Annotated in this window: 51 protein-coding genes and 2 pseudogenes; 30 read left to right on the plus strand and 23 right to left on the minus strand. The window is 51.4% G+C overall.

The annotated features are described in order from the left end of the window. Positions 1-234 (minus strand): annotated as a pseudogene (locus QVF11_RS18425) (hypothetical protein); the annotation flags it as partial. Here QVF11_RS18425 and QVF11_RS18430 point away from each other — a divergent pair. Continuing rightward, complete coding sequence (locus QVF11_RS18430) at positions 221-928, plus strand: FadR/GntR family transcriptional regulator (protein WP_112215580.1); 708 nt, start codon at positions 221-223, stop codon at positions 926-928. The pseudogene QVF11_RS18425 and the gene QVF11_RS18430 sit on opposite strands and share 14 nt — an antisense overlap. After that, on the plus strand, positions 925-2322 hold the full coding sequence (mdtD, locus tag QVF11_RS18435) for a multidrug transporter subunit MdtD (RefSeq protein WP_287858596.1): 1398 nt from the start codon (positions 925-927) through the stop codon (positions 2320-2322). The genes QVF11_RS18430 and mdtD overlap by 4 nt, the downstream gene beginning before the upstream one ends. On the opposite strand, the gene rbsR is transcribed toward mdtD, so the two are convergent. The 7 genes from rbsR to kup form a co-directional block, all read right to left on the minus strand. Next, positions 2319-3311: a ribose operon transcriptional repressor RbsR gene (gene rbsR / locus QVF11_RS18440; protein ID WP_110276052.1), complete on the minus strand. Its 993-nt coding sequence runs from the start codon at positions 3309-3311 to the stop codon at positions 2319-2321. The two genes, mdtD and rbsR, sit on opposite strands and share 4 nt — an antisense overlap. Positions 3312-3314: 3 nt before the next feature. Continuing rightward, positions 3315-4247, minus strand: coding sequence for a ribokinase (gene rbsK / locus QVF11_RS18445; protein ID WP_182240582.1), 933 nt, complete (start codon positions 4245-4247; stop codon positions 3315-3317). Between the two features lie 98 nt (positions 4248-4345). Continuing rightward, positions 4346-5236 carry a ribose ABC transporter substrate-binding protein RbsB gene (gene rbsB, locus QVF11_RS18450; protein ID WP_112215582.1) on the minus strand — a complete coding sequence of 297 codons (891 nt, stop codon included), beginning with the start codon at positions 5234-5236 and terminating at the stop codon, positions 4346-4348. A 27-nt stretch (positions 5237-5263) separates the two neighbouring features. After that, positions 5264-6229, minus strand: a complete 966-nt coding sequence (gene rbsC / locus QVF11_RS18455; RefSeq protein WP_112215583.1) for a ribose ABC transporter permease — start codon at positions 6227-6229, stop codon at positions 5264-5266. A 5-nt stretch (positions 6230-6234) separates the two neighbouring features. Continuing rightward, a complete protein-coding gene (gene rbsA / locus QVF11_RS18460; RefSeq protein ID WP_287858598.1) occupies positions 6235-7740 on the minus strand; it encodes a ribose ABC transporter ATP-binding protein RbsA in 1506 nt (501 codons plus the stop codon). Between the two features lie 7 nt (positions 7741-7747). Then, positions 7748-8167: a D-ribose pyranase gene (gene rbsD, locus QVF11_RS18465; RefSeq protein WP_287858653.1), complete on the minus strand. Its 420-nt coding sequence runs from the start codon at positions 8165-8167 to the stop codon at positions 7748-7750. Positions 8168-8351: 184 nt separating this feature from the next. Then, positions 8352-10220: a low affinity potassium transporter Kup gene (gene kup / locus QVF11_RS18470; RefSeq protein ID WP_112215586.1), complete on the minus strand. Its 1869-nt coding sequence runs from the start codon at positions 10218-10220 to the stop codon at positions 8352-8354. Positions 10221-10437: 217 nt separating this feature from the next. Here kup and ravA point away from each other — a divergent pair, with 217 nt between their 5' ends. Together ravA and viaA are read left to right on the plus strand one after the other, a co-directional pair. Further along, positions 10438-11937 (plus strand): ATPase RavA, encoded by a 1500-nt coding sequence (gene ravA, locus QVF11_RS18475; protein ID WP_287858599.1) that lies wholly within the window; start codon positions 10438-10440, stop codon positions 11935-11937. Next, positions 11934-13382: an ATPase RavA stimulator ViaA gene (viaA, locus tag QVF11_RS18480; protein WP_112215588.1), complete on the plus strand. Its 1449-nt coding sequence runs from the start codon at positions 11934-11936 to the stop codon at positions 13380-13382. The genes ravA and viaA overlap by 4 nt, the downstream gene beginning before the upstream one ends. Positions 13383-13390: 8 nt before the next feature. Here viaA and asnA read toward each other — a convergent pair whose 3' ends face one another. Further along, on the minus strand, positions 13391-14383 hold the full coding sequence (gene asnA, locus QVF11_RS18485; RefSeq protein WP_112215589.1) for an aspartate--ammonia ligase: 993 nt from the start codon (positions 14381-14383) through the stop codon (positions 13391-13393). Between the two features lie 152 nt (positions 14384-14535). On the opposite strand from asnA, the gene asnC reads away from it, so the two are divergent. The 13 genes from asnC (at position 14536) to QVF11_RS18550 (ending at position 26035) form a co-directional block, all read left to right on the plus strand. Then, positions 14536-14994 carry a transcriptional regulator AsnC gene (gene asnC, locus QVF11_RS18490; protein ID WP_004107306.1) on the plus strand — a complete coding sequence of 153 codons (459 nt, stop codon included), beginning with the start codon at positions 14536-14538 and terminating at the stop codon, positions 14992-14994. 91 nt (positions 14995-15085) lie between these two features. Continuing rightward, positions 15086-15526 (plus strand): FMN-binding protein MioC, encoded by a 441-nt coding sequence (gene mioC, locus QVF11_RS18495; RefSeq protein WP_287858600.1) that lies wholly within the window; start codon positions 15086-15088, stop codon positions 15524-15526. Between the two features lie 381 nt (positions 15527-15907). Further along, positions 15908-17797: a tRNA uridine-5-carboxymethylaminomethyl(34) synthesis enzyme MnmG gene (gene mnmG, locus QVF11_RS18500; protein ID WP_142513504.1), complete on the plus strand. Its 1890-nt coding sequence runs from the start codon at positions 15908-15910 to the stop codon at positions 17795-17797. Positions 17798-17911: 114 nt separating this feature from the next. Beyond that, positions 17912-18535: a 16S rRNA (guanine(527)-N(7))-methyltransferase RsmG gene (gene rsmG / locus QVF11_RS18505; protein ID WP_287858601.1), complete on the plus strand. Its 624-nt coding sequence runs from the start codon at positions 17912-17914 to the stop codon at positions 18533-18535. Between the two features lie 616 nt (positions 18536-19151). Beyond that, positions 19152-19532, plus strand: coding sequence for a F0F1 ATP synthase subunit I (gene atpI / locus QVF11_RS18510; RefSeq protein ID WP_287858602.1), 381 nt, complete (start codon positions 19152-19154; stop codon positions 19530-19532). 8 nt (positions 19533-19540) lie between these two features. Further along, the gene (atpB, locus tag QVF11_RS18515) at positions 19541-20356 is read left to right on the plus strand and encodes a F0F1 ATP synthase subunit A (RefSeq protein ID WP_112215594.1); all 816 of its coding nucleotides are present in this window, start codon (positions 19541-19543) and stop codon (positions 20354-20356) included. A 47-nt stretch (positions 20357-20403) separates the two neighbouring features. Then, the gene (gene atpE, locus QVF11_RS18520; RefSeq protein ID WP_000429386.1) at positions 20404-20643 is read left to right on the plus strand and encodes a F0F1 ATP synthase subunit C; all 240 of its coding nucleotides are present in this window, start codon (positions 20404-20406) and stop codon (positions 20641-20643) included. A gap of 56 nt (positions 20644-20699) precedes the next feature. Beyond that, positions 20700-21170, plus strand: coding sequence for a F0F1 ATP synthase subunit B (gene atpF, locus QVF11_RS18525; protein WP_004107293.1), 471 nt, complete (start codon positions 20700-20702; stop codon positions 21168-21170). A 14-nt stretch (positions 21171-21184) separates the two neighbouring features. Then, positions 21185-21718, plus strand: a complete 534-nt coding sequence (gene atpH / locus QVF11_RS18530; protein ID WP_112215595.1) for a F0F1 ATP synthase subunit delta — start codon at positions 21185-21187, stop codon at positions 21716-21718. Between the two features lie 12 nt (positions 21719-21730). Next, a complete protein-coding gene (gene atpA / locus QVF11_RS18535; protein ID WP_112215596.1) occupies positions 21731-23272 on the plus strand; it encodes a F0F1 ATP synthase subunit alpha in 1542 nt (513 codons plus the stop codon). 50 nt (positions 23273-23322) lie between these two features. Further along, on the plus strand, positions 23323-24186 hold the full coding sequence (atpG, locus tag QVF11_RS18540; RefSeq protein WP_112215597.1) for a F0F1 ATP synthase subunit gamma: 864 nt from the start codon (positions 23323-23325) through the stop codon (positions 24184-24186). A 26-nt stretch (positions 24187-24212) separates the two neighbouring features. Continuing rightward, a complete protein-coding gene (gene atpD, locus QVF11_RS18545; RefSeq protein ID WP_004107276.1) occupies positions 24213-25595 on the plus strand; it encodes a F0F1 ATP synthase subunit beta in 1383 nt (460 codons plus the stop codon). A 20-nt stretch (positions 25596-25615) separates the two neighbouring features. After that, positions 25616-26035 carry a F0F1 ATP synthase subunit epsilon gene (locus QVF11_RS18550; RefSeq protein WP_004107274.1) on the plus strand — a complete coding sequence of 140 codons (420 nt, stop codon included), beginning with the start codon at positions 25616-25618 and terminating at the stop codon, positions 26033-26035. Positions 26036-26437: 402 nt separating this feature from the next. Here the strand turns inward: QVF11_RS18550 and QVF11_RS18555 are convergent, their stop codons facing one another. Then, complete coding sequence (locus QVF11_RS18555) at positions 26438-28609, minus strand: right-handed parallel beta-helix repeat-containing protein (RefSeq protein WP_287858614.1); 2172 nt, start codon at positions 28607-28609, stop codon at positions 26438-26440. 345 nt (positions 28610-28954) lie between these two features. Between QVF11_RS18555 and glmU the strand changes: the two genes are divergently transcribed. The 6 genes from glmU (at position 28955) to pstB (ending at position 36515) form a co-directional block, all read left to right on the plus strand. Continuing rightward, positions 28955-30325, plus strand: a complete 1371-nt coding sequence (glmU, locus tag QVF11_RS18560) for a bifunctional UDP-N-acetylglucosamine diphosphorylase/glucosamine-1-phosphate N-acetyltransferase GlmU (protein WP_287858616.1) — start codon at positions 28955-28957, stop codon at positions 30323-30325. A gap of 182 nt (positions 30326-30507) precedes the next feature. Next, a complete protein-coding gene (gene glmS, locus QVF11_RS18565) occupies positions 30508-32337 on the plus strand; it encodes a glutamine--fructose-6-phosphate transaminase (isomerizing) (RefSeq protein WP_112215600.1) in 1830 nt (609 codons plus the stop codon). 339 nt (positions 32338-32676) lie between these two features. Beyond that, positions 32677-33717, plus strand: coding sequence for a phosphate ABC transporter substrate-binding protein PstS (gene pstS / locus QVF11_RS18570; protein ID WP_287858617.1), 1041 nt, complete (start codon positions 32677-32679; stop codon positions 33715-33717). A gap of 127 nt (positions 33718-33844) precedes the next feature. Then, the gene (pstC, locus tag QVF11_RS18575) at positions 33845-34804 is read left to right on the plus strand and encodes a phosphate ABC transporter permease PstC (protein WP_112215603.1); all 960 of its coding nucleotides are present in this window, start codon (positions 33845-33847) and stop codon (positions 34802-34804) included. Further along, on the plus strand, positions 34804-35694 hold the full coding sequence (gene pstA / locus QVF11_RS18580; RefSeq protein ID WP_112215604.1) for a phosphate ABC transporter permease PstA: 891 nt from the start codon (positions 34804-34806) through the stop codon (positions 35692-35694). The genes pstC and pstA overlap by 1 nt, the downstream gene beginning before the upstream one ends. 47 nt (positions 35695-35741) lie before the next feature. After that, the gene (gene pstB, locus QVF11_RS18585; RefSeq protein ID WP_110276026.1) at positions 35742-36515 is read left to right on the plus strand and encodes a phosphate ABC transporter ATP-binding protein PstB; all 774 of its coding nucleotides are present in this window, start codon (positions 35742-35744) and stop codon (positions 36513-36515) included. On the opposite strand, the gene QVF11_RS18590 is transcribed toward pstB, so the two are convergent. Further along, a complete protein-coding gene (locus QVF11_RS18590; protein WP_167492842.1) occupies positions 36496-36654 on the minus strand; it encodes a hypothetical protein in 159 nt (52 codons plus the stop codon). The genes pstB and QVF11_RS18590 overlap by 20 nt on opposite strands. Between QVF11_RS18590 and phoU the strand changes: the two genes are divergently transcribed. The 5 genes from phoU (at position 36653) to QVF11_RS18615 (ending at position 43468) form a co-directional block, all read left to right on the plus strand. Continuing rightward, positions 36653-37378 carry a phosphate signaling complex protein PhoU gene (gene phoU / locus QVF11_RS18595; protein ID WP_110276025.1) on the plus strand — a complete coding sequence of 242 codons (726 nt, stop codon included), beginning with the start codon at positions 36653-36655 and terminating at the stop codon, positions 37376-37378. The two genes, QVF11_RS18590 and phoU, sit on opposite strands and share 2 nt — an antisense overlap. A 472-nt stretch (positions 37379-37850) precedes the next feature. Next, positions 37851-39665, plus strand: a complete 1815-nt coding sequence (gene bglF, locus QVF11_RS18600; protein WP_462661018.1) for a PTS beta-glucoside transporter subunit IIABC — start codon at positions 37851-37853, stop codon at positions 39663-39665. A 170-nt stretch (positions 39666-39835) separates the two neighbouring features. Then, positions 39836-41482 carry a carbohydrate porin gene (locus QVF11_RS18605; protein WP_287858619.1) on the plus strand — a complete coding sequence of 549 codons (1647 nt, stop codon included), beginning with the start codon at positions 39836-39838 and terminating at the stop codon, positions 41480-41482. A gap of 41 nt (positions 41483-41523) precedes the next feature. After that, positions 41524-42690: an esterase gene (locus QVF11_RS18610; RefSeq protein ID WP_112215607.1), complete on the plus strand. Its 1167-nt coding sequence runs from the start codon at positions 41524-41526 to the stop codon at positions 42688-42690. 55 nt (positions 42691-42745) lie between these two features. After that, entirely contained in the window at positions 42746-43468 is a 723-nt protein-coding gene (locus tag QVF11_RS18615) for a glucosamine-6-phosphate deaminase (protein ID WP_142513498.1), read from the plus strand. A 78-nt stretch (positions 43469-43546) separates the two neighbouring features. Here QVF11_RS18615 and yieH read toward each other — a convergent pair whose 3' ends face one another. Next, positions 43547-44212, minus strand: coding sequence for a 6-phosphogluconate phosphatase (gene yieH / locus QVF11_RS18620; protein WP_112215609.1), 666 nt, complete (start codon positions 44210-44212; stop codon positions 43547-43549). A gap of 167 nt (positions 44213-44379) precedes the next feature. On the opposite strand from yieH, the gene adeP reads away from it, so the two are divergent. After that, a complete protein-coding gene (adeP, locus tag QVF11_RS18625; protein WP_112215610.1) occupies positions 44380-45717 on the plus strand; it encodes an adenine permease AdeP in 1338 nt (445 codons plus the stop codon). A gap of 49 nt (positions 45718-45766) precedes the next feature. Here the strand turns inward: adeP and QVF11_RS18630 are convergent, their stop codons facing one another. The 5 genes from QVF11_RS18630 to QVF11_RS18650 form a co-directional block, all read right to left on the minus strand. Then, positions 45767-46333 (minus strand): NADPH-dependent FMN reductase, encoded by a 567-nt coding sequence (locus QVF11_RS18630; RefSeq protein ID WP_112215611.1) that lies wholly within the window; start codon positions 46331-46333, stop codon positions 45767-45769. Between the two features lie 37 nt (positions 46334-46370). Then, positions 46371-47108 carry a 4'-phosphopantetheinyl transferase family protein gene (locus tag QVF11_RS18635; protein ID WP_112215612.1) on the minus strand — a complete coding sequence of 246 codons (738 nt, stop codon included), beginning with the start codon at positions 47106-47108 and terminating at the stop codon, positions 46371-46373. A gap of 146 nt (positions 47109-47254) precedes the next feature. Next, positions 47255-48214, minus strand: coding sequence for an HTH-type transcriptional regulator YidZ (gene yidZ, locus QVF11_RS18640; RefSeq protein WP_112215613.1), 960 nt, complete (start codon positions 48212-48214; stop codon positions 47255-47257). Beyond that, positions 48183-49367: an MFS transporter gene (locus QVF11_RS18645; RefSeq protein ID WP_287858621.1), complete on the minus strand. Its 1185-nt coding sequence runs from the start codon at positions 49365-49367 to the stop codon at positions 48183-48185. The genes yidZ and QVF11_RS18645 overlap by 32 nt, the downstream gene beginning before the upstream one ends. A 121-nt stretch (positions 49368-49488) precedes the next feature. After that, entirely contained in the window at positions 49489-50376 is an 888-nt protein-coding gene (locus QVF11_RS18650) for a LysR family transcriptional regulator (RefSeq protein WP_287858622.1), read from the minus strand. A gap of 93 nt (positions 50377-50469) precedes the next feature. Here QVF11_RS18650 and QVF11_RS18655 point away from each other — a divergent pair, with 93 nt between their 5' ends. Next, positions 50470-51171, plus strand: a complete 702-nt coding sequence (locus tag QVF11_RS18655; RefSeq protein WP_287858624.1) for an HAD family hydrolase — start codon at positions 50470-50472, stop codon at positions 51169-51171. Between the two features lie 76 nt (positions 51172-51247). On the opposite strand, the gene mnmE is transcribed toward QVF11_RS18655, so the two are convergent. The 6 genes and pseudogenes from mnmE to QVF11_RS28715 form a co-directional block, all read right to left on the minus strand. Continuing rightward, complete coding sequence (mnmE, locus tag QVF11_RS18660; RefSeq protein ID WP_287858626.1) at positions 51248-52612, minus strand: tRNA uridine-5-carboxymethylaminomethyl(34) synthesis GTPase MnmE; 1365 nt, start codon at positions 52610-52612, stop codon at positions 51248-51250. A 194-nt stretch (positions 52613-52806) separates the two neighbouring features. Then, on the minus strand, positions 52807-54453 hold the full coding sequence (yidC, locus tag QVF11_RS18665; protein ID WP_287858628.1) for a membrane protein insertase YidC: 1647 nt from the start codon (positions 54451-54453) through the stop codon (positions 52807-52809). Positions 54454-54455: 2 nt separating this feature from the next. After that, complete coding sequence (gene yidD, locus QVF11_RS18670; protein WP_004871831.1) at positions 54456-54713, minus strand: membrane protein insertion efficiency factor YidD; 258 nt, start codon at positions 54711-54713, stop codon at positions 54456-54458. Further along, positions 54677-55036: a ribonuclease P protein component gene (gene rnpA / locus QVF11_RS18675; protein WP_004871829.1), complete on the minus strand. Its 360-nt coding sequence runs from the start codon at positions 55034-55036 to the stop codon at positions 54677-54679. The genes yidD and rnpA overlap by 37 nt, the downstream gene beginning before the upstream one ends. A 15-nt stretch (positions 55037-55051) precedes the next feature. Next, positions 55052-55192, minus strand: coding sequence for a 50S ribosomal protein L34 (rpmH, locus tag QVF11_RS18680; RefSeq protein WP_002220736.1), 141 nt, complete (start codon positions 55190-55192; stop codon positions 55052-55054). Between the two features lie 218 nt (positions 55193-55410). Continuing rightward, positions 55411-55470 (minus strand): annotated as a pseudogene (locus tag QVF11_RS28715) (hypothetical protein); the annotation flags it as partial. Positions 55471-55670 lie beyond the last annotated feature (200 nt).

Here is a 55670-nt window from a genome sequence, read left to right on the forward strand (position 1 = left end):
CCCGGCGGCCTGTAAGCCGTTGTTCCGTGTCAGTGGTGGCGCATTATAGGGAGTTATTCCGACGTGACAAGAGGAAACTTCAAAAAACTTTTCAACCGTCTCTTTTTTCACCACAGCAACGTGTAATGTGGCAAAAAACCGGCGTTTTGCCGTTTTAACAAACGAAGTAAGTCGCCTGATGGCATACTGATAGAGTAAAAAAGAGAAAGGAACGGCATTTATGTCTTTAAGCACACAGCAGCTGGCGGCACAAAAGAATATCTCCTGGGTATTAGCGGAGAAACTGGCGCAAAAAATTCTGACCGGCGAATATCAGCCAGAAAGCATTCTTCCTGGAGAGATAGAGCTGGGTGAGCAATTCGGCGTAAGCCGCACGGCGGTTCGTGAGGCAGTCAAAACGTTGACAGCAAAAGGGATGCTTTTGCCTCGCCCACGCATCGGCACCCGCGTTATGCCACGCAGTAGCTGGAACTTTCTCGACAAAGAGCTGCTAGCCTGGTGGTTAACGGAAGATAACTTTGAAGAGGTTGTTAGCCATTTCCTCGTGATGCGCAGCAGTCTTGAACCGCAAGCCTGTTTTCTGGCGGCGAATTCAGGTAGCCCAGAACAAAGAGCACAACTCAATGCTCTAATGGCGGAGATGATTGAGTTGAAGAGAAACTTTCAGCGCGAGCGCTGGATTGAAGTCGATATGGCCTGGCATGAACATATATATGAGATGAGTGGAAATCCCTTTCTAATCTCTTTCGCTTCTTTATTCCATTCTGTCTACCACACCTATTTCACTTCTATAACCCAGAATGAGGTGATGAAGCTGGATCTCCATCAGGCAATAGTTGATGCCATCCTCGATAATGACGGTTCACGGGCGCTGAACGCCTGTCAGGCTTTGTTGAGTGCTCCAAATCATTCAAAAGGTACAGAATGAGCGAGAAAAAAGGGCGTAGTATGGCCGGGCTGCCGTGGATTGCTGCGATGGCCTTTTTTATGCAGGCGCTGGATGCCACCATTCTGAATACCGCCCTTCCTGCTATCGCACAGAGTCTCAACCGTTCACCGCTGGCCATGCAATCCGCTATCATCAGCTATACGCTTACCGTGGCCATGTTAATTCCAGTCAGCGGTTGGCTGGCTGACCGTTTCGGCACACGGAAAGTGTTTATCATCGCCGTTAGTCTGTTCACCCTGGGTTCTCTCGCCTGCGCCCTCTCAGGTTCTCTAACAGAGTTGGTTACCTTCCGCGTTATTCAAGGTATAGGTGGGGCGATGATGATGCCGGTGGCGAGGCTGGCATTACTGCGCGCCTATCCGCGCAGTGAATTACTACCAGTGTTAAATTTCGTCACGATGCCTGGGCTGGTCGGCCCCATTCTCGGACCCGTACTCGGCGGTGTACTGGTCACTTGGGCCAGCTGGCACTGGATTTTTCTGATTAATATTCCCATCGGCATTATCGGGATTGTGTACGCCCGTAAATATATGCCGGACTTCACTACGCCCCGGCGCCGTTTTGACACGATCGGCTTTCTGCTGTTCGGATTAAGTCTGGTACTGTTTTCCAGCGGAATCGAACTGTTTGGTGAGAAGATCGTTGCCACATGGATTGCCCTGGCCATCATTGCCCTGAGCGTTATTTTACTGTTGGCGTATATTCGCCATGCACGCCATCATCCCGCACCGCTCATTTCGCTTTCTTTATTTAAAACGCACACCTTTTCCGTCGGGATTGCAGGAAATCTGGCAACGCGGCTGGGCACCGGCTGCGTTCCGTTCCTGATGCCTCTGATGCTACAGGTCGGTTTTGGTTATCCGGCGATTATCGCAGGCTGCATAATTGCGCCTACGGCTATCGGTTCGATTATCGCGAAATCAACCGTTACTCAGATTCTTCGCTGGTTTGGCTACCGAAAAACGCTGGTTGGGGTAACGGTATTTATTGGCCTGATGATCGCTCAGTTTTCGCTGCAATCACCGGATATGTCGATCTGGATGTTGTTACTACCGCTATTCGTTCTGGGAATGGCGATGTCCACCCAGTTCACCTCAATGAACACTATCACGCTCGCTGATTTAACCGATGAAAACGCCAGCAGCGGCAACAGTATGCTGGCGGTTACTCAGCAGCTATCCATCAGTCTCGGGGTCGCCATTAGCGCGGCTGTGCTGAGGTTTTATGAAGGATTCGATAGCGCAAATACCATCGAGCAGTTCCACTACACCTTTATAACCATGGGAGCAATTACCGTTGTATCAGCGCTAGTATTTGCTTTATTGAAAGCGAAGGATGGCCGCAATCTGATTAAGGAGCGGCACAAGCATTAAGCAGAGCCACGCACGACCAGTTCTGGAGTCAGCTGAACGCGTTGTTGTTTTTGTCCTGGATCAGCCATTCGGTGGATGAGTACATCAATGGCCAGCTCGCCCAGCTCATCTTTCGGCTGATGGATAGTGGTCAGCGGCGGCGTCATATAGCGAGCCAGCTCAATGTCGTCATAACCCACCAGCGCCATATCCTGAGGAATGCGCAATCCACTCTGATAAAGCGCCTGATAAGCACCAACCGCCATCGCGTCGTTACCGACAAACACCGCCTGCGGCAGCTTGGGGAGTACTAACAGCTTTTCCATTGCGCTAAATCCGCCGCCAAACTCAAAATCGCTGCTAATAACGTATCCTTCAGGTACTGCCAGCCCGGCACGAGCCATTGCAGCATGATATCCCTCAAGACGCAGTCGCGAAGGGGTTTTATCCAGCGGGCCCGCGATGCAGGCAATCCGCGTATGGCCTTGATCGATGAGGTACTGCGTCGCTATATCGCCACCCAACAAAGAGTTATCCTGGATCAGGTCACTATCGCCATCGAACGGTGCCCAGTCCATCATCACAGTCGGTACGGAAGGGTAGCGCTGCATGATCTCCGGCGAAGGCTGGTGAGTTTCAGTACACAGCAGCAGCAAACCATCGACGCGCTTTTGCATCAGCGTCTCCAGATTACGGTTCATTCGCTGTTCATCGCCTTCGGTGTTACACAGCACCAGGCTATAACCGCGTTCAAAACAGCTACGCTCCACGCCACGTACCAGCTCCGAGTAAAACGGATTGGTACTGGCGGTAATGAGCATGCCAATAGTACGGGTTTGGTTTAATTTAAGGCTACGCGCCAGTGCAGATGGCGCGTAATTCAGGCTCTTAATCGCGGCGTCGACTTTAGCGGTAATGGCTTCGCTAACGAAGCGATCCTTGTTGATGACATGAGAAACCGTCGAAGTGGAAACGCCCGCTATGCGGGCTACATCCTTCATGGTGGCCAAGCGTTACCCCTGTTGACGTAAAAATTCGTCTATTTCTTTTCGCCATGGCACGGAGGGCTGGGCACCTTTACGCGTAACGGCAATAGCCGCGGCGGCATGGGCAAAACGAATAGCCTCAGCCAGTACCATACCTTCAAGGAGCGCAGTCACCAGCGCGCCATTAAAGGTATCGCCAGCGGCAATGGTGTCAACAGCCTGGACTTTAAAGCCGGGAACACGATGACCGTTGCCTTTGAGACTAGCCCAAACACCACGGCTGCCGAGGGTAATAATCACCGCATCAATACCTTTATCATGGAGCACGTTAGCTGCTTTTGCCGCATCATCGTCATTTTCCACTCGAACGCCGGTCAGTTTTTCCGCTTCGGTTTCGTTCGGGGTAATGATATCCACCAGCGCTAACAGTTCATCCGGCAACTCTCGTGCAGGAGCAGGATTGAGTATCACTGCAGTTTGACTCTGGTGAGCAATTTTCGCCGCCGCCAGTACGCTTTCCAACGGTGATTCCAGCTGCATTAGTAGCGCCTGCGCGCTTGCGATACGCTCTTTTTCAGCTTCAACCTGCGTAACGGAAAGGGCGGCGTTAGCTCCGGCATGAATACCAATAGTATTCTCACCTTCAGCGTTCACAAAAATCAGCGCCACGCCGGTTGATTCCCCTGCAACAGCCCTTACCGGCGCAACGTCGATATTATCGCTTTCCAACTGGCGACGAACGCGTTCACCAATATCGTCATCACCGGTACAGGCGATAAAAGAGATATTTGCCCCGCTGCGCCCGGCAGCAACGGCCTGATTTGCACCCTTACCGCCGAAAGCGACCTGATAGTGATGACCGGTGACGGTTTCACCAGGCGTAGGGAAGGAGTCGAGGTTAAGGATGTGATCGGCATTGATACTACCAAGGACGACAAGTTTGCCTGCGGTTTTCATAATCAATATTCCCGGAAAGCGCGCCACCGGCACCCGGTGGCGCATGCCCTGCTTTTCTTTATTATGTTGTCCCTCGGACCGTTACCAGTCCGAATCACACATTATTGCTTAATGACCAGTTTCAACTCAACCGGATAGCTGGTATCCACTTTTTCGCCCTTCAGCACTTTATCAGCGGTCTCAACGCCTTTCACACCGATCTGCTCCGGAAGCTGGGCGACGGTCGCAGCCAGTTTGCCACTGTTTACTGCTTTTTCGCCATCCGGAGTGCCGTCAAATCCAACCACCATCACATCAGATTTACCAGCAGTTTGCAGAGCGCGCAGCGCACCTAGCGCCATTTCATCGTTCTGGGCAAATACAGCCTGCACATCAGGATGCGCCGTCAGCAGGTTCTGCATGACGTTCAGGCCCTTAGTGCGGTCGAAATCTGCTGGCTGGCTAGCCAGTACGTTAAATTTATGCGCCGTAACGGCTTGTTGAAAACCTTCGCCACGCTCACGTGCTGCAGACGTCCCTGCAATTCCCTGTAGTTCAATGATCTTCGCGCTTTCGCCGACTTTCTTGGCAATATAGTCACCGGCCATCTTGCCGCCCAGAACGTTATCAGAAGCAATATGGCTTACCACTTCGCCTTTTGAGGCCTGACGGTCGAGGGTAATAACCGGAATTTTCGCCTGATTCGCCAGCTTCACAGCATTACCTACTGCATCAGAGTCGGTTGGGTTGATCAGCAGCAGTTTGGCTCCGCGAACGGTTAAGTCCTGAACGTTAGCCAGTTCTTTCGCCGGATTGTTCTGGGAATCCAGCACCACCAGGTTATAGCCGAGTTTGTCCGCTTCTTTTTGCGCGCCATCCTTTAAAGAGACAAAGAACGGGTTGTTAAGCGTAGAGATAACCAAGGCGATAGTGTCTTTTGCCATCGCGTTTGCGCTTACGGTCGCACTTAAAGCTACAGCAGAGACCAGGGTCGCCAGTTTTTTCATATTCATAGTTAAGATGTCCTGTAGAGTTCTCAGTTACTGCTTCTTGTTATCTACCAGTACCGCCAGCAGAATGACCACCGCTTTTACGATCATCTGGTAATAGGATGAAACACCTAATAAATTCAAACCGTTGTTCAGGAAGCCAAGGATTAAAGCACCAATCAACGTACCGACAATACGACCTTTACCACCTGCCAGGCTGGTGCCACCAAGCACTACCGCAGCAATCGCATCCAGTTCATAACCGGTGCCCGCCGTCGGTTGCGCGGAAGAGAGACGCGCGACCTCAATAATCCCGGCCAGCGAAGCCAGCATGCCGCACAAAGAATAGACGATGATTTTAACTTTATTGACGCTGATGCCGGATAGACGCGTTGCCGCTTCATTTCCCCCCAGCGCATAGATATAACGACCCAGACGGGTATGGTGCAGCATGTACCAGGCCGCCAGAAAAACGATCGCCATAATCCATACCGGCGTTGGTATTCCGAGAGGGCGACCAATCCCGAACCAGCCAAACAGATCGGCATTGTCGGTAAAGCCAGTATTTACCGGGCTACCGTTGGTATAAACCATGGTCACACCGCGTAGCAACAGCATCATGACCAGGGTAGCGATAAATGCCTGCACGCGCCCTTTCGCCACAATTACGCCTGTAACAGCGCCGATTGCCGCACCTAATGCCAGCGCAGCGGCAACGGCCACCAGCGCGTTAACCTCAATTCCGACAATTGAAGCGGCGACCGCGCCAGTCAGCGCCAGAAGGGAACCTACGGACAGGTCGATACCCGACGTCAGGATAACCAGCGTCATCCCTACCGCCATGATGGCGTTAACTGAAGTCTGTTGCAGAATATTGAACAGGTTATTCACGGTAAAAAAGTTGGGGCTCATAGTAGAGACAACCGCAATCAGCACCAGTAGGGCAATCAGCGACTTTTGCTCCATCAACCACGCTTTGGTGAAGTAGCGGCGACCAGAAACAGTCGGGTTATTCATCTTTTTTACTCCTGATTCACGCGGTTAAGCTTGCCCACAGCGGCAGCCATCAATACTTCCTGGGTGGCCTGCTCGCGTGTGAATTCACCGCCGAGATGCCCTTCATGCATCACCATGATGCGATCGCTCATGCCCAACACTTCTGGCATCTCAGAAGAGACCAGAATGATGCTCAGGCCATCGGCTTTAAACTGATTGATTAGCTGATAGATCTCTTTCTTCGCCCCAACGTCCACGCCGCGGGTTGGTTCATCAAGGATCAGCACTTTTGGCCGAGTCATCAGCCCGCGGGCAATCGCCACCTTCTGTTGGTTACCGCCGGAAAGTAGCCCAATGGCCTGCTCCATAGACGGCGTCTTCACATTAAACAGGCGGATAAAATCGCTGACCGCCTGCTGTTCATCTTTATGCTTGAGGCTGCCGCCGCTGCGGCTGAAATAGCGCAGTGCAGTCAGCGACATATTTTCTTTGACCGACATACCGAGCACTAAACCATCGCGTTTACGGTCTTCAGAGATATAAACGATGCCGTTTGCCAGGCCATCCTGCGGAGAACGCGTCACCACTTCATGACCATCAAGGGTGACGTAGCCACTGGTGCGCGGCAGCGCACCGTATAGCACTTTCATCAGTTCCGTACGCCCTGCGCCCATCAGCCCAGCGACGCCAAGAATTTCGCCTTTACGCAGGGTAAAAGATACGTTTTCCACGCCCGGCCCACACAGCGCATCCACCTTCAGACGAATATCGCCCGGCGCTTTATCAATGCGCGGGTACTGATCTTCGAGCTTACGTCCCACCATCATTTCAATCAGCAGATCTTCATCAAGGCTGGCGACTTCACGCTCGGCAATGAACTGGCCGTCACGGAAGACCGTCACGTCATCGCAAATTTCGAAGATCTCTTTCATACGGTGGGAGATATAAACAATGCCGCACCCTTGCGATTTCAGCTCGCGGATGACGCGGAACAGGGATTCTGTTTCGGTATCGGTCAGCGCATCGGTCGGTTCATCCATAATGATAACTTTCGACTCGAAGCTCAGCACTTTGGCGATTTCCACCATTTGCTGATCGCCAATCGACAGATCGCCTACCAGACGATCGCTCTTAAAGCGCAGATTCAGCTTCGCCAGCAAAACATCGGCTTCTGCATACATCTTCTTCCAGTCGATTTTGCCAAAGCGATTCACAAACTCACGACCGAGAAAGATGTTCTCTGCAATCGTCAGCTGCGGGATCAAGTTCAGCTCCTGGTGAATGATGCCGATACCCGCTTCCTGGGAGGATTTCGGGCCGGTGAAGGTGGTTTCTTTACCCAGCCATAATAGCGAACCAGCGTCACGGGAATAAATCCCGGTCAACACCTTCATCATGGTGGATTTGCCTGCGCCGTTTTCGCCCACCAGCGCCATGACGCGCCCAGAGTAGACATTTAACGCAGCACCGGAGAGCGCTTTCACGCCCGGGAACGATTTATCGATCCCTTTGAGTTGTAAGAGTGCGTCCATGACGGCCTCAGAACGTGACGCCAGCACAGAGAATAATGTTCGCATACGGGGAACACTCCCCGCTGCGAATCACCGCCTGACTATCTGCAGTTTCTTTTTTGAACTGCTCATGATTGGTATAACGAATTTCAATGGTGTTTCCCTGGTGTTGCTGCAGCCGCTCAAGATGTTTGAGCAACGTCGCGTGGAGCTGCGGATTAAGGGTTTTAATCTCTTGCGCGAGGATAGCCGCTTCAACCTGCATTTCACTCGTCACCACCTCCAGAACCTGCATAAAGGAGGGGACTCCGTGGGTTAACGCCATGTCAATACGCGTGCTGCTGCGAGGTACTGGTAATCCAGCATCGCAAACTACCAGCGTATCGGTATGACCCAGACGGGAGATGACCGACGAAATATCAGCGTTAAGTACGGTACCTTTTTTCATTTTCTCTTTTGCTCCACTAGCGAAACGTTTCGCTGACATAAGTATTATCAATACTAGAGCAAAAAACCATCATCAGAAGTGAGAATTGTGATCGCTATCGAAACGTTTCGCAAAACTGAGGTAAAGGAAGGAAGTCAGAATAACAAACAGCAAAAAGCCCTTCACGAGGAAGGGCTTTAGAGAATCAAATTTCGACCTGGGTGCCGAGTTCAATAACCCGGTTTGGCGGGATTTCGAACTGGTCCGGCGCTCGCAGGGCATTACGCTGCAGCAGAAGATACAGCTTGCCGCGCAGGCGCAGATACCACGGCCGCTTGCCGATGATTAGCGATTCATGCGACATAAAGAAGGAGGTCTCCATCATCCGGCAGCTCAGGCCTTCCAGCCCGCAGCGGTGGAAGACTTCTTCAACATTCGGCGTTTCACGCCAGCCGTAGCTGGCAACCACGCGCCAGAATGACGGTGAAATCTGCTCAATCTGCACGCGACGAACGTTATGCACGTATGGCGCATCTTCGGTACGCAGCGTTAGCAAGATCACCCGCTCATGCAGCACCTTGTTGTGCTTCAGGTTATGTAACAGAGCGAAAGGAATCACGTTCAGCGCTCGGGACATATACACGGCGGTCCCAGGAACGCGAACCGGCGGCGATTTTTCAAGGGAAGAAATCATCGCTTCCAAAGAATTACCGTGTTCATGCATCCGACGTAGCAAGCGGAAACGCTCGCTTTTCCAGGTGGTCATGATGGTAAACATCACCAGACCCAGCGTCAGCGGCAGCCAGCCACCGGAGACGATTTTGTCGAGGTTAGCTGAGAACAGCGGGATGTCGATACACATAAAGGCCACCAGCAGCAGCGCCACAACAAATTTATTCCAGTGCCAGTTTTTACGCGCAACCGTCGAGAACAAAATGGTGGTCAGCACCATGGTTCCCGTTACCGCAATCCCATATGCCGCCGCCAGGTTCGAGGAGTGCTCAAAGCTGACAATCACAATGACCACCGAAATATAGAGCAGCCAGTTGATAAACGGGATATAAATCTGGCCGGACTCCATCTCCGAGGTATGAATAATACGCATCGGTGACAGGTACCCCAGACGCACTGCCTGGCGAGTTAGAGAGAAGACGCCGGAGATAACCGCCTGGGAAGCGATAACCGTCGCAAGGGCAGCGATAATCAGCATCGGAATCAACGCCCACTCGGGGGCCAGCAGGAAGAACGGGTTCTTAATCGCTTCCGGATGTTTTAACAACAACGCGCCCTGACCAAAATAGTTCAGCACCAGCGAAGGCAGCACCACTGAAAACCAGGCCAGGCGAATTGGCAATTTACCGAAGTGCCCCATATCGGCATAGAGCGCTTCCACGCCGGTAATAGACAGGACAACCGCCCCTAACGCCACAAAGGAGACGGTTTTATATTCGAGGAAAAAGTGAACCGCCCAGTATGGGTTCAACGCCTGCAGCACTTCCGGGTTAGCAAAGATGCTGCGCGCGCCAAGTACTGCCAGCAGCAGGAACCAGATAAGCATAATCGGCGCGAATAGCTTGCCTACCATGCTGGTACCGTGCTTTTGGATAGCAAACAGTAGCGTCAGAACAATAATTGATATGGGGACAACCCAGGTATCCAGGTCAGGAGCGATAATTTCCAACCCCTCTATCGCCGACATCACAGAAATAGCAGGGGTAATAACCACCTCGCCGTAGAAGAAGCTACCACCGATAAGGCCAAGGATCACCAGTACGGATGTTGCTCGCGCGGACGTGTTACGTCCTGCCAGCGACATTAACGTCAGGATCCCACCTTCACCGGCGTTATCTGCTCGCATAACGAAAGTAATGTATTTGAGTGATACGGTAAGAATTAATAGCCAAAAAATGAGCGACAGGAAGCCAAAAACAGCATCACGCTCAACGCCAAAACCAAACTGGCCAGACAGACATTCACGAAGTGTATATAACGGGCTGGTGCCGATATCGCCGTATACCACACCGATTGCCGCCAGCGTTATTGCTGGCAACGATTGCTTATTATCAGAGCTCATAGACTAGTCTTTTCGTTTATAAAACAAATGTGTGCCTAGTCCCTTGGCCCACAAAAAGCGCACAGTATGCACGATTATTTGCTAAATCGTACCCCTAACTGACATCATCTTAACCTGACTCAAAGAAAATAAATCGATTCTTCAGGCTATTACCACCCCTAATCAAACATCTATACTCGACTTAACAACGACATCCTAAAAAGCACGCAACTCAATTATGGCTCAATCACATTTACTGGCAGAAAGAATTTCCCGGCTCAGCGCAGCCCTGGAAAAAGGACTCTTTGAACGCAGCCACGCAATACGCCTTTGTCTACTTGCGGCACTCAGCGGCGAGAGCGTTTTTTTGCTGGGCCCACCGGGTATCGCCAAAAGCTTAATTGCCCGTCGTCTTAAGTTCGCCTTCCAGCGAGCCCGAGCATTTGAATATCTGATGACCCGCTTTTCAACGCCGGAAGAAGTCTTTGGCCCACTTTCCATCCAGGCACTGAAAGACGAAGGTCGTTACGAACGCCTGACAGCCGGCTACCTTCCGGAAGCCGAAATTGTTTTTCTCGATGAGATCTGGAAAGCTGGCCCGGCAATCCTCAACACGCTACTGACAGCGATAAACGAGCGCCATTTCCGCAATGGGGCAACCGAAGAGAAAATCCCCATGCGCCTGCTGGTGGCAGCTTCGAACGAATTGCCTGAAGCGGATAACAGCCTGGAAGCCTTATACGATCGCATGCTCATCCGTTTATGGCTGGATAAGGTACAAGATAAAACCAACTTCCGCTCAATGCTGATAAGCCAGCAGGATGAGAACAGCAATCCAGTTCCAACTAATTTGCAGGTCAGCGACGAGGAATTCATACAGTGGCAGCAAGATATCGGTGCCATTAAGCTGCCGGACATCGTATTTGAACTGATTTTCCAGTTGCGCCAACAACTGGATGCACTACCCAACGCGCCCTACGTTTCAGATCGCCGCTGGAAAAAAGCCATCCGCCTGTTGCAAGCCAGCGCATTCTTCAGCGGTCGAGATACCATTGCCCCTATCGACCTGATCCTGCTGAAAGATTGCCTGTGGCACAACATTGAGACCATGAATCTGATGTCCGTGCAGTTGGAAACCTTAATGACCAGCCACGCCTGGCAGCAACAGGCAATGCTCACCCGCCTGGGGACGATTATCCAGAGGCGCATTCAGCTTCAGCAACAGCAAAGCGATAAGACTGCGCTAAAAGTGACACGCCTGGGCGGTATGTTTAGCCGGAAACCTCACTATGAATTGCCTGCTGAAGTGCAGGCCCCCACGCTGACTCTGCTACTCCAGCAGCCGCTCAAACTGCACGATCTGGAAGTCATTCATATTACGTTTGTCCGTGAAGAGCTTGCGCATTGGCTGGAGAAAGGCGGAGAGATCCGCGGTAAACTCAACGGTATAGGCTTTGCCCAGCAGCTGAATATGGATGTCGATACCAGCCAGCATCTGGTTGTGCGCGATGTCAGTCTGCAGGGGTCGCGTCTCTCCCTACCCGGCAGCGAATCGCAGGAAAATATGCCAACCGAAATCAGGCAGCAGCTGGAAGCGCTGGATGACGAGTGGCATCAACAACACAACCGCTTCAGCGAACAGCAAAAATGCCTGTTTATTCCCGGTGAGTGGCTGGGACGCATCGAAGCTAGCTTGCAGGACGTTGGGACGCAGATTAAACAGGCCCGACAGTCATGACTCTGGATATGCTGAATGTCATGCTGGCAGTCGGCGAAGAGGGAATGATCGACGAAATGCTGCTGGCTCTGCTGGCCGCACCTCAGTTAGCGATTTTCTTTGAAAAATTTCCGCGGTTAAAAAATATCATCGCCGCAGACATTCCTCGCTGGCGTGAGGCGGTCAGATCGCGGCTAAAAGAGACCCATATTCCTCCCGAACTGGATGCGGAAGTTCAGTGTTATCAACAGTCACAGAGGCTTTCCACTTCACAGTTTATCGTCCAGCTCCCGCAAATCCTGAGTCAGCTACACAAGCTTCACTCCCCTTTTGCCGCCCAGGCACAGCAGTTAGTGGATAACAATCATACTTTTACCCCCGCTCTGCATACGCTATTTCTCCAACGCTGGCGTTTGAGTCTGGTGGTGCAGGCAACGTCCCTCAATCAGCAACTGCTGGATGAGGAGCGCGATCAGTTGCTTAGCGAAGTCCAGGAACGAATGACTCTCAGCGGTCAATTGGAGCCGGTGCTGGTGGAAAATGATAATGCAGCAGGGCACCTGTGGGATATGAGCGCAGGAGATCTGAGGCGCGGTGATTATCAGCTGATCGTTCGCTACGGGGATTTTTTGACTCAGCAGCCTGAACTTATGCAGCTTGCTGAGCAGTTGGGTCGTTCCAGAGAAGCGAAGGCGGTACCAAAAAAGGATGCGCCGATGGAAACCTTCCGCAGCCTGGTGCGAGAACCGGCAACCGTGCCGGAGCAGGTCGATGGGCTACAGCAGAGCGACGATATTCTGCGCCTGCTGCCGCCGGAGCTGGCCACACTCGGCATCACCGAGCTGGAGTTTGAGTTCTATCGTAAGCTGGTAGAGAAACAGCTGCTGACCTACCGACTTCACGGTGATGCCTGGAAGGAAAAGGTAACCGAGCGTCCAGTCACCCGCCAGGATTTTGATGAACAGCCGCGAGGGCCGTTTATCGTCTGCGTCGATACGTCGGGATCAATGGGCGGCTTTAATGAGCAGTGCGCCAAGGCTTTTTGCCTGGCGCTGATGCGGGTCGCACTGGCAGATAATCGCCGCTGCTTCATTATGCTGTTTTCCAGCGAGGTGGTGCATTACGAACTCACCGGACCACAGGGGCTTGAACAGGCGATCCGTTTCTTAAGCCAGCGCTTTCGCGGCGGTACGGATTTGGCCAGCTGCTTCCGGGCTGTTATTGAGCGAATGCAGAACCCTCAGTGGGTAGATGCTGATGCGGTGGTGATTTCTGATTTTATCGCCCAGCGCTTGCCGGATGAGGTGATCAGTAAGGTAGGGGAACTACAACACAAACATCAGCACCGTTTTCATGCCGTAGCAATGTCGGTACACGGTAAGCCCGGCATCATGCGCATTTTCGATCATATCTGGCGCTTTGATACCGGGTTACGTAGCCGCCTGCTGCGTCGCTGGCGGCGTTAGTTGCTCTGTTAAAGAAGGGCAGCGACGCTTTCACGAACCTGTGTTGGCCATACGCCGCACTGAACCTGCCCGATATGGTCAAGCTGCAGAAGTAACATCGTCAGGCGAGACTGGCCGATACCGCCGCCGATAGTCTGCGGCATTTCTCCGCGCAGCAGCGCCTGGTGCCATTCCAACGTCAGGCGATCTTCATCACCAGTGATCGCGAGCTGGCGTTTCAGCGCCTCAGAATCCACGCGGATGCCCATCGAAGAGAGCTCAAAAGCATCTTCCAGGATCGGGTTCCACACCAGGATATCGCCGTTCAGACCGGCAAAACCTTCAGCTGCAGGCGTGCTCCAGTCATCATAATCCGGGGCACGAACATCGTGACGCTGACCATCAGACAGTTTGCCGCCAATGCCGATCAGAAATACCGCACCCAGCTCTTTAGCGATCGCCCGCTCGCGGCCTTTAGCATCAAGATCCGGATAACGACTTAATAACTCCTGACTATGAACAAACTGGATCGTCTCCGGCAAGAACGGCGTCAGGCCAAATTCTTTGCTCACCGCAGCTTCGGTCGCTTTGATCCCGGCATAGATCGCTTCAACGGTCGATTTCAGCGTCCCGCAATGGCGTTCTGCGTCACCCATTACGCGCTCCCAGTCCCACTGGTCAACGTAAACGGAATGGATAGCGGTTAATCTGTCTTCATCGGGGCGAAGGGCCTTCATGTGCGTGTACAGCCCTTCGCCCGCGCTGAAGTCGTGTTGTCCCAGGGTTTGACGCTTCCATTTCGCCAGTGAATGAACCACTTCGAATTGGGCGTCTGGCAGTGTTTTCACTTTCACCTGAACCGCTTTTTCGCAACCAGACAGGTTATCCTGAGTCCCATCTCCCACGCGGCTTAAGATGGGGGCCTGGACTTCAATCAGACCGAGCTTATCTTCAAGCTGACGGGAAAAGTGAGACTTAACGAAACTAATCTGGCGTTGTTTTGCGATGTATGCGGTTTTCATTTTTTATTACTCCTGCGTCCTGTTGCCATTGATTAAGCAACAAAACCGCAATGCAATTCAATAATCCAACAACAAAAAGCCTGCTTCGGTTTTAATTCATCAAAATATGGCGCTAAAATAGAGTGATTCATCAAACTTCATAAGAAAAACCTATGGAAAATTATCAAATCGACAATCTGGACCGCGGCATCCTCGAAGCTTTAATGGCCAATGCGCGTACCGCCTATGCCGAACTGGCGAAACAGTTTGGCGTCAGTCCCGGGACAATTCACGTTCGCGTCGAGAAAATGAAGCAAGCGGGAATTATTACCGGCGCACGCATTGACGTCAGTCCAAAACAGCTGGGTTACGATGTGGGCTGTTTTATCGGCATCATTCTGAAGAGCGCGAAGGATTACCCTTCCGCACTGGCCAGATTAAACAGTCTGGATGAAGTTACCGAAGCGTATTACACCACCGGCCACTACAGCATCTTTATAAAAGTGATGTGCCGATCGATTGATGCCCTTCAACATGTACTTATCAACAAGATCCAAACAATCGATGAAATTCAGTCCACTGAAACATTGATCGTCCTGCAGAACCCGATTATGCGTACTATTCGCCCATGATCGGACTTTTTAATCCCACATTTTTCCACAGGTAGATCCCAGCTCGCTCACAGCGTACAATACGCCACTCTGAATAGTGGAGCGGGCGATCATGGCAGACATAACTCTTATCAGCGGCAGTACTCTGGGTAGCGCAGAATATGTATCAGAACATCTGGCGGAAAAGCTGGAAGAAGCTGGTCACGGCACCACTATCCAGCACGGTCCGTTGATTGAGGATCTGCGGGCCGAAGGAATCTGGCTGGTTATCTCTTCCACTCATGGTGCTGGCGATATTCCCGATAACTTACTGCCTTTCTATGAAGCGCTTCAGGAGAAGCAAGTCGATCTTTCTGCGGTCCACTTTGGCGCGATCGGCATCGGTAGTCGTGAATATGACACCTTCTGTGGAGCTATTGATAAAATCGAGGCGGCGCTCATAGCATGTGGGGCAAAACAGATCGGCGAAACGCTGAAGATTAATGTCCTCGAACATGAGATTCCTGAAGATCCAGCAGAGATTTGGCTTGGATCCTGGAAAAATTTGCTATGAGAATTGTAAAGATCCTCGTTTCTTCTGTGGATAACTATGCTTAAAAGCTTGGATCAACCGGTAATTATCCAAAGTATAACCCTTGAATGATTTTTGTGCTGTGTATAACCCTTCATTTTGATCCCAGCTTATACGGACCAGGATCACCGATCATTCACAGAGAGTGATCCTTCTTAAGTTTTTGATCTTAAATCGTGGATCTGACTTATCCACAGATATCGTCGATCCTAATAAGAGATCACAATAAAACAGATCTCTAAATAAAAGATCTTCTTTTTAATACTCAAGATCCCGGTGCTTTCTCGAAAGCCGAAAGTTGAGTAGAATCCACGGCCCGGGCTTCAATCCATTTTCAAACCGCTTTACGCGAGGCATACCACCATGTTTTATCAGGATCCTTTTGACGTCATCATCATTGGCGGGGGTCATGCAGGCACTGAGGCCGCGATGGCCGCAGCGCGAATGGGTCAACAGACTCTGCTTTTGACACACAATATCGACACCCTGGGGCAGATGAGCTGCAACCCGGCGATTGGCGGCATTGGGAAAGGACACCTGGTAAAAGAAGTGGATGCGCTTGGCGGCCTGATGGCGAAGGCAATTGACCATGCTGGTATCCAGTTTAGGATACTAAACGCTAGCAAAGGCCCGGCAGTTCGGGCTACCCGCGCTCAGGCAGACCGTGTGCTCTATCGCCAGGCTGTACGCACCGCGCTGGAAAACCAGCCGAACCTGATGATCTTCCAACAGGCTGTTGAGGATCTGATTGTTGAGAACGATCGTGTCGTCGGTGCCGTGACCCAAATGGGCCTCAAATTCCGCGCGAAGGCGGTTGTTCTGACCGTTGGTACATTCCTGGATGGCAAGATTCATATCGGTCTGGATAACTACAGCGGTGGCCGTGCTGGCGATCCGCCATCGATCCCCCTGTCTCGCCGTCTACGCGAGCTTCCGTTGCGCGTAAGCCGCCTGAAAACGGGTACTCCACCGCGTATTGACGCAAGAACCATTGATTTCAGCGTGTTGGCGCAGCAGCACGGCGATGATCCAATGCCGGTCTTCTCGTTTATGGGCAATGCTTCCCAGCACCCACGTCAGGTACCGTGCTATGTCACTCATACCAACGAGAAAACCCACGACGTTATCCGCAATAACCTCGATCGCAGCCCTATGTATGCTGGGGTGATTGAAGGGATCGGCCCGCGTTACTGTCCGTCGATCGAAGACAAAGTCATGCGCTTTGCCGATCGCAATCAGCACCAGATTTTTCTGGAGCCGGAAGGTCTGACATCCAATGAAATTTATCCAAACGGCATTTCTACCAGCCTGCCGTTTGATGTCCAGATGCAAATCGTTCGCTCAATGCAGGGGATGGAAAATGCAAAAATCGTCCGTCCTGGCTACGCTATTGAGTACGACTTCTTCGACCCGCGCGATCTTAAGCCGACGCTGGAAAGCAAATTTATCCATGGCCTGTTCTTCGCTGGGCAGATTAACGGTACCACCGGCTACGAAGAAGCCGCAGCGCAGGGCCTGCTCGCTGGCCTGAACGCCGCCCGTTTCTCTGCTGAGAAAGAGGGCTGGGCGCCGGGCCGCTCTCAGGCCTATCTCGGCGTGCTGGTGGACGACCTGTGCACTCTTGGGACCAAAGAACCGTACCGTATGTTTACCTCGCGGGCGGAATATCGTCTGATGCTGCGTGAAGACAATGCTGACCTGCGTCTGACCGAACAGGGTCGTGAGTTGGGTCTGGTGGATGACGAACGCTGGGCGCGTTTCAACGAGAAACTGGAAAGCATTGAGCGTGAACGTCAGCGTCTAAAATCCAGCTGGGTTAATCCGCTGGCAGAAAGCGCTGCGGAAGTGAACGCTCACCTGACTGCGCCACTTTCTCGTGAAGCAAGCGGGGAAGACTTACTTCGTCGTCCTGAAATGACCTATGAACAGCTGGTGCAGATGTCACCATTCTCACCAGGTCTTGCAGATAAGCAAGCTGCTGAGCAGGTGGAGATTCAGGTTAAGTATGAAGGCTACATCGCTCGTCAGCAGGATGAGATCGAAAAGCAGCAGCGCAATGAAAATACCTTGCTGCCTGCAACACTTGATTACCGGCTGGTGAACGGATTGTCGAACGAGGTGATTGCTAAGCTCAACGATCACAAACCGTCCTCAATAGGACAGGCATCGCGTATTTCTGGTATTACGCCAGCGGCAATCTCTATTCTACTGGTGTGGCTGAAAAAACAGGGAATGCTGCGTCGTAGCGCCTGATCTTTCCCTGATAGAGATATTTGGCGGATAGCGCATTCGTATCCGCCCTTTTAATTCATCAGCCCGGTAAGCGTTATCGCCTCCGGGCTCATTGTTTTTAGACAGGTATTGACCGTGCTTAACAAACTTTCTCGTCTGCTGGCTGAAGCAGGTATTTCGCTTACCGATCACCAGAAAAATCAGCTGGTAGCCTATGTGGGCATGCTGGATAAGTGGAATAAGGCTTATAACCTGACCTCCGTTCGCGATCCGAACGAGATGCTGGTTCGCCACATTCTCGATAGCATCATTGTTGCGCCGCACCTTAAAGGAACTCGTTTTATTGATGTGGGCACCGGTCCTGGGCTGCCGGGGATCCCGCTGGCTATCGTACGTCCTGAATCCCATTTCACCTTACTGGACAGCCTTGGCAAACGCGTGCGCTTCCTCCGACAGGTCCAGCATGAGCTAAAACTGGAGAACATCACCCCGGTACAAAGCCGTGTGGAGGAGTTTCCGGCAGAGCCGCCGTTTGACGGCGTGATTAGCCGCGCATTTGCGTCTCTGAATGACATGGTGAGCTGGTGCCATCATTTACCCGCAGAGAACGGACACTTCTATGCGCTCAAAGGTTTAGTCCAGGAAGATGAAATGGCAAATCTTCCGCAAGGGTATGTGGTTAATGAGATTATTGAGCTGCATGTTCCTCAGTTGGAAGGGGAGCGCCACCTGGTGGTGATTCAACCAAAAATGATTTAATTTTTATCAAAAAATGTGAAAAAAAGATGGCTCAAGCATGTTACAAAAATAAAAGTCACTGCAGGGTATTATCGGATCATTGTTAACCTTATTTTTACCATGGTTTTTCTTTCAGTTAACTTTGACTTGTTGCTTTCTCCGATGAATAGTCAACGTTGAAAATATCAGTGTGCTAAAAATCGAGCTGCTGATGCTTCATACGGATGTTAAATTTTTATTATAAATGTCAATAAAAGGTTTTCATTGTATATAGGGTTGTTTTAGAAAGAATACCTACTTTTTATGTTGAATATCAAAAGGATGAAAACTTACGTTTTATGTACAGAATTAATTCAATTACGGCAAAAATGTCTATTATGTGATCTGATGCACGCTTTGATTGCCGTGTTTTCTCGCTATTTGCAGTTTTGCATGACCGCTCACAGATTGGTGAAAAGCATGAAAAGTTGTCCCTTTGAAAATAATTAAACATTTATTCACTATTTTGCTACTTATTGTTTGAAATCACGGGGCGTCACCGTATAATTTGTCCGCTTTTTGATGCTTGACTCTTCGTCTTAAAGGACGTTTTATACGACACGCGACATACCTCAAAGGGAGCAGGAGTAAAAACGTGATGTCTGTGTCGCTCTTGAGTCGAAACGTTGCTCGTAAGCTTCTGTTTATTCAGTTACTGGCAGTAATAGCAAGTGGACTGCTGTTCAGCCTCAAAGACCCCTTCTGGGGCATCTCTGCCGTTTGCGGAGGTTTGGCTGTTGTGTTGCCAAACATGATATTTATGATTTTTGCCTGGCGTCATCAGGCGCATACACCAGCTAAAGGCCGAGTGGCCTGGACCTTCGCCTTCGGTGAAGCTTTTAAGGTGTTGCTGACCTTCGCCCTTCTGGCGGTGGCGCTGGCGGTTTTCAAAGTGGTGTTTTTGCCGCTGATAGTGACGTGGGTTTTGGTGCTGGTGGTACAAATTCTGGCGCCAGCTGTAATTAACAACAAAGGGTAAAAGGCATCATGGCTTCAGAAAATATGACGCCGCAGGAATACATAGGACACCATCTGAATAACCTTCAGTTGGACCTGCGTACTTTCTCGCTGGTGGATCCGCATAACCCCCCGGCCACCTTCTGGACGCTCAACATTGACTCCATGTTCTTCTCGGTGGTGCTCGGTCTGTTGTTCCTGTTGATGTTCCGCAGCGTAGCCAAAAAGGCCACCAGCGGCGTACCAGGGAAATTCCAGACCTTTATCGAGATGATCATCGGCTTCGTCCATGGCAGCGTTAAAGATATGTACCATGGCAAGAGCAAGGTTATTGCTCCGCTGGCCCTCACCGTGTTCGTTTGGGTATTCCTGATGAACCTGATGGACCTGCTGCCAATCGACCTGTTGCCATACATCGGTGAACACATTTTCGGCCTGCCTGCACTGCGCGTGGTTCCGTCTGCTGACGTGAACATCACCCTGTCGATGGCGCTTGGCGTGTTTATCCTGATTCTTTTCTACAGCATCAAAATGAAAGGCGTAGGTGGGTTCGTTAAAGAACTGACCCTGCAGCCGTTCAATCACTGGGCGTTCATTCCTGTCAACTTAATCCTTGAAGGGGTAAGCCTGCTGTCTAAACCAGTATCTCTGGGTCTGCGACTGTTCGGCAACATGTATGCCGGTGAGCTGATTTTCATTCTGATTGCTGGTCTGTTGCCGTGGTGGTCACAGTGGATTCTGAATGTGCCGTGGGCCATTTTCCACATCCTGATTATTACGCTGCAAGCCTTCATCTTCATGGTTCTGACGATCGTCTATCTGTCGATGGCATCTGAAGAGCATTGATTTTTACCAACATACTACGTTTTAACTGAAACAAACTGGAGACTGTCATGGAAAACCTGAATATGGATCTGCTGTACATGGCTGCCGCTGTGATGATGGGTCTGGCGGCAATCGGTGCTGCGATCGGTATCGGCATCCTCGGGGGTAAATTCCTGGAAGGCGCAGCGCGTCAACCGGATCTGATTCCTCTGCTGCGTACTCAGTTCTTTATCGTTATGGGTCTGGTGGATGCTATCCCGATGATCGCTGTAGGTCTGGGTCTGTACGTGATGTTCGCCGTCGCGTAGTAAGTTGTTCGAAAGAAACCTAAGCCACAGAGTTATTTTTTAAGAGGTATTGTGCTGTGAACATGAACGCAACAATCCTCGGCCAGGCCATCGCGTTTGTTATCTTCGTATGGTTCTGCATGAAGTACGTATGGCCGCCGTTAATGGCTGCCATCGAAAAGCGCCAGAAAGAAATTTCTGACGGTTTAGCTTCTGCAGAACGCGCTAAGAAAGATTTGGACCTTGCACAGGCCAACGCGACCGACCAGCTGAAAAAAGCGAAAGCGGAAGCCCAGGTAATCATCGAGCAGGCGAACAAGCGTCGCTCTCAGATTCTGGATGAAGCTAAAGCGGAAGCAGAACAGGAACGCACCAAAATCGTCGCACAGGCGCAGGCTGAAATCGATGCCGAACGTAAACGTGCTCGTGAGGAGCTGCGTAAGCAGGTCGCTATCCTGGCTGTTGCTGGCGCCGAGAAGATCATCGAACGTTCCGTGGATGAAGCTGCTAACAGCGACATCGTGGATAAACTTGTCGCTGAACTGTAAGGAGGGAGGGGCTGATGTCTGAATTTGTAACGGTAGCTCGCCCCTACGCCAAAGCAGCTTTTGACTTTGCCGTCGAACACAACAGTGTTGAACGCTGGCAGGATATGCTGGCGTTTGTCGCTGAAGTGACTAAAAACGAACAAATGGCAGAGCTACTCTCTGGTGCACTGGCACCGGAAACGCTCTCTGATGCGTTTATCGCGGTTTGTGGTGAGCAACTGGACGAAAATGGTCAAAACCTGATTCGGGTAATGGCTGAAAATGGTCGTCTGAAAGCGCTCCCTGATGTTCTTGAGCAGTTCATTCACCTGCGTGCTGCCAGTGAGGCAACCGCAGAGGTAGAAGTTATTTCTGCCAACAAAATGAGTGAAGAACAGCTTGCGAAAATCGCCAGCGCGATGGAAAAACGTCTGTCACGCAAAGTTAAGCTGAATTGCAAAATCGATAAGTCTGTAATGGCAGGCGTAATCATCCGTTCGGGTGATATGGTCATTGATGGCAGCGTACGCGGCCGTCTTGAGCGCCTTGCAGACGTCTTGCAGTCTTAAGGGGACTGGAGCATGCAACTGAATTCCACCGAAATCAGCGAACTGATCAAGCAGCGCATTGCTCAGTTCAATGTTGTGAGCGAGGCTCATAACGAAGGTACTATCGTTTCTGTTAGTGACGGTGTTATCCGCATTCACGGTCTTGCCGACTGTATGCAGGGTGAGATGATCGCACTGCCGGGTAACCGTTACGCTATCGCACTGAACCTGGAGCGCGACTCCGTAGGTGCCGTTGTGATGGGTCCGTACGCTGACCTTGCCGAAGGCATGAAGGTTAAATGTACTGGCCGTATCCTGGAAGTTCCGGTTGGCCGTGGCTTGCTGGGCCGTGTGGTTAACACCCTGGGTGCACCGATTGATGGTAAAGGCCCGCTGGAGCATGACGGCTTCTCCGCCGTTGAAGCTATCGCTCCGGGCGTAATCGAACGTCAGTCCGTCGATCAGCCGGTACAGACCGGTTATAAATCCGTCGATGCCATGATCCCAATCGGTCGTGGTCAGCGTGAACTGATCATCGGCGACCGTCAGACCGGTAAAACCGCTCTGGCAATCGACGCCATCATCAACCAGCGTGATTCCGGCATTAAGTGCGTCTACGTGGCTATCGGCCAGAAAGCGTCCACCATTTCTAACGTGGTACGCAAACTGGAAGAACACGGTGCGCTGGCTAACACCATCGTTGTGGTTGCAACCGCATCTGAATCCGCTGCACTGCAATACCTGGCACCGTATGCCGGTTGCGCAATGGGCGAATACTTCCGCGATCGCGGTGAAGACGCGCTGATCATTTATGATGACCTGTCTAAACAGGCTGTTGCTTACCGTCAGATCTCCCTGCTGCTCCGCCGTCCGCCAGGACGTGAAGCGTTCCCGGGCGACGTATTCTACCTCCACTCTCGTCTGCTGGAGCGTGCTGCACGTGTTAACGTTGAATACGTTGAAGCTTTCACCAAAGGTGAAGTGAAAGGTCAAACCGGTTCTCTGACTGCGCTGCCGATTATCGAAACCCAGGCGGGTGACGTTTCTGCGTTCGTTCCGACCAACGTAATTTCCATTACCGATGGTCAGATCTTCCTGGAAACCAACCTGTTTAACTCCGGTATTCGTCCTGCGGTTAACCCGGGTATCTCCGTATCCCGTGTTGGTGGTGCTGCTCAGACCAAGATCATGAAGAAACTGTCCGGTGGTATTCGTACCGCGCTGGCGCAGTATCGTGAACTGGCGGCGTTTTCCCAGTTTGCCTCTGACCTTGACGATGCAACCCGTAAGCAGCTGGACCACGGTCAGAAAGTGACTGAACTGCTGAAACAGAAACAGTATGCGCCGATGTCCGTTGCGCAGCAGTCTCTGGTTCTGTTCGCGGCAGAACGTGGTTATCTGGCGGATGTAGAGCTGGCGAAAATCGGTAGCTTCGAAGCTGCTCTGCTGGCTTATGTCGACCGTGATCACGCTCCGTTGATGCAAGAGATCAACCAGTCCGGTGGCTATAACGACGAAATCGAAGGCAAGCTGAAAGGCATCCTCGATTCCTTCAAAGCAACCCAATCCTGGTAAAGTCTGGCGGCTTGCTTTAGGGCAGGCCGCAAGGCATTGAGGAGAAGCTCATGGCCGGCGCAAAAGAGATACGTAGTAAGATCGCAAGCGTCCAGAACACGCAAAAGATCACTAAAGCGATGGAAATGGTCGCCGCTTCCAAAATGCGTAAATCGCAGGAGCGCATGGCGGCCAGCCGTCCTTATGCAGATACCATGCGCAAAGTGATTGGTCACCTTGCGAACGGTAATCTGGAATATAAGCACCCTTACCTGGAAGAACGCGACGTTAAACGCGTGGGCTACCTGGTGGTGTCTACCGACCGTGGTCTGTGTGGTGGCTTGAACATTAACCTGTTCAAAAAGCTGCTGGCGGAAATGAAAACATGGTCCGATAAAGGTGTTCAGTGCGAACTCGCAATGATCGGCTCTAAGGGCGTGTCGTTCTTTAATTCCGTTAGCGGCAATGTTGTCGCCCAGGTGACCGGTATGGGTGATAACCCATCCCTGTCCGAACTGATCGGTCCGGTAAAAGTGATGTTGCAGGCCTACGATGAAGGCCGTCTGGACAAGCTGTATATTGTCAGCAACAAATTTATTAACACCATGTCTCAGGTTCCAACCATCACTCAGCTGCTGCCGCTACCGGCATCAGAAGATGATGACTTGAAGCGTAAATCCTGGGATTACCTGTATGAACCCGATCCGAAAGCGCTGCTGGATACCCTGCTGCGTCGTTATGTGGAATCTCAGGTTTATCAGGGCGTGGTAGAAAACCTGGCCAGCGAGCAGGCCGCACGTATGGTGGCGATGAAAGCCGCGACCGACAATGGCGGCAGCCTGATTAAAGAGCTGCAGTTGGTATACAACAAAGCTCGTCAGGCCAGCATTACTCAGGAACTCACCGAGATCGTCGGTGGAGCATCCGCGGTATAACCAGGTTAATTCGTAGAGGATTCAAGATGGCTACTGGAAAAATTGTCCAGGTAATCGGCGCCGTGGTCGACGTCGAATTCCCTCAGGATGCCGTACCGCGCGTGTACGAGGCTCTTGAGGTACAAAATGGTAGTGAGAATCTGGTGCTGGAAGTTCAGCAGCAGCTCGGTGGTGGTATCGTTCGTACCATCGCCATGGGTTCTTCCGACGGTCTGCGTCGTGGTCTGGAAGTCAAAGACCTTGAGCACCCGATCGAAGTCCCGGTAGGTAAAGCAACGCTGGGTCGTATCATGAACGTACTGGGCCAACCGGTAGACATGAAAGGCGACATCGGCGAAGAAGAGCGTTGGGCTATCCACCGCGCAGCACCTTCCTACGAAGAGTTATCAAACTCTCAGGAACTGCTGGAAACCGGCATCAAAGTTATCGACCTGATGTGTCCGTTTGCTAAGGGCGGTAAAGTGGGTCTGTTCGGTGGTGCGGGTGTAGGTAAAACCGTAAACATGATGGAGCTGATCCGTAACATCGCGATCGAGCACTCCGGTTACTCCGTGTTTGCGGGCGTAGGTGAACGTACTCGTGAGGGTAACGACTTCTACCACGAAATGACCGACTCCAACGTTATCGACAAAGTATCCCTGGTGTATGGCCAGATGAACGAGCCGCCGGGAAACCGTCTGCGCGTTGCGCTGACCGGTCTGACCATGGCTGAGAAGTTCCGTGACGAAGGTCGTGACGTACTGCTGTTCGTTGACAACATCTATCGTTACACCCTGGCCGGTACTGAAGTATCCGCACTGCTGGGCCGTATGCCTTCAGCGGTAGGTTACCAGCCGACTCTGGCGGAAGAGATGGGCGTTCTGCAGGAACGTATCACTTCCACCAAAACCGGCTCTATCACTTCCGTACAGGCAGTATACGTACCTGCGGATGACTTGACTGACCCGTCTCCAGCAACCACCTTTGCTCACTTAGATGCAACCGTGGTACTGAGCCGTCAGATCGCATCTCTGGGTATCTACCCAGCCGTTGACCCGCTGGACTCTACCAGCCGTCAGCTGGATCCGCTGGTTGTTGGTCAGGAGCACTACGACACCGCTCGTGGCGTTCAGTCCATCCTGCAGCGTTATCAGGAACTGAAAGACATCATCGCCATCCTGGGTATGGATGAACTGTCTGAAGAAGATAAACTGGTGGTAGCTCGCGCACGTAAGATTCAGCGCTTCCTGTCCCAGCCGTTCTTCGTGGCAGAAGTATTTACCGGTTCTCCGGGCAAATACGTCTCCCTGAAAGACACCATCCGTGGCTTTAAAGGCATCATGGAAGGCGAATACGATCACCTGCCGGAGCAGGCGTTCTACATGGTCGGTTCTATCGACGAAGCCGTGGAAAAAGCCAAAAAACTTTAACGCCTTAATCGGAGGGTGATATGGCAATGACTTACCACCTGGACGTCGTCAGCGCAGAGAAGCAAATGTTCTCTGGTCTGGTCGAGAAAATCCAGGTAACGGGTAGTGAAGGTGAACTGGGTATTTACCCGGGTCACGCACCGCTGCTCACCGCCATTAAGCCTGGTATGATTCGCATCGTTAAGCAGCACGGTCACGAAGAGTTTATCTACCTGTCAGGCGGCATTCTCGAAGTGCAGCCGGGCAGTACGACCGTTCTGGCTGATACGGCAATTCGTGGCCAGGATCTCGACGAAGCGCGAGCTCTGGAAGCGAAACGTAAGGCTGAAGAGCACATTAAGAGCTCTCATGGTGACGTGGATTACGCTCAGGCGTCTGCGGAACTGGCCAAAGCGATCGCTAAACTGCGCGTTATCGAGTTGACCAAAAAAGCGATGTAACACCGGCTTGAAAGTTAAAAAGCCAGTCTGGTTTCCAGGCTGGCTTTTTTTATGGCTTCGTTTCAGAAATATCAAAACTAAAAAGGTAGTTTAAAAATTTTGTGATGAATATCTCATTTTTGTTGATCGATTAAAAAATGAAGCGTAGACTTGTTTTTGTGATGTTAGTCACAAAAATAATTCATCAAAAACGTAATCGCTATCCAGGAAATCATCATGAAACTGCTTAATAAAATCGTCGCTTTCTTCAGTGCTATGAACGTTACCTTCGGTACGTTCAATAACTAAGAATCAAACTCTCCAGACTGCTTTTGCGCTGTACCGCTAACTAAAACGACAACACATGCGGTGTGAGGCAGGAAAGAACGTAAAAAGGTCGCCCTGTGGCGACCTTTGTGTTTTCTAGTTGCGGCTGAGGAAATTACCGGTATCAAAGCTCCCATCGGCATTACGCATCAGCGGGTCCGGCAGGGCAAGACTCTGGTAGTCGGCGCTGTTAATGCTTTTCCCCTGAGCGTTGATGCTTCTACCGCCGTGGATAAAGTAGTTGCTATCATCAATATTCCCGACAACGGCATCGTCATATTTCCCCGGCTGGCTGCGTAGCGAAAGGTTATCGCTGAAAGAACCTTGTGTTTCCGGTGCGCCGTACGGGCTTGGACGGAAGATATAGTTGAAGCGCTGGTTATCCACTGCGACGTTGTTTACCACCAGCAGCTTTCCGGGGTTGAAGTTATCGGTGAAACCGTCCAGGTGGTTACCGATGGCGATACTGTTACGCACCTCATGGGCTACTGGCTGCCCTTCTCCACCAAGCTTGAAACCGTTGCTGGTATTATCGCGGGCAATTGAATTCTCGATCACCACTACGCCGTTAGCGCCATCTTCAATCTTATTGAACAGGTCGAATCCGTCATCGATATTATCGTGCGAGTAGCAGCCTTCCAGACGGTTACCCTCCCCTACGCGCATTTTCACCGCGAAACCATCGGCGTTAATTTTGCCCGGATCTTCATTACTGTAGGATTCTGAATTCACGACCCGGTTATAGCTGGCCCATAGCGGGCGTCCAACATCTGCCGGAGAGGAAATTTGAATCCCGGTATCATCGTTACGATAAGCGATAACGTTTTCAATCAGGTTATGGCTACCCTGCACGCGCAGGCTTTTATCCGTAATTTCAATGCCATTGATATGCCAGTAGCTGGCATCCAGCAGTAGCCCGTGTATTACCGCTTTACCGGCGGCTTTCAGGGTCTTGGTTTTGTCTTTCAGGCCGCTGGCGCTCAGAGGGATGACGGTTTGCGGGTAGTCTCCGGCGGCTAATATAATTTCCCCGCCAGCAGGTACGAGCTCGACGGCGGAGGCTAAATCCAACGGCGACTCTGCCGTGCCTTTGGCCTGCGCTTGCCCTTCAGGCGCTGCGTAGAGTGTGCTGCCAGTCACGTTGTGACTCTGTTCTACCGTCAGCGTTTGAGTCAGCACTTTTGCGCTGGTGGATGGGGTAAAGGTGATTTCAAAAGTGCTTTTATCTTTCAGAACAGCAGGCTGGGTAAACATCTCTCCGGCTTTTACTTCTTTATCTTGCCCGATCACCACTTCATCCTGACGAACGGTTATGTTCCCGTCGCTATTGGTGCGCGCCTGCAGTACGTACTCTTTGCTCTGGCTCTTTGCGCTTGAGCTAATTTGCATCACAGGAGGCCAGCTTTTGGCGACGTACGGCGCTGAGGGGATTGTATTTGCTGCTGAGGTAGTGAGTGAAGCATGGCTGATGGTGATTTTTGCGTTACGGGAGGCGAAGAAACCAACGTAGTAATGTTCCTTATCCTGCTGAGCGATCAGGTCAGCGTGAGGAACCTGCTGACTAACCCAATCATTGCTGTCTGTTGCTGCCCATGAGGTAATAAATCCGTCGTTGGTGCGCTCCAGCTTGAGCTGAAAAGTTGGGGTTTGCTGTAAATCGATTTTCTCTTTATAGCTCTGGCGCTGTATCGATGCGCCCGCGTTACCCCATGGCTGGGTAATCCCTTCCCGGCTGATAGCCTGCAGCTTGATATGCGAGTGATCTTTTTTATCCTGCGTCATAATGGCGTTCATCAGCATATTGGATGCCGCAGGAAACTCTTCGTAGCCGACCTTGAGCGGCTGTTGACGCGCATTGCCTATCACATCGCGGACCAGCAGCCCTGCGCCTTCCTGCGCTGCCGGACGAGCACCATTTTCCGGGCCAAACTGATTGACGGTCACCATTGCCTGCAGGATAAAATTCTGGTTAGTCGGTAGTTCGGTATAAAAGAAGGTCAACCCGTCATGGGAGTTAGCAATTTTACCGCCGCGGCTCTCGATAGTAATTGGCTGGCTAAGATCGGCGGCGTCTTGCGGCGTCAGCTTTTTACCGGCGATGGTGACATCATTGACGCCAATCTTTTCCGGCAGAACGTTAGAGGAAAAGTTGCTGTCTGTGGATTGCCCAAAGGCGATTGCCCGCCACTGATGGCCTTCGTTGGCCTGTAGCGGTAGCGCGATCATCGAACTGCAAAGGGTTAATGCCAAAGATATTTTGTTATTCATTCTTTTCTCCTGGGTAATTATTAAGCGGCATTATCAGGAAAATGAAATGCTGTTTCTATTTATTGCGTCACAATTAATGAATATTAAAACCGTGTTTTATTTTGTTGGTTTTCTTTATTCAGGTGTCAAAAAAACAGTAAAAGCAGAGAGATAGCCGCTGTAACGGCTAGCTAAAATGATTTTTTTGCACTAAATGGGTTTGCGCTGGCTAAAAATAGCGCCCTAAAATGGTGTATAGCGTAAAGCCTGTGCGTTTTATCTTCGTCTCGTTTCATGATGAAAAATATGTAGATATTTCAACGTGAAAGGCTTTTACTTTTCGTTCCAACAGCAGTCAGGATGCGTATGTCAAACAGTCCGATGAGCGTGGTTATTCTTGCCGCAGGCAAAGGTACCCGCATGTATTCCGATCTTCCCAAAGTGTTGCATTCGCTGGCTGGAAAGCCAATGGTGCAGCATGTCATTGATGCAGCTAAAGAATTAGGAGCATCTGCCGTGCATCTGGTTTATGGGCACGGCGGCGATCTGCTCCGCCAGACGCTGCATGAAGATAATCTTAACTGGGTCTTACAGGCCGAACAGCTTGGTACCGGTCATGCCATGCAGCAGGCGGCGCCGTTCTTCAGCGACGATGAAGATATCCTGATGCTGTACGGTGACGTGCCGTTGATTTCCGTTGAAACATTAAAACGGTTGCGAGAAGCGAAACCGCAGGGCGGTATCGGTCTGTTGACGGTAAAACTTGACGATCCGACCGGCTATGGCCGCATTACGCGTGATAACGGCACGGTGACGGGGATTGTTGAGCACAAAGATGCCAGCGAAGAGCAGCGACAGATTAAGGAAATTAATACCGGGATCCTGGTCGCTAACGGCGCGGATCTGAAACGCTGGCTGGCTAAGCTGACCAATAACAACGTCCAGGGTGAATACTACATCACCGATATTATCGCCATGGCCTACGAAGAAGGTCATGAAATTGCGGCTGTTCATCCTCAGCGGTTAAGTGAAGTGGAAGGCGTGAATAACCGTCTACAATTATCCCGCCTTGAACGCGTTTTTCAGTCTGAACAGGCAGAAAAACTGCTGCTGGCGGGCGTCATGCTGCTTGATCCGGCGCGTTTTGACTTACGCGGCACGCTGAAACACGGGCGCGATGTCGAAATTGATACTAACGTTATCCTCGAGGGCAACGTGGTGCTGGGCGATCGGGTGAAGATTGGATCCGGATGTGTCATTAAAAACAGCACCATTGGCGATGATTGCGAGATCAGTCCCTATACGGTGGTGGAGGATGCTTATCTGAAAGCCGCCTGTACTATCGGGCCGTTCGCACGTCTGCGTCCGGGCGCAGAGTTGCTGGAAGGAGCGCATGTCGGCAACTTTGTCGAAATTAAAAAGGCGCGTCTGGGTAAAGGCTCTAAGGCCGGTCATCTGTCCTACCTTGGCGATGCTGAGATTGGCGATAACGTTAATATCGGCGCGGGCACCATCACCTGTAACTATGATGGCGCAAATAAGCACAAAACGGTGATTGGCGATGACGTGTTCGTTGGCTCTGATAGCCAACTGGTCGCTCCGGTAACCGTAGGTAAAGGTGTGACCATTGCCGCAGGAACAACGGTAACGCGTAATGTTGCCGATAACGAACTCGTTATAAGCCGCGTGCCGCAGGTCCATAAACAGGGCTGGCAGCGTCCGGTGAAGAAAAAGTAACGCTATTTCTCTTTCGCCCTTATTGGGGAGAAGGAGCGGGGTGAGGGGATAATATAATCCTCCCCCCACGGCAGTACCCATAAAAATAACCCCACTCTCTACAAGGCTCGGGGCGCCCGAGATACGGGCAAACAGGTTGACCGACAACGCATGGCATACAGCCAAAATCGGAATTAAAAACTATGTGTGGAATTGTTGGCGCAGTCGCGCAGCGTGATATTGCTGAAATCCTTCTTGAAGGTTTACGTCGTCTGGAATACCGCGGTTATGACTCCGCAGGTCTGGCAGTCGTCGATAACGAAGGTCATATGAACCGCGTTCGTCGCCTCGGGAAAGTACAGATACTGGCTCAGGCGGTAGAAGAACATCCTTTACACGGCGGTACCGGCATTGCCCATACCCGCTGGGCGACGCACGGTGAGCCATCTGAAGGTAACGCGCATCCGCATGTTTCTGACCATATTGTGGTAGTGCATAACGGGATCATCGAAAACCATGAGCCGCTGCGCGAGCTGTTGCAGTCCCGGGGCTATGTCTTTGTCTCCGAGACGGACACCGAAGTTATTGCGCACCTGGTGCACTGGGAACTGAAGCAGGGCGGCACGCTACGTGATGCCGTGCTGCGTACCATTCCTCAACTGCGTGGCGCTTACGGCACCGTTATTATGGATACCCGCGATCCAGGTACGCTGCTGGCTGCTCGTTCAGGAAGCCCGCTGGTTATCGGTCTGGGGATGGGTGAAAACTTCATTGCCTCCGATCAGCTGGCGCTGCTGCCAGTTACCCGCCGTTTTATCTTCCTTGAAGAGGGAGATATCGCGGAAGTGACCCGCCGCTCGGTTTCTATTTTTGATAAATCGGGTGCAGAAGTGCAGCGCCCGGATATTGAATCCAATCTGCAATATGACGCGGGTGATAAAGGTATCTATCGCCACTACATGCAGAAAGAGATCTACGAGCAGCCGAATGCTATCAAAAACACACTTTCCGGGCGTATCAGCCACGGCGAGGTTGATTTGAGCGAGCTGGGTCCGCAGGCCAACGAACTGCTGTCTCAGGTTGAGCATATTCAGATTATCGCCTGCGGAACCTCCTATAACTCAGGGATGGTATCCCGCTACTGGTTTGAATCACTGGCAGGGGTTCCGTGCGACGTCGAAATCGCCTCTGAGTTCCGCTATCGCAAATCTGCCGTACGTCGTAACAGCCTGATGATCACCCTCTCCCAGTCCGGCGAGACGGCGGATACGCTGGCTGGTCTGCGCCTGTCGAAAGAGCTGGGTTATCTCGGGTCTCTGGCGATTTGTAACGTTCCTGGTTCTTCTCTGGTACGCGAATCCGATCTGGCGATGATGACCAATGCCGGAACGGAAATTGGCGTTGCCTCGACTAAAGCGTTTACTACGCAATTGACCGTTCTGCTGATGCTGGTGGCGAAACTGGCTCGCCTGAAAGGTCAGGATGCCGCTATCGAACACGATATCGTTCATGGCTTACAGACTCTGCCGAGCCGCATTGAGCAGGTGCTCTCGCAGGATAAACGCATTGAAGCTCTGGCCGAGAATTTCTCTGACAAGCATCACGCGCTGTTCCTTGGTCGTGGAGATCAGTATCCGATTGCCCTGGAAGGGGCACTGAAGCTGAAAGAGATCTCCTACATTCACGCTGAAGCCTACGCCGCTGGAGAGCTGAAGCACGGCCCGCTGGCGTTGATTGACGCTGAAATGCCGGTAGTGGTGGTGGCACCGAACAACGAGCTGCTGGAGAAGCTAAAATCCAATATTGAAGAGGTTCGTGCCCGAGGCGGCCAGCTATATGTCTTCGCAGACGGCGATGCGGGTTTTAACAGTAGCGACAATATGCACATCATCGAGATGCCGCATGTCGAAGAGGTGATTGCGCCTATCTTCTACACCGTACCGCTACAGCTGCTGGCGTATCACGTCGCACTGATCAAAGGGACTGACGTCGACCAGCCGCGTAACCTGGCGAAATCAGTTACCGTGGAATAACGATTTTTACATCACTGACAGGGCTGCCATCTGGCGGCCCTTTTCTTATCTGGAGATCGTTTTTTGATCTGCTGGCTAAAGAATGTATCGCACCTGTTTTATGACAGACTGTCATCTTTAACTCCGATTTTTGCTGTCATAAAAATAAAATTTTCCGGTAAATCGTTCGTTATTATCATTACTAACAATATGATTTATATTGTTTTTATTTGTCGTGAAATCCTGCCTTTTTGTGTGTCATAAAACTGTAATAATTCGTACATTTTACTGTCACCTGTTTGTCCTATTTTGCTCACCATAGCTTCGAAACAATGATTTACGAATCCAGCAGGAGACATTATGAAAGTTATACGTACCACCGTCGCAACAGTTGTCGCCGCGACCTTATCGATGAGCGCTTTCTCTGTTTTTGCAGCAGCAAGCCTGACTGGCGCAGGTGCAACTTTCCCCGCGCCGGTGTATGCCAAATGGGCAGATACCTATCAGAAAGAAACTGGTAACAAAGTCAACTACCAGGGTATCGGCTCCTCTGGCGGCGTAAAACAAATCACTGCCAACACCGTAGATTTCGGTGCTTCTGATGCTCCTCTGGCTGATGACAAACTGGCTCAGGAAGGCCTGTTCCAGTTCCCGACCGTTATCGGCGGCGTGGTGCTGGCGATTAACCTGCCGGGAGTGAAATCCGGTGAGCTGGTGCTCGACGGTAAAACGCTGGGTGATATCTACCTGGGTAAAATCAAAAAATGGGATGACGCCGCGATTGCTAAGCTCAATCCTGGTATGAAGCTGCCTTCTCAGAACATCGCGGTGGTTCGTCGTGCTGATGGTTCCGGTACTTCCTTCGTTTTCACCAGCTACCTGGCGAAAGTGAACGAAGAGTGGAAATCTAAAATTGGTGCCGGCTCTACCGTAAACTGGCCGACCGGTCTGGGTGGCAAGGGCAACGACGGCATCGCCGCTTTCGTTCAGCGTCTGCCTGGCTCTATCGGCTACGTTGAGTATGCCTACGCTAAACAGAATAACCTGGCTTACACCAAGCTGCTGTCCGCTGACGGCAAGCCGGTTAGCCCGACTGAAGATAACTTCGCTAACGCCGCGAAAGAAATCGACTGGAGCAAATCCTTTGCACAGGATTTGACTAACCAGAAAGGTGAAAATGCATGGCCGATTACTTCAACCACCTTCATCCTGGTTCACAAGGCTTCTACTAAGCCTGAGCAGACCGCTGAAGTGCTGAAGTTCTTCGATTGGGCGTATAAAAACGGCGGCAAAGAAGCTAACGCACTGGACTACGCAACCCTGCCGGAAAGCGTTGTTGAGCAGATTCGCGCAGCATGGAAGACCAACGTGAAAGACAGCAGCGGTAAAGCGCTGTACTAACACGATATTTTTGACGAAGATGGCGGGTGCGTTCACGTTACCCGCCCTACGGTTGAAACTGTAGGCTCGGGAGCGATTCGCCACCGGGCATTTATTCGAATAAGCATTAATACGTAAAGAGTAACCTATGGCTGCAACCAAGCCGGCATTCAACCCTCCGGGGAAAAAGGGTGACATAATTTTCAGCGTGCTGGTAAAACTGGCGGCGCTGATTGTGCTATTGATGCTGGGCGGCATCATCGTCTCCCTCATTATCTCTTCCTGGCCAAGCATTGAAAAATTCGGCTTTGCCTTCTTATGGACCAAAGAGTGGGATGCGCCGAACCAGATTTTCGGTGCCCTCGTACCTATTTACGGGACGCTGGTTACTTCATTTATCGCGCTGCTGATCGCCGTACCGGTGAGTTTCGGTATCGCACTGTTTCTGACGGAACTGTCGCCAGCCTGGCTGAAGCGCCCGCTGGGTATTGCCATTGAACTTCTGGCAGCGATCCCCAGTATCGTTTACGGCATGTGGGGCTTGTTTATTTTTGCCCCACTATTTGCGACCTACTTCCAGGAACCGGTTGGCAACGTCCTGTCGACCATTCCGTTCGTAGGCGCGCTCTTTGCGGGTCCGGCGTTTGGTATCGGTATTCTGGCGGCTGGCGTCATTCTGGCTATCATGATCATTCCTTACATCGCTGCCGTTATGCGTGATGTTTTCGAACAGACGCCGGTGATGATGAAAGAGTCCGCTTACGGTATCGGTTGTACGACGTGGGAAGTTATCTGGCGTATCGTTCTGCCCTTTACCAAAAACGGCGTTATCGGCGGGGTGATGCTCGGTCTGGGACGTGCGCTGGGGGAAACCATGGCGGTGACCTTTATTATCGGCAACACCTACCAGCTTGATAGCGCCTCGTTGTTTATGCCGGGCAACAGTATCACCTCTGCGCTGGCGAATGAATTTGCCGAGGCGGAAACCGGTCTGCACGTTGCCGCATTGATGGAACTAGGGCTGATTCTGTTCGTTATCACCTTTATTGTTCTGGCCGCGTCGAAGTTTATGATTATGCGTCTGGCTAAGAACGAAGGGGCACGCTAATGGCGACGATTGAACTACAAACTACCGCTGAGCTGGCCGAATCTCGCCGTAAAATGCAGGCAAAACGCCGCATGAAAAACCGCCTTGCCCTGACGCTATCGATGGCGACCATGGCGTTTGGTCTGTTCTGGCTTATCTGGATCCTGATGTCTACCGTCACCCGCGGTATTGATGGTATGAGCCTGGCGCTGTTTACCGAAATGACGCCGCCGCCGAATACGGCGGGGGGCGGTCTGGCTAACGCCCTGGCGGGTAGCGGCCTGTTGATCCTGTGGTCGACGGTTATCGGCACACCTCTGGGCATTATGGCGGGGATTTATCTGGCGGAATATGGCCGTAAATCCTGGCTGGCCGAAGTTATCCGCTTTATTAACGATATCCTGCTTTCTGCACCTTCGATTGTTGTCGGCCTGTTTGTCTACACCATCGTGGTGGCGCAGATGCAGCACTTCTCCGGCTGGGCAGGCGTGATTGCGCTGGCTCTGCTGCAGGTGCCTATCGTTATTCGTACCACGGAAAACATGCTGAAACTGGTGCCAGACAGCCTGCGAGAAGCGGCTTATGCGCTGGGGACGCCGAAGTGGCGCATGATTTCTGCTATCACCCTGAAAGCATCGGTATCCGGCATCATGACCGGTATCTTGCTGGCTATCGCTCGTATCGCCGGGGAAACGGCACCGCTGCTGTTTACCGCGCTCTCCAACCAGTTCTGGAGCACCGATATGATGCAGCCGATTGCTAACCTGCCGGTGACCATTTTCAAATTTGCCATGAGTCCGTTTGCGGAGTGGCAGCAACTGGCATGGGCCGGGGTATTGATTATCACCCTGTGCGTATTGCTGCTGAACATTCTGGCGCGCGTTATTTTCGCGAAGAATAAACACGGTTAATTTTTGCGGCGCGGCGAAATGCGGCGTCGAATGAGGAAGAGAACGAGATGAGTATGGTGAATGCAACCCCGGGTAAGCTTTCAGTTCGTAACCTGAACTTCTACTACGGAAAATTCCATGCCCTGAAAAACATCAACCTGGATATCACCAAAAACCAGGTTACGGCGTTTATCGGTCCGTCAGGCTGCGGTAAATCCACGCTGTTGCGTACGTTCAACAAGATGTTTGAGCTGTACCCGGAGCAGCGCGCGGAAGGCGAAATTCTGCTGGATGGCGATAATATTCTGACCAACACCCAGGATATCGCTCTGCTGCGTGCGAAAGTGGGCATGGTATTCCAGAAGCCGACGCCGTTCCCGATGTCTATCTATGACAACATCGCTTTTGGCGTGCGTCTGTTTGAGAAACTTTCTCGTGCGGATATGGACGAGCGCGTGCAGTGGGCTTTGACCAAAGCCGCATTGTGGAATGAAACCAAAGATAAATTGCATCAGAGCGGATATTCTCTCTCCGGTGGTCAGCAGCAGCGTCTGTGTATCGCGCGCGGTATCGCGATTCGTCCGGAAGTCCTGCTGCTGGATGAGCCTTGCTCAGCGCTGGACCCGATCTCTACCGGGCGCATTGAAGAGCTGATCACCGAACTGAAACAGGATTACACCGTCGTTATCGTGACCCACAACATGCAGCAGGCTGCGCGTTGCTCCGACCATACGGCATTTATGTATCTTGGCGAGCTGATTGAATTCAGCAACACGGACGACCTGTTTACCAAGCCCGCTAAGAAGCAGACTGAAGATTATATTACTGGCCGCTACGGTTGATATGTCCTTCATCTTTCAACCGATAACCGCGTTGGCTGCCTTTGCTCACCTCGGTCACGTAGTAGGCTACGCTCCCGAGGATTCGCGCAGTTGCCGCCTTGTTCTCGCTTGAAATATTTTGGGCATCAGGAGAATTCATGGACAATTTAAACCTTAACAAACATATTTCCGGCCAGTTCAACGCCGAGCTGGAGTACATCCGCACTCAGGTCATGACCATGGGTGGGCTGGTGGAGCAGCAGCTTTCTGATGCGATCACCGCGATGCATAACCAGGATAGCGAACTGGCGAAGCGCGTTATCGATGGCGATAAACAGGTCAATATGATGGAAGTAGCGATCGATGAAGCCTGCGTGCGCATCATTGCTAAACGTCAGCCGACTGCCAGCGACCTGCGTCTGGTGATGGCGATCATCAAAACCATCGCAGAGCTGGAGCGTATCGGCGACGTGGCGGATAAAATCTGTAGCACTGCGCTGGAGAAATTCTCTCATCAGCACCAACCACTGCTGGTGAGCCTGGAATCGCTGGGGCGGCATACCGTGCAGATGCTGCACGATGTGCTGGATGCCTTCGCTCGTATGGATCTGGACGAAGCAGTGCGTATCTACCGTGAAGACAAGAAAGTCGACCAGGAATATGAAGGCATTGTGCGTCAGCTAATGACCTATATGATGGAAGACCCGCGCACTATTCCAAGCGTGTTGACCGCGTTGTTCTGCGCTCGTTCGATTGAGCGTATCGGCGACCGTTGCCAGAATATCTGTGAATATATTTTCTACTTCGTTAAAGGTCAGGATTTCCGTCATGTTGGCGGCGACGAGCTGGATAAACTGCTGGCGGGAAAAGACCCCAAAGAGTGATAAATCATTAGTGTCAATCCTGATAAATGGAATTATCAGGGTTGGTGATGGTTTGTGATTGTCTTGTTTTAATTAAGTAAGATTGGTGAGATTTTCGTCACAAATAATAATTTCATTAATTGTTATTTGATTTTTATAGCGCAACAATACGGACCATTAATCGGGTAACTTGTCATTACAAGGCTCGAATTAAAAACTCTGGATTGTTACTGCGTAAGCAGGCAAAACCTGATGTCGCCATTCACATGGTGATGTCAGGTTTTTTTTTGCCAAAGAATCCACTATCAGCAAGATACTGGGGTTGTTACCGCGATGCGGGCAAAACCTGAAGCAAATTACGCTGTTTTATACAGGTGATTTGCTTCAGGTTTTTTTTTTGATTCCAGGCAAGGATGTTTGAGGGTAAATCATGAAGGCATTAGCCGAAAAAATAATCGCTGGCGTTGGCGGGTGAGAGAACATCATTAGTCTGATGCACTGTGCAACACGTTTACGCTTTAAGCTTCACGATCGGAGTAAAGCTCAGGCTGAGAGACTTAAAAATACCACCGGCATTATTATGGTTGTCGAAAGTGGCGGCCAGTTTCAGGTTGTTATTGGTAATCACGTTGCTGATATGTTCAATACTATTAATGGGTTGATTGGGGTAATAAACAACGCTGATAGTGTAAAAAAAGAAGAGGATAAGGATAATATATTCAATAAGCTTATCTATATCATCTCCGGGATATTTACGCCTTTTATAGGGTTGATGGCAGCTACCGGTATTTTAAAAGGTGTTCTGGCACTATCACTCGTTTGCGGATGGACAACCGAGCAGAGCGGTACTTATTTGCTGATGTTCAGCGTCAGTGATTCCCTGTTTTATTTCTTCCCCATTATTCTGGGCTACACGGCGGGGCAACGATTTGGTTGTAACCCGTTTACTACGATGGTGATTGGTGGGGCGCTAACTCACCCATTGATTTTGCAGGCATTTGAAAAAGCGCAAAATCCGGATAACCCGATCCTGAATTTTCTGGGTATGCCGATTACCTTTATCAATTATACATCTTCCGTGATCCCGATTATTTTTTCTGCCTGGCTCTGTAGCCTGTTGGAGAAAAGATTGAATCGATGGCTGCCTTCAGCCATCAAAAACTTCTTTTCTCCTCTGATTTGCCTGGTCGTTATTACGCCGCTCACCTTTTTAGCGGTAGGTCCGGTGTCTACATGGCTGAGTGAAATGCTGGCGCTGGCCTATCTGTTTCTCTATCAAACAGCGCCCTGGTTAGCTGGTGCAGTGATGGGCGGATTGTGGCAGGTGTTCGTAATGTTTGGCCTGCATTGGGGTTTGGTTCCGTTATGTATCAATAATTTCACCGTGCTCGGTTATGACACGATGCTGCCGCTAATGACGCCAGCCATTCTGGCTCAGGTGGGCGCCGCGCTGGCTATTTTTATCAACGAACGCGATGCACAGAAAAAAGTGGTGGCGGGGTCAGCTTCGTTAACCGGACTTTTTGGTATCACTGAACCTGCTGTTTATGGTGTTAACTTACCGCGTCGTTATCCGTTTATTGTGGCCTGCGTGAGTGGTGGTATTGGCGCTGCACTAGTGGGTTTCGCGCAGACGAAAGTTTACTCTTTTGGTGTTCCGAGCATTTTTACCTTTATGCAAACCATTCCATCGACGGGGGTTGATTACACGGTTTGGGCCTGCATTATCGGTAGCTTCCTGGCAATGGGATTAGCTTTCCTTGGTACCCTGTTGTTCGGCATTTTTGGCAAGAAAAATAGCCAACCGCAACCAGAAGAATCCACCGTTGAACTGAACAATCAACCGTTGCAGAAATTTGAAACGATCGTCTCTCCCATGAACGGAACTATCGTTCCTCTCGAACTGGTACCTGATAACACTTTCGCCAGCGGTTTATTAGGCAAAGGCATCGCGATTTTACCTAATAGCGGTACGGTCTATTCGCCCGTTTCGGGCGAGGTTATCTCTTTATTTGAGTCATTACACGCCATTGGTATTAAGTCTGATGATGGCGCGGAGATCCTTATTCATGTTGGCCTTGATACCGTTAAATTGAAAGGACAGCATTTTACTTCTCATATTGATGTCGGTGATAAAATTTCTGCGGGTGATCTCTTATTGTCTTTTGACCTCCCCGCGATATCTGCTGCTGGTTTTAATCTCGTGACGCCAATACTAATAATCAATAGTGATGATTATATAGATGTTCTGGTTTTAGGGAAGGAACAGGTTCTTTCCGGGAGTGAGCTTCTGTCGATCATTAAATAAGTATAAATGACAGATTTCCTTTTCTGTAACCATGGGTTTAAAGGAGGCATCTTTAATGTTTGCGTTTGAATGATAGCGTTTTTATATAGCGTCGGAGCCGGAGTGTTATCTGGCGTATTTATTTGTTAACGGTATTCCGTTTTATGCCAATAATTAGATAAAGGGATATTATGTTTAAAAGAAATCTGATTACATCTGCAATTATTCTTATGGCTCCGCTTGCTTATACCGCTAATGCCATGGCGGAATCACTGACGGTTGAGCAACGTCTTGAGCTTCTGGAACAAGCGCTTAAGGATACGCAGAAAGAGCTTAAAAAATACAAAGACGAAGAAAAGACCAGGACTCAGATATGGGTCTCAAATACTCAGCCTGACGGTAATAAAGGAAGCGCTGCTCAACAGGTGGTGAGCGCTCCGGCACCTGCGGGCAGTGCGCAAAAACCAGCCGCCGTACTGGTAAGAAATGATCAAACCACGGCTAATGGAGAATCTATTTATAGCTCTATAACGATGAAAGATTTCAGTAAGTTTGTGAAGGATGAAATTGGCTTTAGCTACAACGGTTACTACCGCTCTGGCTGGGGAACCGCATCTCATGGATCGCCAAAGTCCTGGGCTATTGGTTCGCTTGGCCGCTTTGGTAATGAATATTCTGGCTGGTTTGATTTGCAACTCAAGCAACGTGTTTATCAGGAAGGTAATAAGCGCGTCGATGCGATTGTTATGCTTGATGGTAACGTTGGCCAGCAATATTCCACTGGCTGGTTCGGCGACAACGCTGGCGGCGAGAACTATATGCAGTTCTCTGATATGTACGTGAATACCAAAGGTTTCCTGCCGTTCGCGCCGGAAGCGGATTTTTGGGTCGGTAAGCATGGTGCGCCGAAAATTGAAATCCAGATGCTGGACTGGAAAACCCAGAGAACGGATGCGGCGGCCGGTATTGGTCTTGAGAACTGGCAGGTGGGTGCGGGTAAATTTGATATCGCACTGGTACGCGAAGATGTTGATGATTACAACCGCTCGTTGACCAAAAGCCAGCAAATTAACACCAATACCATTGATATTCGTTATAAAGAGATTCCTCTCTGGGATAAAGCTTCTCTGATGGTTACCGGGCGCTATGTGGCGGCTAACCAAAGCTCATCAGAGAAATATAATGAAGGGAATAATGGATATTATGAGTGGAAAGATACCTGGATGGCGGGAACGTCGTTAACGCAGAAATTTGATAACGGCGGCTTTAATGAATTTTCGTTCCTGTTGGCAAATAACTCGATTGCCAGTAGCTTCTCGCGCTACGCCGGGGCCAGTCCGTTTACGACAAATAATGGCAAATATTATGGTGATCATACCAACGGTACCGCCGTTCGTTTAACCTCGCAGGGCGAAACCTACTTGCGTGATGACGTGATTCTGGCCAACGCGATCGTTTACTCCTTTGGCAACGATATCTATAGCTACGAAACTGGGGCACACTCTGACTTTGAATCCATTCGCGCCGTCGTCCGCCCTGCCTATATTTGGGATAAATACAACCAGACCGGCGTTGAGCTAGGGTACTTCAAGCAGCAGAACAAAGATCTAACTGGCAAGAAATATAACGAATCTGGCTATAAGACCACGCTGTTCCATACCTTCAAAGTGAATACCAGTATGCTGACCTCCCGCCCGGAAATCCGTTTCTATGCGACTTATATTAAAGCGAAGGACATCGACCTGGATAAGGCAGCGAACAGCAATACCAGCAGCATTTTTGAAGATGGTAAAAACGATCAATTTGCCGTTGGCGCCCAGGCTGAAATCTGGTGGTAAAGCTGGCAACGGTCAGGACAAAATTTTCAAGAGGAATAACGATGAAACGACATGCTATTTATTTCGCTCTGGCGCTGGCGGGTGCAGCGTTTTTCGTCCATGCAGCGCCGTTTCCGGCAACGCCAAACGGGTCGATCCCAGTCAGCCAGTATATTACGCAGGTTAACGCTGATAAGAGCATAACCTTCCGCCTGTTTGCGCCGGACGCAAAACGCGTTTCTGTGGTGACGGGCGCAACGCCAGATACCTTTGTTTCTCACGATATGACTAAAGACGAGCAGGGGATTTGGACGTGGAAAGGCGAAGCTCTGGCCCCTAACCTCTACGAATACTATTTTGATGTTGATGGATTCCGCTCTGTTGATACCGGCAGCCGCTATCAGAAGCCGCAGCGCCAGGTGAATACCAGCCTGATTCTGGTGCCGGGCAGCATTCTTGACGATCGGGCGGTCGCTCACGGTGAGTTACGGACGTTGACCTATCACTCAAAGGCGCTGAATTCTGAACGTCGTGCCTACGTCTGGACGCCGCCGGGTTATACCGGTACGGGTGAGCCGCTGCCGGTACTCTATTTCTATCACGGCTTTGGCGACAGTGGTTTATCGGCTATCGATCAGGGACGCATCCCGCAGATCATGGATAACCTGCTGGCGGAAGGCAAAATCAAGCCGATGTTAGTGGTGGTACCGGATACTGAGACCGATGTTCCTGAAGCGATCGCGGAGAACTTCCCGCCGCAGGAGAGGCGCAAAACCTTCTATCCGCTAAATGCCAAAGCGGCCGATAAAGAGTTAATGAACGACATCATTCCGCTGATTGATGAACGCTTCAATGTGCGTAAAGACGCGGATGGCCGGGCGCTCGCCGGGCTGTCGCAGGGCGGCTACCAGGCGCTGGTCTCTGGGATGAACCATCTTGAAAGTTTCGGCTGGCTGGCAACTTTCAGCGGCGTAACGACAACAACGGTGCCGGATGCAGGCGTGGAAGCGCAACTAAACCAGCCGCAGGCGATCAATAAGCAACTGCGTAACTTTACGGTGGTTGTCGGTGAGAAAGATGTTGTCACCGGGAAGGATATTGCGGGTCTGAAAACTGAGCTGGAAAAGCAGAAAATCAAGTTTGATTACCATGAATATCCCGGTCTAAACCATGAAATGGACGTCTGGCGTCCGGCCTACGCCGAGTTTGTGCAGAAGCTATTTAAGTAAAAGATAAGGGGCCAGGATTCTGGCCCCTTATCTTCAATATTTACAGGGAGATAAAATGAAATTAATCGTGACGGAAGATTATGAAGAGATGAGCCTGGTCGCCAGCCATCATGTCCTGGGCTACATCACCGCACCGCGGAGGATGAATTTGGCGGTGACGGCAGGCAGCACGCCGAAGAAAATGTATGAGCATTTGACTGCTGCCATCAAAGGGAAACCCTTTTATTCTCAGGTTCATTATTACAATTTTGATGAGATTCCTTTCCGCGGCCAGGATCGTGAGGGCATCACCATCAGTAATCTGCGTAATCTGTTTTTCACTCCCGCGCAGATTCAGGAACAGAATATCCACAAGCTCAGCCATGAAAACTTTATGCACCATGACCGTCAGTTACAGGAAGATGGTGGCCTTGACCTGATCGTTATGGGGCTGGGTGCTGACGGCCATTTTTGCGGTAACCTGCCAAATACCACGCGTTTCCACGATGCGACGGTTGAAGTTCCGATTGCCGGGGAGATGGTAGGCCTTGTTGCACATGGCGAAATGGGCGGGGATTTCTCAGTGGTACCGGATAGCTACGTTACCATGGGGCCGAAAAGCGTGATGGCGGCGAAAAATCTGCTGCTTATCGTCAGCGGTGCGGCAAAAGCTCAGGCGCTGAAACAGGTTATTGAAGGAGAGGTGAGCGAGCAGGTTCCAGCTTCGGTACTGAAACTGCATCCTTCACTGGTGATTATTGCTGATAAGGCGGCTGTTGCAGAGTTGAGCAAGCCGTAGCTTCACCAGGAGCCTATTCCATTAGGCTCTAAGCGTAGCGCAATCCGGGATAACGCTGGATTGCGCTACGCTCCGCATTTATCGAGTAATATCCCAGCCGCGCGCTTTCCACAGGTCCGGTAGTTCGTCCAGGTGGGTAAACGTCGTCACTTTCGGATGCACGATCGGTTTGTTGTGCGGATCGGCGCAGAAGTAGAATACCTCCATTCCGGCAGCGATCCCTGACTGCGCGCCTGCGCTGGAATCATCGACCAGAATGCAGTTCTCGACGTTCACGTTCATCGCTTTTGCGGCATGGAGCATCAGGGCCGGATCGGGCTTCCAGCGCTGGATGTCGTACCCGCTGTACAGACGCTCAGGAAAATGGTGCAGCATTCCGGTTTTGCCGAGAGAGTGCTGCATTTTGCTCACCGGGCCGTTGGAGACCACGCACATCGGCACCTTGACCGAATCCAGCAGCGCCTGTGCGCCAGGGATGACTTCCAGTTCAGTATCAAAGAGACGCGCAACTTCATCGCGGTAAACTGGCTCAAGAGTCGCTTTTTGCAGGTCAACGCCGTACTCCGCGTTAATGGTGTCGATAATCTCGTAAAGTTTTACGCCCTTGAAGCGCTTAAAAATTTCTTCTAAATCCAGCGTAATGCCAAATTCCCTGAACATATGGACGTAGGCGCGGGAGCAGATCACCTCGCTGTCGACCAGCGTGCCGTCACAGTCGAAAAATACTGATTCTGGTTGGGTCATGTCGTTTCCATTTTAGTAAGTTAACGTTTTCGTCATGCTGATTCGTGAGACGCAATCGTTGCCGTATAAGCAAAATCAATGAAAAAAAGTATCTCACAACTGCCCTTATTGTCGCATTTTGGTATAGGATAGCGACGAATTTTCCCTCCTTTGTTCGGAAACCGATAATGAGTCAACAACAAACCAGCCAGTCTTCTGGCCAGGGTCTGCTGGAGCGCGTGTTCAAACTCCGCGAACACGGCACGACGGCACGTACCGAAGCGATTGCAGGTTTCACCACCTTCCTGACGATGGTGTACATCGTTTTCGTTAACCCACAGATTCTCGGCGTGGCGGGTATGGATACCAGCGCTGTTTTCGTCACCACCTGTCTGATCGCCGCATTCGGCAGCATCATGATGGGGCTGTTTGCTAACCTGCCGGTGGCACTGGCACCAGCAATGGGCCTTAATGCCTTCTTTGCGTTTGTCGTGGTCCAGGCGATGGGCCTGCCGTGGCAGGTCGGAATGGGCGCGATTTTCTGGGGCGCTGTAGGCCTGCTGCTGCTGACGATTTTCCGCGTACGCTACTGGATGATTGCTAATATCCCGGTTAGCCTGCGTGTCGGTATCACCAGCGGTATCGGTCTGTTTATCGGCATGATGGGCCTGAAAAACGCGGGTGTGATTGTCGCAAACAAAGACACCCTGGTGAGTATTGGCAACCTGACGTCCCACAGCGTATTGCTGGGTATTCTTGGCTTCTTTATTATCGCTATTCTGGCTTCCCGCAATATTCACGCGGCGGTACTGGTTTCTATCGTGGTCACCACGCTGCTGGGCTGGATATTGGGTGATGTTCACTATACCGGCATCGTTTCTGCGCCGCCGAGCGTGACCACGGTGATTGGTCATGTTGATCTGGCGGGCTCGCTGAACCTCGGTCTGGCAGGCGTGATCTTCTCGTTTATGCTGGTGAACCTGTTTGACTCCTCCGGTACCCTGATCGGCGTGACTGATAAAGCCGGTCTGGCCGATGAGAAGGGTAAGTTCCCGCGCATGAAGCAGGCGCTGTTTGTCGATAGCGTTTCGTCCGTTGCGGGTTCTTTTATTGGCACCTCTTCCGTAACTGCCTATATCGAATCGTCTTCAGGGGTTTCCGTTGGCGGCCGCACCGGCTTAACCGCTGTAGTGGTTGGTCTTCTGTTCCTGCTGGTTATCTTCCTGTCGCCGCTGGCAGGCATGGTTCCTGCCTATGCCGCAGCCGGTGCGCTGATTTACGTTGGCGTTCTGATGACGTCCAGCCTGGCGCGAGTGAAGTGGGATGACCTGACCGAATCGGTTCCTGCGTTTATTACCGCCGTGATGATGCCGTTTAGCTTCTCTATTACCGAAGGTATTGCCTTAGGCTTTATCTCTTACTGCGTGATGAAGATTGGTACCGGCCGTCTGCGTGACCTCAGCCCATGCGTGATTGTGGTTTCACTGCTGTTCGTGCTGAAGATTGTGTTTATCGACGCTCATTAATGCGCGTTCCCCTCACACTCGGCATGCTGGCGAGTGTGAGGGAACAATATTACGCTTTAACCCGCTGAATATACTCGGCAAAGGCGCTTAGCTGCCCGCTGAGATGATCGAGCGTACTCTGATCGACCACTTTCCCCTCCTGCGGATCGACCTTGTTCTGAATCACGCCGCCCATAAACTCTGGCTTGTTCATCACCATCGCATCGAGGAAGACCAGAATCTGACGCAGATGATACTGGCAGCGCGCGCCGCCAATAGCGCCCATTGAGCTGGTTTGAATCAATACCGGTTTGCCGGATAGGGGTTGTTCTGGCAGGCGAGACAGCCAGTCGATGGCATTTTTCAGGCCTCCAGGAACCGAGTAGTTATATTCTGGAGTCACGATAACCACACCATCCGCTTCGCGAATTTTCTGAGCAATATCCTGCACGCTTTGCGGGAATCCCTCTTCCTGTTGGGCGTCAGCATCGTACAGCGGAATCGCGCCAATGGATGGTAAAGCGGAGATTTCCATTCCCGCAGGCGCAATGCCGGGCAGGGTGCGCGCTACCATGGCATTAAAAGAGCCCTTGCGCAGGCTTCCGAGTAACGTAACAACTTTCAACGTATCAGACATGATTGCTCCTTTGCATCATGATGGCCGGACGGGCCGGTCAGTTGAGGGAGAAGGCTTTTTCGGTTGGTAAGCTGGTAAAGCGCATGAGTCGGGTGGATAACTCTTTTGCACGAATTTGCACGTCAGGCAGGCTGTGCCACCCCGCTTTGCCGCCATATTCCCAGATTTTTAGTTGGCCAATATCCGGGCTTGCGGCGATGGACCAGACCAGCACTGTTTCGGCGTCACAGACGGCTTCTATTGGCTGCATTCTGCCCGTTCGTAATCTGCCCGATCCTGGGAGAAGCTGTAGGTGAACTGGGGATTCCCCAGTCAGTTTCAGGATGCTTTTACGTAGTGCAGCCAGTTGAGCGCGTGCTTCATCGGGGTCGTGCTGATTGCTAATCCATAAACGCTCATTGCTATTAAAAGCGTAGCGGTCAGCATCATGTAATGAATGTAAACCCTGGGTGGTGTGCCGTAGCTCCATATCCAGGCCGCAATCCCCTTCGGTGGTTAATGCTACGCCGACGATATTTCCGGCATAAGAGATGGAGAAGCGTGGGAGGTGTTCGTCGCGAAAAGTCGGTTTACCATTCTCTTCGTCAATTATTTCGGGAAGTTCACTGATGCCATACAACATGAAGAGAAGTTCTGCGAGTAGCGATCGTGATGCACGATAGCGGCTTTGTCGGTACTCGGGCAGGCGTCTTGCCGATTGATGACAGGCCGCCGACAGGCGCGTTGATTGTGGTTCTCTGGTGTTGAGTATCCCTCTTGCAAAATGCGTTGCCATTCGTCGCTCCGTGATTAATGGTCAATGATAAAAACTGCGAATAATATTATCGCTCAGAATAGTCAGGTTTTAATGCGGAAATTCCCTCTTGAAAAGGGAAATTGTGTGAATTTTACAATTTATTGCGCGAACGAGGCAAACCAGGGCTACAACGGGTCGATATAGAGCTGCCTTAGGGTTTCTCGCAGCCAGACGATCTTCGGGTTGTAGCTATTGCGCTTATGCCACAGCAGCGTGAAGGGGACGCGCACTTTCTCCAGAAGCGATGGTTCCAGCGGTAGTGGAAGCGAGACCAGCGGTAGATGGTGCTGCTGATTATAACGCTGACAATAGCGTGGTGCAGTCGCTAGCATCGTATGATTTGGCTGTGCGGCCATAAACAGCGACTGCTCAAAACCTGGCACGGTCAACGCCACGGTGCGTTTATGCCCCAGATCGTGCAGCACGTCATCCAGCGCCCAGGTATCGCTCTGTTCCCAGCATATATTGATGTGCGGATAGCGTAAAAAAGTCTCAAGACTCCATTCCTCGCTGAGTGCGGGGTGATCGGCGCGTAGCCACACCTGCGGCAGGTCGGTAAACAGAACCTCAAAATCGATATACCAGGGCAGCATACTTAGCTGTTCCCGGGAGCGCGGATGGGTTTCACGCCCGCAAAAACCGATATCGACTTCGCCACGAATAATGGCATCCAGTGAATCGTAATCCCAATTACGCAGGCGGATCAGCGCCTGAGGATAGTGCTGGTAGATCCGCTGAGAAAGCGAATTCAGCAGGATCATCAGCAGCGGCGACTCCGCTGCCAGCTCAAACTTCAGACCGCTTGGCATCGTGTGATGAGGCTTATCGAGGATCTGATTGCCCATCTGCATCCAGTCCGCTAAATCCTGCTCCATGCTGCTCATCAGCGGCGTGGGTGACAGTCCCTGAGGGGTTTTAACAAACAAAGGATCGTCAAACCAGGCGCGCAGCTTGGCCAGCGACTTACTCACTGCCGACGGCGAGACGTTCATTCGTTTCGCCGTGCGGGTGACGCTGAGCTCCTGCGTTAAAAGTTGCAGGCACAAGAGTAAGTTAAGATCGAGACTCGATAGGGGTTTCTTCATAGCGCTGCGCGGCCCGCGACGGGGAAGCGACCATAATCAGAACAATGCTTACTATGCTACAGGCAATGAGTATCCCGATCAGCATATTCATTGCGCTGAGTCCGACGATCGCCGCCAGCCAAATCCACAGCGAAGAGCCGCAGACCTGAGCAATCCCCAAAACTGAGCTTGCGACGCCCGCGCGCAGGGTAAATGGCCCTAAAGCCTGACTCATCGCCACGCCAAAGCCGACGGAGAATCCGGCGCAAATAAGCCCCAGTCCCAGCATTGTCATGGCCTGGCTGGTGGAGAGACTAAGTAGCACCCCAGCGATAAAGAACAGAACCTGTGAGGTCAGCATCAGCGTGCGCGGCTTAAACAGCGTCAGGGCAAACGGCGTCGAAAATGAAACTATCATACTGACCAGCGCCATCATCGCCATTGCCATGGAATAGGTCCCGCGATCGAAGCCCATCTCTTCCATCATCAGCACCGGGGAGACGTTAACGTAGGTCAGGATAGTCGTCACGCTCAGGGTGGTAATGACAATTCGGCTGAGGAAAAAGCGGTTAAGTAGCGACTCGGGGGCGATATTTTGCTGTGTTTCCGTGTGCGGTATGGAGGTTGGGCGCGTTTCCCGCAACGCAAAAATCGAAAGCAGGCCCACCAGAACGCCCATGCCGGTCATGGTATAGAACAGGCTCTGCCAGGGGTATTTCAGCATAATCAGATGGCCCAGTACCGGAGCCAGTACCGGAATAATGCAGGTGATGCCGTTTAGCAACGACAGGACTTTGGCACGGCGGCGATCGTCGAGGGTATCGCGCAGAACGGCAAAGGCGACGACGTAGCAGCTACCCGCGCCAATCCCCTGAATAAAACGCCCAATCAGGAAGTGGGTACTGACCTGCGCTTGAGAACAGAGCAGGGACGCCAGAACAAAGACTATAGCTCCGAATATGGCGACCGGCTTACGTCCTGATTTATCCGCTATACGGCCAGCAAACAGCATCGCGGCGGCCATTCCCGCGAGATAAACCGAGAAGGCAATGTGCAGTTGCGCTTCGCTGGCCCCCAGGTCCTGTGCGATGCGCGGCAGGCCGACCAGATACATATCGATGCCGGATGGATAAAGCAAAACCAGCGCAAAACTACAGATAAGAAAGCGTGCCATAGAACCCCTCGCGATAAGAATGTCGTACAGAATAGAGACGATCGCGCGGCAGTACGAGTTGCCATTTGGACAACAATGATTTCCTGGGAGGAAAAACGCTTCGGAGATAAACGATTATAGGTTAATGGTTTGATTTTATATTGTTTTTTACTGTCTCGATAAATTGATCGCGTAAATGATTACTTATCTGCGAATTCCAGACGAGGCCAATATCCCAGCCAGCCTGGTTTCCTTCAAGATTGTGCAGACTCACTCCGGCAGGGAGGAAGTTACGCACGCTTTCTGGTAGCAACGCGACGCCGTTTCCCCCGGCGATCAGGGCCAATAAAGTATGTATATCATCCGTAACGGATGCGGGTTCAGCTGTGATGTCGCTTTGCAGAAGATATTGCCTTGTTTGTTCCGCCAGGCAGGGGCTTTGATCCGGATTAATTTGCAATATTGTGTTCGACATTAAAATATCCCGCTCGCTTTTTTGCTGCCAGGTTTTTGCTGATGGCGCCGCCAGAATAAGTTTTTCATGTTTAATGAATATTGAACTTAGTGGTTCGGTCATCGGAAGGCGAACAAAACCGACATGCAGAGATCCATCCATTAATAGTTTACATTGCACGCTTGATGGAATATGACTCACGGATAACTCTATTCCTGTATGCATATTTTGAAATGTATTGATCCACGCCGGAACGGTATTGAATGATGAAATTCCAAACCCAATTAATAAACTATCGCTATTCTTTTTCTGTATTTCTCGCGTATAACTTAAAAAATGATGGTGTTGTTTTACCAGATCTTGAGCTTTCGAAAACAGCTGCAGCCCAAGCTCAGTGAGTATCGCACCGTAGCGTCCGCGCTGGAAAAGCGCCCCACCGATCTGCTGCTCTAATGCCTGGATTTGTTTGGATAAGGCTGGCTGCGTGAGGTGCAGGGCCATAGCGGCCTTGTGGTAGCTACCTTGTTCTGCAACTGTAACAAATGCGCGTATGAGTCTTATATCCATTCCTGACATTTATCGAACTCTGAAAAAATGGAATTATATACTCTATCATAAGTCAGAGCATACTTGCCAAGAGGTCTTTCATTATAAATAAGGACGATATTGATGTGTCAAAATAAGTCGATAAAGTTAGCCGTTCTTTTCGATATGGATGGTGTATTAATTGATTCTAATGCTGTTATCGAGCGTGCATGGTGTGAAGCCGCGAAAATGTACGGCCGTGAAATTAGCGACGAAGATATTATTAAACATATTCATGGTCAGCCGGGACCACACACGATTCGCGCGCTGTTTAATGACCTGCATCTTGCCGATCGGCAGAAAGTCCAGGAACATATTATTTATGTCGAAAACACCGCCAGTTATGAGGCTATCCTTGGTGTGGCGGAGCTTATTACTTCCCTTAAGGACGCGGGGATCACCGTCGGTATTGTTACCAGCGGCTGGCGTGAGAAAATCGAGCGGGTGATTGAAATGCTTCATATTCAGTCCTGCATTTCGGTCATCGTCGAGCGTGATGATGTCGCCAGAGGCAAGCCGCATCCCGACCCCTATCTGCTGGCGGCGGCGCGGCTAGGGATCCCGGCGAATCAGACGGTTGTTTTTGAGGATTCCCGCAGCGGAGTCACTTCCGCCGTTGCCGCAGGAGCGTATTGCGTAGGGATCGGCGGCGATGATTTACTGCCTTACGGTGCAATGCTTGCTATCCCTGACTTTCGTGGGGTTCGCGTTGTGGCAGAAGGCGATAACACGCCGGTACTTTTGTTCACTCCTGAACATTCCGTGCAGATGGGAGCGCATCGTTAAAATGAGGAAGGGACATAATAAAAATCCCGCTTTAACAGACAGTTAAAGCGGGTTAGTCAATGCTCACAAACTGAGCCTATTTGCCAATACAGAAACTGGAGAAAATCCGTCCCAGCAGGTCGTCAGAGGTAAATTCGCCAGTAATTTCGCTCAGGTTCTGCTGCGCCAAGCGCAGCTCTTCTGCCAGCAGTTCGCCTGCCCATGCGCCCAGCAGCTGCGCTTTCCCCTGTTGTAGATGCTCTGCTGCCTCGGACAGCGCCTGCAGATGGCGACGGCGTGCGAGGAAGCCGCCTTCCATATTGGTTTCAAAGCCCATACTCTGTTTGAGATGGTTGCGCAGCACGTCGACGCCTTCACCGGTACGAGCGGAGAGGCGGACAAGTGAGTGGCCATTTACTTCGCTCAGCCCCAGCGTCTCGCCGGTGATATCCGCTTTATTGCGCACCACGGTAATCGGCAAGTTTTTCGGCAGACGGGCGATAAAGTCCGGCCAGATATCCGCCGGATCGGTCGCATCAGTGGTGGTGCCATCGACCATAAACAGCACGCGGTCGGCTTGTTCAATCTCCTGCCAGGCACGCTCGATGCCGATGCGCTCGACCTCATCGTTCGCATCGCGTAGGCCTGCAGTGTCGATGATATGCAGCGGCATACCGTCGATATGGATATGTTCGCGTAGCACGTCGCGGGTAGTACCGGCAATATCGGTGACGATAGCCGCTTCACGACCCGCCAGCGCGTTCAGCAGGCTCGATTTCCCGGCGTTCGGACGTCCGGCAATCACCACTTTCATCCCTTCGCGCAGCAGGCTGCCCTGGCGCGCTTCGGCGCGTACGGCGTCGAGGTCGGCAATCACCTCGTTAAGCTGGGCTTCGATTTTGCCATCGGAGAGGAAGTCGATCTCCTCGTCTGGGAAGTCGATGGCCGCTTCCACGTAGATTCGCAGGTGAGTAAGTGCTTCCACAAGGTGGTTAACGCGGGTGGAGAAGGCACCCTGTAAAGAGTTCAGAGCTGAGCGTGCGGCTTGCTCTGAGCTGGCATCGATCAGGTCGGCAATTGCCTCGGCCTGAGCCAGATCGAGCTTGTCATTGAGAAACGCGCGCTCGGAGAACTCACCGGGCCTGGCGATACGCAGGCCTGGTAGCATCAGAATACGTTTGAGCAGCAGGTCGAGGATAACCGGGCCGCCGTGGCCCTGAAGTTCTAGTACGTCTTCACCTGTGAAGGAATTCGGGCCAGGGAACCACAGCGCAATCCCCTGATCCAGCGCGCTGCCATCGCTGTCTTTAAACGGCAGGTAGTCGGCATAGCGCGGCTTTGGCAGCTTGCCGAGCACCGCCTGTGCGACGTCGCGCGCCTTCAGGCCAGAGATACGCAGAATGCCCACACCACCGCGTCCCGGTGGGGTTGCCTGTGCGACGATAGTGTCGTTATGGCTCATGATTACTCTCTATGTAAATGTAAAAAAGGCGGTCTATTGACCGCCTTCTCTGGCATTAACTTTACCGTAGATTCTCGAAATAGTTCAAGTTGCAGGAAGGCGGCAAGTTAGAGAGGCCCCAGGAGCTTACTGAAGTAAGTGACTGGGGCGAACTAACGAAGCCAACGCATCTGCAGCTTGAAGAATGAAGAGAATCAGGATTTTTTCTTCTCGCGGCTATGCAGGCCACGCTTCTCCAGACCACGGTAAATCAGCTGCTGCTGGATAATGGTCACCAGGTTGCTGACGATATAGTAAACCACCAGACCAGACGGGAACCACAGGAAGAACACCGTGAAGATGACCGGCATAAAGGTCATGATCTTCTGCTGCATCGGGTCGGTTACCGTGGTCGGCGACATCTTCTGAATGAAGAACATCGTTGCGCCCATGATGATCGGCAGGATGTAGTACGGGTCTTGTGCTGACAGGTCGTGGATCCACAGGATAAACGGTGCATGACGCAGTTCAACCGAAGCGCTCAGCATGTAATACAGCGCAAGGAAGATTGGCATCTGAATTATCAGCGGGAAGCAGCCACCCAGCGGGTTAACCTTCTCAGCTTTATACAGAGCCATCATTTCCTGGCTTTGACGCTGTTTGTCATCACCCAGACGCTCACGCATTGCCTGAATCTTCGGCTGCAGCATACGCATCTTCGCCATGGAGGTGTACTGCGCTTTGGTCAGCGGGTACATGATGCCACGAACGATAAAGGTGATAACGATGATGGAGAAGCCCCAGTTACCCAGGAAGCTATGGATCCATTTCAGCAGTTTGAACAACGGCTGAGAGATGAACCACAGCCAACCGTAGTCAACGGTCAGGTCAAGATGCGGCGCAACGGCAGCCATTTTGTCCTGAATTGCCGGGCCGACCCACAGGGTGCTTTCCAGCTTATCGGTTTGACCAGGCTGCACCAGAACCGGCTGAGATTTGTAGCCGATAGCCACAATACCGTTACCGAGATTCGCGGTGTAGAAGTTGTTAGTGCCGTTGTTCTGCGGAACCCATGCGGTAGTAAAGTACTGCTGCAGCATGGCAACCCAACCGTTTTTGGTGCTGACGTTCAGGTTTTCGTTATCAACGATAGTGTCGAATTTATACTTTTCGTACTTCGTTTCAGATGTTGAATACGCTGCACCACGGAAAGTGTGCATTGTCGTCAGACCACCCGTCTGGGTATCGCGATGCGTCGGCAGATTGGCAGACTGCTTCAGCTGGCCGAAGGTCGACACTTCCAGCGGTTTTTCGCTGGCGTTCTGTACGCTATAGGCGACATTTACCGCATACTCACCGCGTTTCAGGGTGAAAGTTTTGGTGAAAATGTTGCCTGCTTTATCGGTGTATGCCAGCGGAATGACGATTTCGTTCTGGCCATCAGCCAGGACAAACGCATCTTTATCGACGTTATACAGCGGACGCGGGCCGTTGGCCGGGTTATCCGGACCATCACGACCGGTTAAACCGCTCTGCGCCTGATAGGTAAACTGCGGCGTGGTTTCCAGTAACTGGAACGGTTCTGTCGATTTCAGCTCTTTTGGATAGTCCAGAAGCAGCGCTTGCTCAACATCACCACCGCTGGTGTTGATGGTCAGGTCAAGCACATCGGTTTTTACCGTAATCAGTTTCCCCTGGCCACTGGCCGGTACGCCCTGGTCGGCGGCGCTACCCGCTGCTGTGGTCGTTGTCTGCGTGGTCTGCTGCTGAGGCTGAGGATTGTTATCCTGCTCCCAGGCTTGCCAGATCATGAAAGACACGAACAACAAAGCGATGATAAGAAGATTGCGTTGCGAATCCATCGTTAGTGTTCTCTGGTATCAAATGGTCCAGGCGGGACGGGATCGTCACCACCAGGGTGTAAAGGGTGGCATTTTAATACGCGTTTCACCGTCAACCAACTGCCTTTTATCAGTCCAAACCTGCGCAATGCCTCAATTCCGTATTGAGAGCAGGTTGGTGTGAAACGACAGTGCGGCCCGAGTAGCGGACTAATCAGGCGTTGATAGACCCGAATCAGGCCTATCAGGACCCGCGAGCCAGGCGACAGTGGCGGCGCCATAATTTTTCCAACGCTTCCGAGAGAGCACGGTTATCGAGGTCGGCAACCCCCTTCTTCGCCACCACCACGAAATCCATTGGCGGGAGTTCATGTTGACGTAAACGGAAGCTTTCACGCGTCAGACGTTTAATCCGATTGCGTTCATGTGCGCGTTTAACGTTTTTCTTGGCGACAGTAAGACCGATGCGGGGATGCCCCAGCGAATTTTGGCGGCCGAGGATGGTGATTTGCGGCGTGCCAGCCCGTAATGGCTGCTGGAAGACGAAAGTGAAATGACTGGGAGTTAACAAACGTAACTCCCTGGGAAATGCGAGCTTAACCACTCAGGGTTAGCTTTATTACTTGGAAACGGTCAGACGAGAACGGCTTTTAGCACGACGACGTGCCAGAACCTGACGACCATTTTTAGTAGCCATACGAGCACGGAAGCCGTGAGAACGGTTGCGCTTCAGTACAGACGGTTGAAAAGTGCGTTTCATGGCGGTTTCTACCTAAACTTGAATAATTTCACTGACTTTCGCGTATACCCGAACGAATTTCGAACGGCCTACGCCTCAGCGTGGGTGATTAAAGAGGCCGGATTGTAATAATTGTACACTCCGGAGTCAATTCTCTTTCCTTATTTCTCGCACCTTGCCGCACAAAAAATAAGCGATGGCACGATGCGGAAAACGGGCATTACGCGCCGGGTGGGGGATTATACGACCTGGTGGATAAAGCGCAAGGATCGCAAAGGATCTTTGTTAGATCTATTAAGCCCAAAACCAGCATATACCCGTTATACTTCAAGTTGCATGTGCGTTGGCTTTCCTCGCTCACCCCAGTCACTTACCAGCGTAAGCTCCTGGGGATTCCCTGCGTCGCCGCCTTCCTGCAACTCGAATTATTTAGGGTATAGCTTAAATTTTTCCAATATGCGGCTGAAATCGTGCTTCACTCTCCCCGGGATCGTTTACA

The organism is Klebsiella sp., assembly GCF_027492335.1.
GTDB lineage: Bacteria > Pseudomonadota > Gammaproteobacteria > Enterobacterales > Enterobacteriaceae > Klebsiella > Klebsiella huaxiensis.

Coding starts and splice junctions, on each gene's coding strand:
- atpG (WP_112215597.1), top strand. CDS start 23,323: ATGGCCGGCGCAAAAGAGATACGTAGTAAGATCGCAAGCGTCCAGAAC.
- pstB (WP_110276026.1), top strand. CDS start 35,742: ATGAGTATGGTGAATGCAACCCCGGGTAAGCTTTCAGTTCGTAACCTG.
- QVF11_RS18430 (WP_112215580.1), top strand. CDS start 221: ATGTCTTTAAGCACACAGCAGCTGGCGGCACAAAAGAATATCTCCTGG.
- adeP (WP_112215610.1), top strand. CDS start 44,380: ATGAGTCAACAACAAACCAGCCAGTCTTCTGGCCAGGGTCTGCTGGAG.
- QVF11_RS18555 (WP_287858614.1), bottom strand. CDS start 28,609: ATGAATAACAAAATATCTTTGGCATTAACCCTTTGCAGTTCGATGATC.
- phoU (WP_110276025.1), top strand. CDS start 36,653: ATGGACAATTTAAACCTTAACAAACATATTTCCGGCCAGTTCAACGCC.
- glmU (WP_287858616.1), top strand. CDS start 28,955: ATGTCAAACAGTCCGATGAGCGTGGTTATTCTTGCCGCAGGCAAAGGT.
- atpH (WP_112215595.1), top strand. CDS start 21,185: ATGTCTGAATTTGTAACGGTAGCTCGCCCCTACGCCAAAGCAGCTTTT.
- kup (WP_112215586.1), bottom strand. CDS start 10,220: ATGAGCTCTGATAATAAGCAATCGTTGCCAGCAATAACGCTGGCGGCA.
- QVF11_RS18655 (WP_287858624.1), top strand. CDS start 50,470: ATGTGTCAAAATAAGTCGATAAAGTTAGCCGTTCTTTTCGATATGGAT.
- QVF11_RS18645 (WP_287858621.1), bottom strand. CDS start 49,367: ATGGCACGCTTTCTTATCTGTAGTTTTGCGCTGGTTTTGCTTTATCCA.
- mdtD (WP_287858596.1), top strand. CDS start 925: ATGAGCGAGAAAAAAGGGCGTAGTATGGCCGGGCTGCCGTGGATTGCT.
- mnmG (WP_142513504.1), top strand. CDS start 15,908: ATGTTTTATCAGGATCCTTTTGACGTCATCATCATTGGCGGGGGTCAT.
- pstC (WP_112215603.1), top strand. CDS start 33,845: ATGGCTGCAACCAAGCCGGCATTCAACCCTCCGGGGAAAAAGGGTGAC.
- viaA (WP_112215588.1), top strand. CDS start 11,934: ATGACTCTGGATATGCTGAATGTCATGCTGGCAGTCGGCGAAGAGGGA.
- QVF11_RS18550 (WP_004107274.1), top strand. CDS start 25,616: ATGGCAATGACTTACCACCTGGACGTCGTCAGCGCAGAGAAGCAAATG.
- yidZ (WP_112215613.1), bottom strand. CDS start 48,214: ATGAAGAAACCCCTATCGAGTCTCGATCTTAACTTACTCTTGTGCCTG.
- QVF11_RS18590 (WP_167492842.1), bottom strand. CDS start 36,654: ATGAATTCTCCTGATGCCCAAAATATTTCAAGCGAGAACAAGGCGGCA.
- asnC (WP_004107306.1), top strand. CDS start 14,536: ATGGAAAATTATCAAATCGACAATCTGGACCGCGGCATCCTCGAAGCT.
- yidD (WP_004871831.1), bottom strand. CDS start 54,713: ATGGCGCCGCCACTGTCGCCTGGCTCGCGGGTCCTGATAGGCCTGATT.
- glmS (WP_112215600.1), top strand. CDS start 30,508: ATGTGTGGAATTGTTGGCGCAGTCGCGCAGCGTGATATTGCTGAAATC.
- yidC (WP_287858628.1), bottom strand. CDS start 54,453: ATGGATTCGCAACGCAATCTTCTTATCATCGCTTTGTTGTTCGTGTCT.
- QVF11_RS18650 (WP_287858622.1), bottom strand. CDS start 50,376: ATGTCAGGAATGGATATAAGACTCATACGCGCATTTGTTACAGTTGCA.
- rbsC (WP_112215583.1), bottom strand. CDS start 6,229: ATGAATAACCCGACTGTTTCTGGTCGCCGCTACTTCACCAAAGCGTGG.
- pstS (WP_287858617.1), top strand. CDS start 32,677: ATGAAAGTTATACGTACCACCGTCGCAACAGTTGTCGCCGCGACCTTA.
- bglF (WP_462661018.1), top strand. CDS start 37,851: ATGCACTGTGCAACACGTTTACGCTTTAAGCTTCACGATCGGAGTAAA.
- rbsD (WP_287858653.1), bottom strand. CDS start 8,167: ATGAAAAAAGGTACCGTACTTAACGCTGATATTTCGTCGGTCATCTCC.
- ravA (WP_287858599.1), top strand. CDS start 10,438: ATGGCTCAATCACATTTACTGGCAGAAAGAATTTCCCGGCTCAGCGCA.
- QVF11_RS18630 (WP_112215611.1), bottom strand. CDS start 46,333: ATGTCTGATACGTTGAAAGTTGTTACGTTACTCGGAAGCCTGCGCAAG.
- mioC (WP_287858600.1), top strand. CDS start 15,086: ATGGCAGACATAACTCTTATCAGCGGCAGTACTCTGGGTAGCGCAGAA.
- atpB (WP_112215594.1), top strand. CDS start 19,541: ATGGCTTCAGAAAATATGACGCCGCAGGAATACATAGGACACCATCTG.
- QVF11_RS18610 (WP_112215607.1), top strand. CDS start 41,524: ATGAAACGACATGCTATTTATTTCGCTCTGGCGCTGGCGGGTGCAGCG.
- QVF11_RS18615 (WP_142513498.1), top strand. CDS start 42,746: ATGAAATTAATCGTGACGGAAGATTATGAAGAGATGAGCCTGGTCGCC.
- mnmE (WP_287858626.1), bottom strand. CDS start 52,612: ATGAGCCATAACGACACTATCGTCGCACAGGCAACCCCACCGGGACGC.
- QVF11_RS18605 (WP_287858619.1), top strand. CDS start 39,836: ATGTTTAAAAGAAATCTGATTACATCTGCAATTATTCTTATGGCTCCG.
- rpmH (WP_002220736.1), bottom strand. CDS start 55,192: ATGAAACGCACTTTTCAACCGTCTGTACTGAAGCGCAACCGTTCTCAC.
- atpA (WP_112215596.1), top strand. CDS start 21,731: ATGCAACTGAATTCCACCGAAATCAGCGAACTGATCAAGCAGCGCATT.
- atpE (WP_000429386.1), top strand. CDS start 20,404: ATGGAAAACCTGAATATGGATCTGCTGTACATGGCTGCCGCTGTGATG.
- rbsA (WP_287858598.1), bottom strand. CDS start 7,740: ATGGACGCACTCTTACAACTCAAAGGGATCGATAAATCGTTCCCGGGC.
- atpD (WP_004107276.1), top strand. CDS start 24,213: ATGGCTACTGGAAAAATTGTCCAGGTAATCGGCGCCGTGGTCGACGTC.
- pstA (WP_112215604.1), top strand. CDS start 34,804: ATGGCGACGATTGAACTACAAACTACCGCTGAGCTGGCCGAATCTCGC.
- rbsB (WP_112215582.1), bottom strand. CDS start 5,236: ATGAATATGAAAAAACTGGCGACCCTGGTCTCTGCTGTAGCTTTAAGT.
- QVF11_RS18635 (WP_112215612.1), bottom strand. CDS start 47,108: ATGGCAACGCATTTTGCAAGAGGGATACTCAACACCAGAGAACCACAA.
- asnA (WP_112215589.1), bottom strand. CDS start 14,383: ATGAAAACCGCATACATCGCAAAACAACGCCAGATTAGTTTCGTTAAG.
- atpI (WP_287858602.1), top strand. CDS start 19,152: ATGTCTGTGTCGCTCTTGAGTCGAAACGTTGCTCGTAAGCTTCTGTTT.
- yieH (WP_112215609.1), bottom strand. CDS start 44,212: ATGACCCAACCAGAATCAGTATTTTTCGACTGTGACGGCACGCTGGTC.